Origin of the sequence: Kineosporia sp. NBRC 101677 (assembly GCF_030269265.1) — a bacterium.
In the GTDB taxonomy this organism is placed as follows: Bacteria; Actinomycetota; Actinomycetes; order Actinomycetales; family Kineosporiaceae; genus Kineosporia; species Kineosporia rhizophila.
The window spans coordinates 633,708-691,378 of sequence record NZ_BSTA01000001.1; the positions used below are offsets into that span (position 1 = coordinate 633,708).

Below are 57,671 nucleotides of genomic sequence, written 5' to 3' on the forward strand. Positions count from 1 at the left end.
AGACCTCCGAGACCTACGCGCTCGACGTGCTCTCGATCATCGAGGCCACCGTCGACGACCCGCGCCAGGTGCTCTCGGCCCAGCAGTTCAAGGCCCGCGGCGAGGCCGTGGCCGAGATGAAGGCCGAGGGCATCGAGTACGAGGAGCGGATGGAGCTGCTCGAGGAGGTGACCTGGCCCAAGCCCCTGGAGGAGCTGCTCGAGGCCACCTTCGAGGTGTACCGGGCCGGCCACCCCTGGGTCGCCGACCACGAGCTGTCGCCGAAGTCGGTGGTGCGCGACATGTTCGAGCGGGCCATGACGTTCGGCGAGTACATCAACTTCTACCAGCTCGCCCGCAGCGAGGGCACGCTGCTGCGCTACCTGTCCGACGTGTTCAAGGCGCTGCGCCAGACCGTGCCGGACGCGGTGCGCACCGAGGAGATCACCGACCTCACCGAGTGGCTGGGTGAGCTGGTGCGCCAGACCGACTCCAGCCTGCTCGACGAGTGGGAGTCGCTGCGCAACCCCACCGAGGAGGAGCAGGCCGCCGGCAAGCCGGCCGGCCCGACCGGTCCTCCGCCGGTCACCGCGAACAAGCGGGCCTTCACCGTGCTGGTGCGCAACGCGATGTTCCGGCGGGTCGAGCTGTTCGCCAAGCGGGCGTGGACACCGCTGGGCGAACTGGAGGCCGAGACCGACGGCTACACCGCCGACGAGTGGCAAGAGGCGATCGAGGAGTACTTCGAGGAGTACGACTCGGTCGGCACCGGCCCGGACGCCCGCGGCCCGAAGATGCTCCAGATCAAGGAGTTCGCGGGTAAGTGGGAGGTGCGCCAGATCCTCGACGACCCGGCCGGCGACCGGGACTGGGCGATCACCGCCGACGTCGACCTGGCCGCCAGCAACGAGGCCGGCGCGGCCGTGCTGACCGTCGCCGACGTGGGCCCGCTGAGCGACTGAGCCCGACCACACCCGTCCTTGAATCGGATTGAGGACGGGTGTGGTCGCGTCGGGTGCCTCAGTCCCAGACCAGATCCCACGCGTTCGCGTCGGGGCGCCGGGTGAAGCCACGCATCAGGGGCTTGGTGGCGAGTTCCGGCTCGGGGCGTACGTATTCGCGCTTACGGCGAATGGCGTAGGTGCCCGTACCGATGCCGTTGGCCCCGTGCTCGTCGGTGTGCACCAAGAGGGCCGACTGCCCCTCGGGCACCTCGACGTAACCCACCACCAGCGGGTCTTCGCTGCCGGCGCGGGCCCAGCGCACCGCCGGAGAATCGAAACCCCGGTGCAGCCAGTGGGTGTTACCGGTGGCCTCGCCGTGCACCACCTGCTCGCCCGCGTCCGGCACGACGGCCCAGGACGGTTTCTCCGGCGGGACCACGGGAACGATCAACAGGTCACCCTGGGCCTGCGGGGCGGTGAGCACCGGCACTCCGGCCTCGGACTCGAGGTGGTCGGGGACGGTGACGCCGATCAGAGCCAGCGCCGAGCCGTAGGTATGCATTTTGCGCTCCTTATCTCGACTTCCCGGGATGCGTCAGGTCCGGCGGGCCAGTTCGCGGTACACCTCGGCGGGCACCCCGTACTGCCAGGCCGCCGCCTCGATCGGATCGTCCAGCTCGCCCGGCACGAGCTCGGCGTAGTGCCGCAGCGCACCGCTGCGGTCGGGACTGCCGTTGGTCATCAGCAGCAGCCGCTCGGAGTCGAACACCCGGGCCGGGGTGCGGTAGAGCCGCAGTTCGCGGCCGGGGTTGCCCGGATCGGCCGACCTGGCCACCAGGCGCAGCCCGGCCCGGTCGACGTAGTGGGCCCAGCCCTCGCGCTCGATCAGCACCCGCCGGACCTCGGAGTTGCGCTCGGCGTGCAGCTCGCGCACGGTGGGCTCGCGGCCCGCCAGCTCGGCCGGGATCCGCACCCCGTGCAGGTAGAACTCGACCTGGCCGTCGGCCCAGACCACCGCCGGGCCGTCTTCACGATGCAGCCGCACCTCGTCGCCGGCCCGTTCGGTGTGCAGCTGCACGGGCGGCTCGAGCACCACCGTCAGCCAGGCGTAGGGCACCCAGACCAGCGCCCGGCGCACCGCCACCAGCCCGGACAGCACCGCCTGGTCGCCCGGGTCCAGCACGGACAGGCCCGCCTCGCGGTACGCCGCCTGGTGAGCGGCCCCCACCGCCCGGCGGTCGTGCAGCACGCCGTCGCGGTGGAACCCCCGCACCTTGGTGCCCTCGGTCCACGCGCCCTCGAGCAGCCGCTCGGACCAGAGCCCGCCGACTGCACGTCGCACCGGTTCACCCACTTCGACCGGGCCCGGCCGCCCTCGGGAAAGGAGTGGGCGCAGCCGGTGGCCGAGGTCCTCGCCGATCGGGGCGAACACCGAGCGGGCCGAGTTGACCGCGGCGCGGGTGAGTACAGCGGCCGCGGCCAGACCGGTGACGATGGTGACCAGGATGACCACGGCCAGCAGGCCCCCGCCGCCGAGCTGCTGCCCGGCGACCCGGCTGGCCAGCGAGCCGGCGTAGAAGGAGGGCAGGAACGCCACCATGGCGGCGATGAACGCGTAGCCGGTGACCATGGTGCCCTGGGTGAACGCCTTGCCCAGCCGCAGGGCGCGGGCGGGCAGGCGGGATCGGCCGTCGGCCGCCAGGTAGGGACCCCGCATCAGCGCCGGGGCGCCGGCCAGGGCGCGGGTGAACTCCTGCGGGGAGCGCACCCACACCACGTTGCCGTGCCAGCGAAGCCCCACCCCCGTGTGCACGGCGGCCAGACCGTGTTCCACCTCGCTGCGGTCGGCCTCGGTCAGCGGGGTGATGTCGAGGCTGCCGGCAATCCAGCGGGAGACGAACGCGGGCCCGAAGGTCGCGTCGTTCCGCACGGGCGCCTCGTCCGGCATCCGTCCCCCTCCCGTTAGGGCGAGCCTGGCGTCGCTATCGAGTATTGCCCCCGATGTCCACGCTGGGTACCCCTAAGGAGACTTTGCGTTCAGGTTGCCGACCGGTAGTGGGCAGCAAACGTGCTGGCTGCGGCCCGGAACTCGGCATCGAACTGCAGGCGCTCGGTCCAGCTCCCGGGCCACGCCGACAACCCGTCCCGGGCCCCCAGCAGACCACCGGCGATCGCCCCGTTGGTGTCGGTGTCACCGCCGAGGCGGGTGACGTCGACCAGCGACTCCACCGCCGGGCGGGGATCCACCAGAGCGGCCACCGCGAGGCTGAGCGAGTCGAGCACGTAGCCGGTGCCGCCGTGCGCCAGCCCGGCGTCGCCCTTCACCACCGCCCTGGTCAGGTCGATCTGCAGGCCCTGCCCGATCGCCAGCTCGACCGCGGCCGCACCGTCGGCCGGACGGGCCTTCTGCATCGCCAGGACCCCGGCCCCGGCCGCCTCCTGGGCGCTCTCCCCGGCCAGCAGCGCCACCACGATCTCGGTGTAGGCGACACAGGCCTGCACGCAGCGCGCGTCGTCGTGGGTGATCGAGGAGATGGCTGCCGCCTCGAGGGCCCGCTGGGCCGGTTCGGCGTCGGCCCGGGCCAGGGCGGTGGGGATGCAGCGCATCAGCGAGCCGTTGCCCGCGCTGCCTGCGCCGGCTCCGGCCCGGCGCCAGTCGCGGGAACTGCGGAATCGGGTGAGCCCGGTGGCGGTGGCCCCACCCACGTCGACCGGACGGCTGCCCGGGGTGCGGCCCGGCCAGTTGCCGTCGAACCAGTGGAGCATGTGCTGGCCGGCGGTGGCGACCAGGTCGGCCCCCGGCTCGAGGTAGGCCAGCAGCACCGCCCGGGTCAGGTCGGTGTCGTCGGTGGCGTGCCCGGCCGGCCAGTCGAACGGCCCGCCGCCGACGATCTCGCGCAGGCCGTCGGGATAGGCCTCCCGGACCTGGCCGAAGGACATGAACTCCAGGCTGGCACCCAGGGAGTCACCTGCGTGCACGCCGAGAAGCGCACCGGCGATGAGGGATTCGGTGGTGATGACCGCTCCAGAGGCTCGGGGATCGAAAGGTGGGCGCGCGCACCCGCGCGCCCACCGACGTCTTCAGTTACGAACTTCAGCCCCGCTCGGAGCCCCGGACCACGGGCACCCGCACCGAGTTGCCCCACTCGGTCCACGACCCGTCGTAGTTGCGCACCTGCTCGAACCCGAGCAGGTGGGTGAGCACGAACCAGGTGTGGCTGGAGCGCTCGCCGATCCGGCAGTAGGCGATCACGTCGTCGGAGGCCGAAAGCCCCTGCTCCTGCTCGTAGATCGCGGCGAGCTCGGCGCGGCTGCGGAACCGGCCGTCGTCGGCCGCTGCCCGCGCCCAGGGCACGCTGGCCGCCCCCGGGATGTGCCCGCCGCGCAGCACGCCCTCCTGCGGGTAGTCGGGCATGTGCGTGACCTCGCCGGAGTACTCCCCGGGCGAGCGCACGTCGACCAGAGGCCGGCCCAGGTGCGCCAGGACGTCTTCCTTGAAGGCCCGGACCTTCGTGTCGTCGCGCTCCACCACCGGGTACTCGGTGGCCGTCACGGCGGGCTTCTCGTCGGTCATGTCGCGGCCCTCGGCGATCCAGGCGGCGCGGCCGCCGTCGAGCAGACGCACGTCCTCGTGACCGAAGAGGGTGAAGACCCAGAGGGCGTAGGCGGCCCACCAGTTGTTGCGGTCGCCGTAGATGACGACCGTGCTGTCGCGGCCGACGCCCTTCTCCGACATCAGTTCGGCGAACCGGGCGCCGTCCACGTAGTCGCGGGTGACCTGGTCGTTCAGCTCGGTGTGCCAGTCGACCTTGACCGCCCCGGGAATGTGGCCGGTCTCGTACAGCAGCACGTCCTCGTCGCTCTCGAGAACCACCAGCCCCGGTTCACCGAGGTGCTCGGCCAGCCACGCGGTGGTGACCAGCCGCTCCGGGTGGGCGTACTCGGCCAGCTTCGGGTCGGTGTCGTGAGACAACGTCATCTTGTGCTCCGTCCAGGCGGGTTCCGGCTCGGCGAGCCTATCCTCGCCGCTGTCACCAGCAATTCTGCGGGCGGCAGAGATCATTCCCGCTGGGGCCGGTGGGAACTGGGAGACCGGCGTGGCGCGTGATCCAAACCCGAAGCGTCACCCCTAGGGTTCGTGGTGGCCGGATGGGGGTCCGGCCGAGCAATCACTCACGGGGGAATCATGAACAAACAGGCTCTGCTCCGGCGCGCCGCCGTCAGCATCTCCGCCACCGGCCTCTTCCTGGCCGGGCTGGCGACCGCGCAGTCCGCCCAGGCGGCGGACAAGTACCAGGGCACGCTCACCAGCGGTAAGGCGGTCACCGCGGCCGTCACCGTGGCGAACGACACCGTCTCGTACACCTTCGGGGTGGAGAACGGCGACCACGTCTCGATCGCCACCAGCGCCTCCGCCTGGTCGGCCGGCGGCAGCGCGGTGATGCGGCTGTACGTGCCGAACGCCACCGGCTCGTCCTGGATCTTCTACAAGCAGTGGGCCGTGAACAACGGCCAGACCCCGTTCTTCGACGCCACCGCCGAGGCCAACGGCCTGTGGAAGGTGGAGGTGGACCCGACCGGCAACACCACCGGCACCACCACCTTCACCTACGCCGCCGACGCCTCCCCGACCGACCCGGCCGACACCACCACGCCGCCGAAGCCCAAGCCGATCATGGAGGTGGGCGGCAAGTACAAGCTCGCCACCACGGTCGCCGGGCAGAACGCCGGCGGTTACTTCCACGCCGAGCAGGGCGCGCACATCGCGCTCGAGGCCACCGCGACCTCGTGGCCCGCCAACAGCGCCGCCTACGGCTACGTGTACAACCCGTCCGGCCACCTGTACAAGGTGCTGAACCTGGCCTCCCCGACGTTCTACGAGCTGGACGTGGACGCCACCGGCTACTGGCGTTTCGTGGTCGACCCGCAGGGCGCGGCCACCGGCAACCTCACCCTGGCGCTGGCCGCCGACCTCTGGAAGGGCCAACTGGACACCAACGTCCCGGTGACGGTCAAGCTCGGGGTCAAGGGCCAGGACGCCTGGTTCGGCGCCTACGGCGTGGCCAACGACGACCTGCCGATCAAGGTGACCGGCAACAACTGGGGCACCGGCACGGCCAAGCTGTGGCTGTACGCACCGGGCGCGAGCACCGCGACCTTCGGGTGCGACCTGACCGGCGCCACCAAGACCTGCACCTTCATGCCGAACGTGACCGGCCAGTGGCGGGTGCACGTGGATCCGCAGGGTGGTTCGACCGGTGAGACCACGGTGACCCGGCTGACGTAAGAGCTTGAGTTCTGAGGGGGCGCGGATTCCGTGCCCCCTCAGTCGTTTTGCAGCCGTAGGGCCAGGCGGGGGCAGAGATGCACGGCCTTGCGCGCGGCCTTCTCCAGCTCGTCGGGGATCGAGAAGTCGTGACCGGAGCGGCTTTGCGGGTATCCCCATTTGTCCTGGGTAAGCACCTCGGGCAGCAGGTCGGCGCACAGGCCGCGGCCTTCGCAGGCGGTCCAGTCGATGATCAGAGGACGGGTCACCGGGCCCCTCCGTAGGGTTCGGAGATCCGCGCCAGGCAACGGCCGTCCTGGTGCAGCCGGACGTCGTCGGCGAAGACCTTGAGAGCGCTGCGGACCATCCGGGTGGTGCCGTCGGGATGCTTACAGGCTCCCCTGCCCTCGACCAGGCCGGCGGCCTGGTGGACGGCGTCGCGGCCGACCTTGCCCTGGGTCAGCGCGGTCAGGTGCTGGGCCAGCTCGGGAAGGCCGAACTGGCACGGGCCGCACTGTTTCGCGGACTGGTTGGCCAGGTAGGTGGCAATCTTCGCGGTCATTTCGAGGCCGCAGGCGGTGGCGGGCAGGGGAATCAGCACGCCTGCGCCCAGACCGGCTCCGTAGGGTTCGAGGCCCGCCCTGGAGAGCGGAGCGTCCAGGGCGGTGGGGAGGGGCACCCAGGTGCCGTGATAGCCGCCGACCAGCACGGCCTGCAGTTCTTCGACCGGACGGTCGGTGGCCGGGGCGAGCAGGTTCCGAAGAGGTAGGCCGTGGTTGACTTCCCACACCGTCTCGCCCACCGTGGTAAGGAAAGTGCCCGTGGAGTCGGCAGTTCCGGCGGTGGTGAACCACCGGCCGCCGTAGCGGGCGATCAGCGCCAGGTGGGCCAGCGTCTCTACGTTCTGCACCAGCGTGGCCCGTCCACCCACGCCGCGCTGGAAGATCCGGTGCCGGCTGAAGCGGGGCAGGGCCGGGCCTGAGTTCAGCCGGCTGACCACGGCGGTCTCCTGCCCGCTGACGAAGCCGTCGGCGGCCGCCACGATGGTGATGTTCAGAGTGCTGCGGCGCTCGGTCAGGGCCCGCTGCACGCCCGGCACGGCCTCCGGCCGCAGATATGCGAACGCCTCCTGCGCGCCGGTGATCCGGGCCGCAACTTCGATGCCGTCCAGCACCAGATGCGGCGCGCGGCGCAGCAGTTCGACGTCCTTGCGGCTGGCGGGCTCACCCTCCGCACCGTTGGCCACGACCACCGCCCGGCCGGTGACCGCCTCGAGCTTGTTCACGGTGGGGAAGCCGGCCCCACCCCGCCCGGTCAGGCCGGAGATGCGGACCTGCTCGAGCAACTGCGCGGGCGTCACCTCCGGAACGGTGCCGTAGGTGGCCAGGTGGACGGTCAGCTCCGGACCGGGCGCGGCGAAGAGCCGGGGCCCGTCGGGCGGCATGCGCAGCCCCTGCGTCGGGTCGACGGCGGTCATGGTCATCGCTGCTCCCTTCGGGAAGTCACGAGTTCGGGTGCCTTGGCCCGGGCCCCCGCGGGGTTGAGGACGGGGTGGGTACCGGCCGCCACGGCCAGCACGACCACCACGCAGAACACGTCGATCACGAGCATCCAGGCGGTGCCGCGGTCGCTGCCGGAGAAGATGCCGTGCAGCAGGGCCACCGGCCACATGGCGTAGGCCAGCCAGTGCACGGCCCGCCAGGCGCGGTGCCCGATCCGTTCCCGCAGCAGGCTGGTGATCGCCACGGCCAGGGCCAGGTCGAGGGCCAGGGTGCCGAGGCCGACCCAGAACGGCCGGTAGCCGGAGCCGAACGGCAGCACCAGGTCGATCAGGTCGAGCTGGGCGTAGGGGTCGAAGACCAGCGCGACCACGTGGACCACCAGGAAGACCAGGGCCAGCAGGACCGCGCTGCGGTGCACCGAGGCCACCGCCAGCCGGTTCATCCCGGCGAAGGGCCGGCCGGAGCGGTTGGCGATGCCCAGGGCGACCACGACCGTGAACAGCAGCAGGCTGACCACGCCACTGCCCCGGGCCAGGTACCAGAGGGCATCGCTGGTCATGCCGCGCGCCCGGGCACGGCCGGCAGTCTGATCTCGTGGGTCGGCTCGGCGTCGACGGCGAGGATCTCCTCGCGCGGCCAGCCGTTGAGCGTGACCACGGTGCCGTCGGCCGCCACCAGCCGGGCCGGGTGGCCGAGTTCGCGCAGCCACTGCGGGGCGTCCTCACCCCGAACGATCGCCGCGGTGGAGTAGATGTTCGCGTCCAGGCAGGAGCCCGCCGCCACCGAGACCGTGCGCCAGACCGGCTCGGCGGGCAGGCCGCTGGCCGGGTTCAGGATGTGGTGCACCGCCCGGGTGCCGTTACGCCAGGTGCGGCTGACCGTGCTGGAGGTGGCCAGGCCGGCGGTCGGCTCGTCCAGGCCCACCTGCGCGGCCGGCTCGTCACTGCCGTCCTTCACCAGGACCTGCCAGCCCTCGGCGGGAGCGGGGCCTGCGGTGGCGATGTCGCCGCCCAGCGAGACCAGCACGCCTACGCCGAAGCGGGCGGCGATGGTGCGGGCGGCCCGGTCGGCGGCCCAGGCCTTGGCCGTGGCCCCCAGGTCGAGGCGCATGCCCTCGGGCATCCGCAGCTCCCGCCCGGTCAGCGAGACGTCGCGCCAACTGGGCCGCCGGCGCCGGCTCAGGGTGATCGGCACGATGACGTCACCCGCCCGGGCCTGGATCACCGAGTAGTCCTCGGTGTAGCCCAGGGCGGCCAGGTCGTCGGCCAGGGTGGGGTCCACGTCGCCGTCGGTCTTCTCGGCGGCCTCCAGGGCGGCGCCGAGCAGCACCGCCAGCAGCGCCGAGACGGTGACCCCCTGCGAGGTCCGGGCCCGCTGCACCTGGGCCAGCTCGCTGTCGTCGCGGAACCGGCTGCACGCCTGGTCGACCTCGGCGAGCTGCTCGGCCACCAGCGCGGCGGCCCGGTCGGCGAACTCGGGGTCGGTCACCACGATGCGGACGGTGGTGCTCCAGACCGGCCACTGGCGAACGGTGGGCAGGACGGGAAGAGTCTCCAGCAGGGGCATCACGAACCTCCGGAAGTGGCGTCGGCGGAACCGTTGCCGGGGCTCATGCCCGAGCTGCCGGAGCTGCCGGAATTGGACTGGTCTGACTGCGTTGCCGAGGAGGAGGTGTCCGGATCGGCCACGGTGCCGGTGCTGTCGGCGTTCTCGGAACGGGCCGCCACCAGCCCCACCGTCACCGTGGTGGCCACTGCGGCGACCGCAAGGCCGGAGGTCACGGCCACCGTGGTGCGGTGGGCCTGGCTGCGAGCGTTCATCCGTCGGTCTCTCCTCCGCTGTCGTGGGCACCACTGTGGGCGGCCTGCCTGGGAGGGTCCGGCGCGCTGTCTGAGGATCCGCTGTACGACCCTGTGGGCCGAAAGGGGGAGGTCAGCGCCGGGGCCGGAATGCCGATGCCCTCACCGTGAGCGATGTCGAGATCAGACCGGTCCCGGCACAGGAGGCGCAGTCAGCTCCCCGAACGGGTTTTCGCCCGGACATCGAGGGCCTGCGCGCCCTGGCCGTGCTGCTGGTGGTGCTCTACCACTGCGGCGTAGGCGTTTTCAGCGGCGGCTACGTCGGTGTGGACGTCTTCTTCGTGATCTCCGGCTTCCTGATCACCTCACACCTGGCCCGCGAGGCCACCGCCACCGGGCGTCTGCGGATCGGCCGGTTCTACGCCCGCCGCGCTCTGAGGCTTCTTCCCGCCGCCACTCTCGTCCTGGTTTCCACCCTGATTGCAGCCTGGGTCTGGCTGCCTCCGCTGCGTCTGCGCGCCATTGCGTACGATGCCGCCACCGCCGCCGGATATGTGATCAATATTCGACTGATCCAGTCCGGCAACGACTACCGCGCCGCCGGCGATTCCCCATCCCCCCTGCAGCACTTCTGGTCACTTGCCGTGGAGGAACAGTTCTATCTGTTCATCCCACTGTTGGTGTTGATCGGACTGGTGCTGCTGCGCCGGCGCGCGGTGTTCATCGCCTTGCTGACCGCTCTGGTGGCAGCCTCTTTCGTCGAGTCGGTCACCGGCAGCCAGACCTCCTCGATCGCAGCCTATTTCGGCGCGCCGAGCCGGGCCTGGGAGCTGGGTGCGGGTTCTCTGCTCGCGGTGGCGATGCTGTGGGGCAAAGAGCACCAACTATGGACGTCCCTACCGCTCGTTCAGCGGCTCGCTCCAGTTCTGGGCTGGCTGGGTCTGGTTGCGGTTGTCTACGCCGCAGTCGCTTTCGATGCCAGCACCCCGTTCCCGAGCTGGTACGCGGCCGTTCCCGTGCTGGGCACAACGGCCGTGATCGCAGCGGGCCTGCGGCCCGGAAGTGCTTGCGGGCGAATGCTGGGACTGCGCCTGCCGCAGTTCATCGGTGCCCGTTCGTACTCGTGGTACCTGTGGCACTGGCCCGCCCTGATACTGGCACCACACATCCTCGGCCGTGAGATTGCAAACTACGAAAAGCTTCTGACTACACTGGTCGCCCTGGGTCTGGCCTGCATCAGTTACAGCCTGGTCGAGCAGCCGCTGCGCCACCATCAGTATCTGCGCTCGCACCTCGGAGCGGCCGGAGCCTTGGCGGTCGGGCTCACCGCGGTGACCGTGACCGTAGCACTGCTGATCCCGACCCTGCCCGACCGCCGCCCCCAAGGCGAAACGCTCGCCACCAGCCTGACGCTGGAAGGCCCACCTTCACAGCGGTTTCAAGCCTTGAGCCGTCGGCTGCAGGCGGCCACGCACACCTCGGCGCTCCCCCGGAACCTGGTACCCCCGCTCACCGAGGCAGCCACCGACGAGCCCTCGATCAGCAGCAACGGCTGCTTCGTAGCCGTGGCCGAGGACCACACCCCCGAACACTGCCTGAGCCTTGGTCGGGCCAAGGGACGAACCACGGTGGTGCTGTTCGGCGACTCCCATGCAGCGCAATGGTTCCCAGCAATGGAAGCAATGGCCCGCAAGCACCACTGGCGGCTCGCTGTTTTCACCAAGGTGATGTGCACCCCGGCCGAGGTGAGCCTCTACGCCGAGGCTTTCCGAGGCGGTTACCGCACCTGCGACGACTGGCGGCAGAACTCGATCGCGCGGATCAACGCCCTACGCCCCGACCTGGTGGTGATGACGTCGATCGCCGACCACATGGACCTGACCGAGGGCAACGACGACGTGGACGGCACCTGGGCCCGAGGCTGGGCTTCGACTGCCGGGCGACTGCGGGCCAAGAAGACCGACCTGGTGTTCCTGGCCGACACTCCGGCCGCGAAGACTAATGTGCCGGAATGCCTTTCTCTGAACCCGCGCGACGTCCAGAACTGCGCCCAGAGCGCAGACCGGGCCACGGAGTCACCCCAGCGCACCCGCATCGCGCAGGAGGTGCAGGCGGCCGGAGCCCGCGTCGTCGACCCGATGCCGTGGTTCTGCAGCGACTCCAGCTGCCCGGTGGTGGTGGGCAACACCCTGATCTACCGCGACGACAACCACATCACCGGCAAGTACGCCCGGCTGCTGGCCCCGCTGCTGGCCGAGGAACTGATGCCGAAGCCGTAACTGTCAGTTGGGCAGGAGCTTGTGCTGCTTGACCCACTTGGCCAGCTCGGCCGGTGAGTGGCCCTTCCACTGCAGCTGCACGGCATAGTTCGGCGCCGAGTCGTACGTGGTCCAGCGCCAGGCCCCGCCCATCCGCCGGCCGCTCAGCTGCCGACCGGTGAGCTCGGCCTTCTCCTTGCGCTCGATCGTCCAAAGGCCGCTCTTGACGCCCTTGGTCGCGGCCAGGTCGTCGTGGCGGCGGTCGGTGGTCTCCGGCGTGTCGTAGTGGAACAGGGTCACCTTGAGCCCGTCCGGGTAGTTGCAGACGATGCGCCCGTCCGACCCGTTCAGCTTGTTCGCCTTGGGCACGCAGACCTGGCCGGACTCGCCGGGGCGGTTGGGCTTCTGCGGCACGACCGCGGTCCACTCGCTGGCGATGTGCTGCACCTTCTTGTAGGGAGCCAGCGCCTTGGCCTTCACCTCGGGGCCGGGCACCCCCTCGTTCTCCTGCTCGTCCAGGGCCACCACCGCGTAGGTGTGGGTGATGCCGTCGCCCGGCCGGTCGGTCAGCTTGGTCGTGACTGCGGTGCGGACCTTCTCGTCGGGCGTACCCGGATCGCGATAGACCGCGTACCGGTCCGCGCCCTCGACCTCTTCCCAGGTCAGCGCGACGGCGATACCGACCTTGCGGGCCTTGAGCCCCTTTACGGCGGGCAGGGCCACCACCTCGGGGGTCGGCGAGAACGTGGGACTCGGCGAGGGGGCGGTACTGGCCGCGCTGAGGTCCGAGCCCGCGGAGACCGGGCTGGCCGATGCGGTGTTGTCCGGCTCGTCGTTGCGCACCAGGCCGACCACGATCAGCGAGGCGGCGACCATGACGGTCACCCCGCCGAGCACCGGAACCACCAATTTACGACGTTTGCGAGCCTGCGGCTGGGTGCCGGTGAGGCGGTTCTCGTCGAAGCCGTCGTCCTCGTCGCGCAGCAGGCGCAGCGATCCGGTGTCGGTGAGGGCCGGCGGACCGAAGTCGCTGAGCTTGTCCGCCGGGGAAGCCGAGGAGCCTGAGGAGGTCGAGTCGGTGCTGGTAGAGGCCACGACGTGGGTGCCGTTGAGGGTGGGCCGCGCCGTGCCGTTCTTCACCGAGGCGCCGTTGAGCGAGGCCGAGGTCCCGTTGGGCGAGGTTCCACTGAGCGAGGCGCCGTTATGCGGGGTCCCGTTGGGCGAGGTTCCACTGAGTGAGGCGCCGTTGCGGGACGATCCGTTGGCGGAGGTGCCGTTGACGGAGGTCCCGTTGGTCAGTGTTCCGTCGGCCGGAGCCCCGTTACCCCGGGTCCCGTTCACGGTCGTCCCGTGGGCCGTCGTCCCGTTGACGGGCGCTCTGTAGGCGGAAGTTTCGTTGGTTAGCCCTCCGCTGGCCTCGGTCCCGTTGCTCGGGGTGCCGTTGGCCCGCGTCCCGTTGGTCGAAGTCCCGTTGCTCCGGGCTCCGTCCACGGTCGTCCCATAGGCCGTCGTCCCGTTGTCGGGCGTGCCATTGGTCGAGGTTTCGTCAGCCGTCGTGCCGCCGGTCGAGGTTCTGCTGCTCGGGGTCCCGTCCTGCCAGGTCCCGTTCGCCGTCGTCCCGGTGGCCGTCCCATTGACGGGCGTTCCGCTGGACGAGGTTTCGTGGGCCGAGGTCCCGGTGGCCGCCGTCCCGTTGACAGACGTCCCATCGGCCAAGGTTGCGTCGGCCGATATTCCGCTGGCCGAGCTTCCGTTAGCCGTCGTCCCGCTGGTCGGGGTCGTGCTACTCGGGGTCCCATTCCTCCAGGCCCCAGTCGCCGATGTCCCGTTGGCCGCCGTCCCGTTGACGGACATTCCGTCGGCCATGGTCTTGTCGGCAGGGGTCCCGCTGGTCGAGGTCCCGTTGCTCCGGATCCCGTTGCTCGGGGCTCCGTTGGCCGGCGCTCCGTCCCCCCAGGACCCGTCCGTCGAGCCCTCATCCACCGAGGCCCCGCCCATCGAGGCCCCATTGACGGAGGTCTCACCGGCCGACGTCCCGTTGGCCACGGCCTCGTTGACCACGACCCCGCTGACCACAGTTCCGTTGACGAGCGGACCGTCTACGTACGTCCCGTTGTCCGTGGCCCCAGCGACCGGCGTCCCCTTGGCCGCCGTGGCCTCCCTGGTGCCCCAGGCGTCCTCCCCGAAGCCAACCGCCTCCGCAACCGGCGGCTGAGAGATTGAGGCGAGATCCCCGTCCTTTGTTGGAAGCTCTTGCCCCTCGGGGGCCGAGGCCTCGGCGGTTCCCGGACGGTAGAGCTCGGCGTCGTCCGGATCCACGCTCGGCCGGGACACCGGTGCGGGCTCGGGCTTCGCTGTGGTCCGGCCCGGCACCACCATCCGCTTGCCGTTGCTCTTCGGCCGGGGCGGCGTGGGGCGCAGGCTCAGCCCCTGTGGCGGGGAGGCCGGGCGGGCCGGCTCCGGGGCCGACACCCGTCGCATGCCGTGGGGGGTGACCGGCTCGGAGAAACCCGAGACGCTCCGGGTGTCGGCTCCGACCCGGTTGTGGCCCACCGTCGGGCTGACCCCGAGCACGTCGTAGACCGAGCGCACGATCAGCGGCATCTGGCCGTCGCCGAGCAGGTAGATGCCGTCGAGCAGGGAGGGGCGGCGGCCCGACTCCTCGATCGTGGCGCCGAACTCGCGGGCCATCTGCAGCACGTGCGGGCGCAGCGCGTTGTCCAGCTCGATCCGGTCCAGCCGGAGCGGGCCGTCCGGGCTGATCCCGGGGATCTCGTCCACCTCGACCGTGGCGCTGTGCCAGGCGGTGAGCTCCTCGCGGGCCCGGCGCACCTGGTCGATCAGGTGCTTGCGCAGCCGCGACCACGGTTCCCCGGCCGGCTCCCGCAGCCGGTCGGTGAGCGTTTCGTCGGCCCCGGGGATCTCGGCCAGACGCCCGAGGGCCCGCTCCAGCAGCAGCCGGTCGAACAGCTCGCTACCGACCCCCGGCAGCCGGCGCTCGGCCAGCACCACCGGCCGGGCGGCCACCGCCGCGTCCTCCAGCCGTTCGGACTCCAGCACCCAGATGCGGGTCTGGGAGTGACCGACGGCGAGAACACCGACCACGGCACCCCCTGGGAACCGGTTCTCCGTTCGCAGCACAGCCGCTACCGCGGAGGGGTCCCAGTCGGTCACGTGCATGCTCCCTAGCTTTCCGACTCGGGCGATCTACCCGTTCGAGGGTAGTGGAGCCCGGCAAGGGCATCGAGACGAAAGCGGGGCAGATCACGTAACGGTTCACCACCCGAACACGGCTCGTGACCACGTCGTTCCGAGGGGTGTCAGGCTGTCTGCGCCACAGGCGTAATTGCTGGTGCCCGCGCCGGGCCCCGAACTACGCTCGGATCCCCCCAGCCTGAGGAGCTTCAGCCGGTGAGCAAGCCGATCCTTCTCACGGTCGACGACGACCCGTCCGTTTCCCGGGCCGTCGCTCGTGACCTGCGTCGTCGCTACGCCGAGGAATACCGTGTGGTCCGCGCCGACTCCGGCGCCGAGGCCCTGGAGTCGTTGCAGGAGATCCGCCTGCGCGGCGACCGGGTGGCGGTGCTGCTGGCCGACTACCGGATGCCGGGGATGAACGGCATCGAGTTCCTCGAGCGCGCGATGGACCTGTTCCCGCGCGCCCGCCGGGCCCTGCTGACCGCCTACGCCGACACCGACGCGGCGATCGAGGCGATCAACGTCGTCGACGTCGACTACTACCTGCTCAAGCCGTGGGAACCGCCGGAGGAGAAGCTCTACCCGGTGGTCGACCAGATGCTCGAGACCTGGGCGGCGGCGGGCGACCCGGAGGTCGAGTCCACCCGGATCATCGGCCACCGCTGGTCGGCCCGCTCGCACGAGGTGCGCGACTTCCTGGCCCGCAACGGCATGCCCTACCACTGGTACACGGTGGAGGAGGAAGAAGGCCGCAAGCTGCTGCAGGCGGCCGGCGCGGGCGAGGACGACGTGCCGGTCGTGCTCACCGCCGGCGGTGACGCGCTGCTGCGGCCCACCCTGAGCGAGCTGGCCGACAAGATCGGTCTCTCCACCACCCCGGCCGAGGACTTCTACGACCTGGTGATCGTGGGCGGCGGTCCGGCCGGGCTGGGCGCGGCGGTCTACGGCGCCTCCGAAGGTCTGCGCACGGTGCTGGTCGAGAGCCGGGCCACCGGCGGTCAGGCCGGGCAGAGCTCCCGGATCGAGAACTACCTGGGCTTCCCCGACGGAGTGAGCGGCGGTCAGCTGACCGACCGGGCCCGCCGGCAGGCCAGCCGGCTGGGCGCCGAACTGCTCACCGCCCGCCGGGTGGTCGGGCTGGAGACGCACGGGCCCAAGCGCATCCTCGAACTCGACGACGGCAGCCGGATCGCCGCGCACGCCGTGCTGCTGGCCACCGGGGTCTCCTACCGCCGGCTGGGGGCCGACGGCGCCGACGACATGGTGGGCAAGGGCGTGTTCTACGGCTCGGCCGCCACCGAGGCGGATGCCTGCGCCGACCAGCACGTGGTGATCGTCGGCGGGGCGAACTCGGCCGGTCAGGCGGCGATGTTCTTCTCCCGCCAGGCCGCCAAGGTCACCCTGGCGGTGCGCGGGCCCGACCTCGAGCGCTCGATGTCGCACTACCTGATCCAGCAGATCCGCGGCAACGACCGGATCGAGGTGCGAACCTGCACCGAGGTGGTGGCCTGCCAGGGCGACGGGCACCTGCAGAAGCTGGTGCTGCGCGACAGCACCACCGGGGCCACCGAGGACGTGGACTGCGGGCACCTGTTCGTCTTCATCGGCGCCGCCCCGAAGACCGACTGGCTGCCCGAGCAGCTGGTGCGCAACGAGGCCGGGTTCCTGATCACCGGCACCGACCTGCTCGACTCGGGCCGGCGGCCGGCCGGCTGGACCCCCAACCGCGACCCGTTCCACCTGGAGACCAGCATCCCCGGGGTGTTCGTGGCCGGCGACGTGCGGGCCGCCTCGGTCAAGCGGGTGGCCTCGGCGGTCGGTGAGGGAGCGATGGCCGTGACGCTCGTGCACCAGTACCTGGCGCACCCCTGAGTGCATCCGTAAGGGCATTAATCGCGTGTCGAGAACGTTGGAGAACGGGTGACCACCACGGAGCAACCGATGGAGCGGCTCACTCCCGCTGAGCTGTCGCGCTTCTTCCTGTTCGAGAAGCTGAACGACGAGCAGCTGCGCTGGATGTCCGAGCACGGCGAGGTCGTGCGCTATCCGGCGGGCGCCACCGTCTACAGCGCCGACGAGCCCGCGACCTGCTTCTACATGCTGGTCGAGGGCCGCCAGGTGATGCTGAAGCAGGTCGGCGACCACGAGGTCGAGGTCTCCCGCACCGACCGGCCGGGCGTCTACAGCGGCGCCACCTGGGCCTGGCTCACCTCGGCCCGGGAGGTCACGAAGAGCCCGTTCTACGGCGGCTCGATGCGCACCCTCGAGGAGTCGGTCTTCTTCCGGATCCCCGGTGAGGAACTGGCCGACGTGCTCAAGGAATGGTTCCCGATGGCCATCCACCTGCTGGACGGCCTGTTCACCGGGATGCGCAACTCCGAGGCGGTGGTCGGCCAGCGGGAGCGCCTGACCGCCCTCGGCCGGCTCACCGCCGGGCTCACCCACGAGCTGAACAACCCGGCCTCGGCCGCCGTCCGGGCCACCGCCACGCTGCGCGAGCGGGTGGCGGCGATGCGCGGCAAGCTCGCCCACCTGGCCTCCGGCAAGGTCGACCCGGACACCCTGGTGAAGCTGGCCGGTCTGCAGGAGGACGCGATCGAGCAGTCGGCCAAGGCCAAGGCCGGCAAGAACAAGCACCTGACGCCGATGCAGGAGAACGACCTCGAGGACGAGTTCAGCGACTGGTGCGACGAGCACGGCATCTCCTCCGGCTGGCAGCTCGCGCCGGTCTGGGTGGGCGCCGGGCTCGACCTGGAGTGGCTGCAGGGGGTGGCCGACTCGATCCCGCAGACGCACCTCGAGGCCGGGCTGAAGTGGATCACCTACGCGCTCGAGAACGAGCAGCTGATGGCCGAGATCGAGGACGCCACCGAGCGGATCGCCACGCTGATCAACGCGGCCAAGCAGTACTCCCAGATGGACCGCGCCGAGTACCAGCAGGTCGACATCCACGAGGGCCTGAACAGCACGCTGGTGATGCTCGGGGCCAAGGTCCGTGAGGGCCTGACCCTGGAGAAGGACTACGACAAGACGCTGCCGCGGATCCCGGCCTACCCGGCCGAGCTGAACCAGGTCTGGACCAACCTGCTCGACAACGCCGTGCACGCGATGAAGTGCGACAACGAGGCGGGCCCGGGCACGCTGAGCATCAGCACCCGCGCCGACGGAGACTTCGCGCTGATCACGATCCGGGACACCGGCCCGGGCATGACCCCGGACGTGCAGCGGCGGATCTTCGAGCCGTTCTACACGACCAAGCCGATCGGCAAGGGCACCGGGCTCGGTCTGGACATCGTCTGGCGGATCGTGGTCAACCGGCACGGGGGCGACATCCGGGTGAAGAGCAGTCCCGGAGCGGGTGCCGCCTTCGAGGTCCGGCTGCCGCTGACCGCACCGGCACCGGCCGAGGTGGCCGAGGTCAGCGAGTAGGTCCGGTCGCTACACATGGACGATCGGGTCGGCACCGGTGAGATCGATCAGTTCGGGCGGGCTTTCGGGCCCGGAACTCTCCGGGTCGAGCCGCAGCACCCCGATCAGCGATCCGAACGGCACGGCCGCTCCCCGGGCGGCCGCCCGGCGGATGCTCTCGTCGGTGCGGCCGGCCTGCTCCAGCGCCGACTCGGCGGCGCTGATCAGTTCTCGTTCCCGGCGGCCGGTGACCACGATCGAACGCTGGGCGCCCCAGCTGGCCGAGACCGCGAGCAGAGCCGCAGCCCGGTGCGGGTCGTGCGGCCAGTGCGCCACCCCGAGCAGTGCCACGATCCGCGGCAGGGTGAAGAACTTCCCGCCGGCGTGAGCCTCTCGTAGTGCCTGGCGCAGCGAGGTGAGAGCGGCCTGATGGTTGCCGTGGCGTAGCTCGAGCAGCCCGTCGGCCACGGCGACGCCGGAGCGGATCGCCCGTCCGCCGCTGGTGGCCGCCGAGCGGGCCTGACCGATCAGCACCCGGGCCAGCGCGTCTTCTCCCCGGTCCTGCGCGGCCAGGGCCAGTTTGGCCAGCGGGTAGGCCAGGCGCGTCGGGTCACCACCGGCCGCCGCCCGATGCCGGCTGCGCTGCCAGTGACCGATGGACACGGCCGTACGTCCCAGATCGTCCAGCACGTCGGCCAGCACGTTCAGCACTGCGTGCCAGAGGGTTTCGGGGGGACGCCGGAGCGCCCGCACCCTTTCCAGCGCCCCTTCCGCCTCGGCCAGCGCCTCCTCACACCGGCCCAGCGAACGAGCCGCGACGGCCCGCATCAGCGCCACCCGGATCGCGACCACCGCCCCCGCTTCGCCGGAGGTGGCTCCGGCCGGGATCTGGGCCAGGATCTCCGCTGCGGCGAGCGGGTTTCCGCCGAACAGGGCCAACGCTCCCCCGGCCAGCAGCAGCCGGGCTCCGGTGCGGGCGGTGGGCCGCTGGGCCTGGGCGCGGGCGAGCCAGGCCGGGGCGTCACCGAGTTCCCAGCGGCCGGTGCTCAGGCCCTGGTCGAGCAACGCCGCTACCAGCCGGGCGAAAACCTCACCGTCGCGCCCTTCTGCGTGCGCGGCAGCCGCGGACAGGTTGTCGTACTCGGCCGCGCGTCCGCCGAGTTGCCCGACGGCACTCGCCTTGGCGTTGGGAGTGGTTCTCAGATCGGTGTTTTCGGACGGGTCGAGCCAGCGGTCGGTCAGCGGCGGCAGAGCGTCGGCGAACTCCGCGAAGTAGGCTGCGTGGCGGTCGGCACACGCTGCCTCCTCTTCCGGATCGGCCGCGAGCAGGCGCCGGGCGTGCTCACGCACCGGCGCGAGCAGACCCAGGCGGCCGGTCTCGTCGATCAGCAGCAGATTCTTGTCGGCCAGCCGGCCGATCACGTCGATCACCTGGCCGGGCCCGGGAACCGGACCGCAGACCCGCTCGGCCGCGTCCAGGGTGGCCCCCCCGACGAAGACCGAGAGTTGGCTCAGCACCAGCTTCTCGGTGTCTTCGAGCAGGTTCACCGTCCATTCCAGCACGGCCTCGAGCATCGCCCCGGGCCGCCGGGCCGCCGTCGCGCTGTTCAGATCGCGGCCGATGCCCTCCGGATCATGGCTGCGGGTGCGCGCGGCCGCCAGTTCCAGAGCCAGTGGCAGACCGTCGAGCGCCCGGCACAGTTCCCCGACGGCCGCGGCGTTCTGCTCGGTGACCTCGAAGGCGGGCAGCACCGCGCGGGCTCGCTCGCGGAACAGCCGCACCGCCTCGGCCGAGCGCACGGTCTGTACGTCGCCGGCCCCCGAGAAGGCCCACGGCATGGCCAGCGGCACGAGACCGATGACCTGCTCGCCCGGCACCCCCAAGGCCCGCCGCGCGGTGGCCAGCACCCGCAGCCCGCCGACCCTGGCGATCAGCGCCGTCACCGTGGCCATCGGCTCGGCCTCGACGTCGTCGGCATCCAGGTCGTCCAGCACGAGCAGGCAGGGGATCGCCGCGAGCGCTCGGCACACCGTGTCGATCGGAGCCTCGCCCGGCGTGTCCGGCACTACGCCCAGGATGCGCCGCAGCCGCGCCGCCAGGCCCGCGCCCGGCTCGGCCCCGGCATTGTCTGCGGCCGGAGTGCCTCCCAGCGGAACCACCAGAACCCGGGTGGCCGCCACCTCCCGCCCCGCCTCCGCCAGCCGACGGGTCACGATCTGCGCAGCCAGCCGGGTCTTGCCTGCCCCGCCCGGCCCCACCACCGTCACCAACCGGACGTCTGGACGGCGCAGCAACTCCAGCGCCGCGCCCAGCTCCCCCGTCCGCCCGACCGTTCCCGCGCCGTAGGCCGCGCCAAACGCCGTTCGCTTGGTCCCGATCGACGGGATCGGGCCGGTCTCGGGTACCCCCGGCAGTATCGGGGCGCAGTGCTCCACGGAGAGCGTGGAAGGCTGCGGCACAACCGGTTCCAGCGACGGGGAGAGCGGCGTGGTCTGCATCGGCAGCCGGGCGCTCGCTGGACTCCCCGGCACTACGGGAGGACCGGGCAGCGCAGCGGGAGGTACGGGCAAGCCGCTCGGCGGGTCTGGACGAAGGGCGACCGGAGCCACCCGAGCCTGGTGCGGCAGCCCAGCAAAACCCCCGCCAGAACCCACCGCCTCACCCGAGCGTTGTCCAGGAATCCGCCCGGAACTCCCAACCCCGCTCACACCTGGCCCAGCCGCGCCCCCTGCTGCGATCCCTACTAGACCGACCGGCCTCCCCTCAGCCGCACCAGGCCCCACGAGACAACTGGGCACCGCTCGGGCGCCGTACACCACGGCCCCATCCGGCCCGGCTCCATCTACTGCGGTCGTGCCCCGGGCAACACCCGTCGCGCCACCCGTGAGCGCATCTTCCGCCCCAGCGAGCGCTCGCGACCCCACCACTCCATGAAGCACTCCAGGTACGGCCGCCACCCCCGGATGAATCACCCCACCGGAAACTTCAACACCTGTCGCCCCCGATCCCGGCATCCGGGAAGCCCTTCCCGCTCCCATCCCTTCACGGGCCACGCGCGGTCCCACTACCCCGCCGGTCACCCCCGCTCCCCCGCCCGACAGCGCGACCGAGGCCACCGACGTCCGTGAATTGAAATCGGTTTCCAGCCCGGGACGCTCGGGGTCACCCACCGAGCGGGACATCGCGGAGAGCGTGTGGGCGCGCATCAGCTGGACAAGCCGCAGATCACCGGAAATCCCCGACGCAGAATCGGTTTTGTGAACGCCCTCGGCGGAGTCGGCGAACTCGGCGAACTCGGTGGCGACCGGCCCGACCTCCTGACGCAGCAGCCGGCCGTGCAGATCCCGCAGAGCCGGACACGGGTCGATGCCGAGCTCGTCACCCAGGCGGTCGGCCGCCGCCGCGTACGCGGCCAGAGCCTCGGCCTGACGGCCTTCCCAGTACAGCGACGTCATCAACTGGCCCACGAAACGCTCGTTCAGCGGATGCTTGCGCACCAGGTCCTGCAGTTCCGGGATCAGCCGGGAATGACGCCCCAGCAGGGATTCCGCGTCGATCCGGTCGGCCAGGGTGGAAAGCCGCAGCGACTGCAGGCGAGCCACCGAGGCCAGCGCGCCGGGCACGGCGGCCAGGTCCGGCAGGGCCGAACCACGCCACAACTGCAGAGCAGAACGCAATTCGTGAGCCGCGCCCACCGGGTCACCCGCCGCCAGCCGCGCCCGTCCCGACTCGCTGGCCTCCTCGAACCGGCGCGAGTCGATCGCCTCCGGAGGCAGGTCAAGGAGATACATTCCGGATACCGTACGTAATGCTGGCAGCTCACCGGGGGCAACGAGGAGACGCCGGAGCCGCGAAACATAGACCTGCACGGTGTTTCCCGCAGAGGGGGGCGGAGCGTCGCCCCAGAGCAGATCGACCAGCCGGGACGGCGGAACGGCGACCCCCACCGAGAGGGCGAGCAATGCGAGCAGAGCGCGCTGGCGAGGACTGCCGGCCGAGATCGGCCTGCCCGCCCGCACGATCTCCACGGGACCGAGGATGCGGATCCGGTCGCCTGCGTCCGATCGAGATGCGTGCGCCACGTGCTGAACCTATGCGCAACTGCCGCCCGATGCTCCGTCATTGGCCGTGTTCATGCGTTCTACCAGGTCGTTCAGTAGTCATTAAGTGGCTTGTCGGACCTTCCCAGCAGATTTGTCGTCATCGAAGCCCCGGGGCGCTCCCGGGGCAGGACGACCTGGTGGGAGGTGCACTGTGCGCGGTCAGACCTGGGGCTGAGCTTCTGAGCAGGCCATTGCGCACCGGCCGGTGGATCCGCAAGTCTTGCCGGCGACGAGGTGCGATCAAGATTCACGCGTACTGCCCCCAGCCTGACGGCATGGGGGCCGGTCGCGGTTTTGACCCGAGAAACACCAGCAGCACCAGCAACATCTGTAACACGTACACCAGGAAGGGGCTCCGGAGCTGTGAGGGCGGCACCGGGAGCACCGTGGGCAAGGTCGGCGGGGTTGATGGGGGAGACGACAACGCGTGTCGACGCAGCAGGCAGATCCACCGATCATGCTCGGCGAGCTCGATGAACCAGGCGGCCCAGGGGAAGCCGGCCGTGACGCCCGCGCGGTGAACACCGCGAGCGGGCCCGAGGTTCCGAGCCCCGACGATGTTTTCACAGGGGCCGACGGTGCGGGCGGGACCGGCGTGCCCGACGTTCCCGAAGGTCCGGCGGGGCAGGCGATCAGCGCCGCCTCAGCGCCTGAGGAATCGGCCGATCGGCCGGCCGGATACCGAGACGTGTTCGGAGTGCGGGAGTTCCGCGCGGTCTTCGCCGCGGACCTGCTCTCCCTGATCGGCGACCAGGTGGCCGCCGTGGCCGTCGCCGTCATGCTCTACCAGGACAGCGGCTCGCCACTGCTCGCCGCCGCCGGCTATGCCACCGCCTATGTGCCCTGGCTGCTCGGGGGTCCACTGCTCGCGGCCTGGGCCGAGCGCTTTCCGGGGCGTTCGGTCATGGTGGCCTGCGACCTGGCCCGCGCACTGCTCATCGCCGTCGCCGCCCTGGCCGGATTCGCGCCGCTCGTGGTGGCCGCTCTGGTCTTCCTGTCGGCGATGCTCGCGCCCCCGTTCGACGCCGCCCGCTCTGCCCTGCTGGCCCAGATCCTCACCGGCAACCGCTACCCCGTAGGCATGTCGCTGCGGCAGGCAGTGCACCAGATCGCCCAGTTGTGCGGTTTCGCAGCGGGGGGCGCGCTGGTGCTGGCCATCAGCGCCCCCGGCGTACTCGCGTTGAACTGCCTGACCTTCCTGGCCTCGGCCCTGTTGCTCCGGGCGGGCCTGGTGCACAGGGCGGCGCCGAACGCCAAGGGCGAGAAGCTTGAAGACGCCGAGCGCGAGGACGATGGGCAGGTCGCCTTTGGTTCGGGGGAAGGAAACGACGAAGGACGAGTGGTCGCGGCCGAGGGGGGCCAGCCGGGAACGGTAGGGGGAACCGAGGAGGCGGATCAGTCGCCTTACCGGCCGCGGCGGGCGCCGGTGGTACCGGTCGTGCCGGGGCAACGGCTGGGTGGGAAGGGCGATCAGCACCACCAGTTCGATGAGGCGGCAGCCGGGACTTGGGCTGAGCCGCATACCGCTCGAGGCAATGCGGCGGTTCCGGCGGAGGATGGGCTGCGCCGCCAGGCCGTGACCCGGAGGGTTCCGGGCCCGCGGGGGCAGGGCGAAGAGGACCGCCGCTGGCGTCCGGCCGACCAACACCCGGTCGCCCCGCACGAGGCCGGACAGCACGAGGCCGGACAGCACCCAGCCGACCTGCATCACGTCGGCGGGCAGGACCTGGCCGACCAGCACCCGATCGAACAACCTCCGACCGGCCCGCACCGCATCGATGAGTACACGGCCGACCAGCACGTGACCGATCAGCAGCCCGTCCGGCCCTTGGCCGACGAACTGCTTTCCGGTCTGGGCACCTCCGGCCAATCCCCCACCGGTCGACGCGCCGCTGAAAAGCGCAGCACCGATCAGCGCCCCAAGAACCGCCGCAGCGATGGCCGCCAGACCGGTCGACGGCAGGGCAAGCGACGCAGCCGCCGCCAGCCCGAACTGGAAAGCAACGAGCAGTTCCAGCCCACCGGCGGCACCACGAGCACCCGCCGCCGCGTCGCCGTGCGCGCCGCCAGGTTCAACCCGTCCCAACTGCGCCACCGGGGCCGCCGGGCCGCCGTGGCCCGACAGCGTCGGCGAGCACAAACGTCTTCAGGCACTTCGATCTGGAGCGACATGATCGCCGGCGCCCAGGTGGTGCGCGGCGACCAGCAGATCTGGTTCCCCCTGCTCCTGGGCATCGTCGGGGCGGCGTACGCGATCGTCCCCGAGGCGATTGCCGTGGCCTACGCGGCCGAGCTGGGGCACAGCTCCAGCGCGGTGGGGCTGATCATGGCCGCAGCGGCGGCCGGCAGCGTGATCGGGGGCCTGGCGATCGGCCGGTTCGCCGCCCCCAGCACGGCCGCACGCCTGATGTATCCGCTGGCCCTGGTGGGCACGCTCCCCCTGCTGATCGTGGCGCTGCGCCCCGGGCTGACGATCAGCCTGGCCTTGTTCGTGCTGTGCGGGCTGGGGCAGGCCTTCCAGGTGGTGGCCAACACCCAGTTCGCCTCGCACGTGCCGGCCGAGGTACGTACCCGGGCGTTCGGAATCGCGATCGCTGGGCTGTACGGCGGCCAGAGCCTGGCGATCCTGGTGGCCGGGGCGGCGGCGCAGTGGCTCGCCCCGTCGACCGTGATCGCCGGCTCCGGCCTGGTCGGCGCGCTGGGGATACTGCTGCTCCCCGGGCTGCAGCACGCTGGGTCGGGGCTGCGGGGGCGACACTGCCACCGCTGAGCCCGGCCACCTGATCGCCTACCGCTGTCCCAGCGCGGCGCCCGCAGAGGCGCTGGCGCCACCACCACCGTCACCGCTCGGCCGACCGCGCGGGTCCAGCGGAGCAGCGTCCTCGTCGTCGTACTCCTCGGCGTGGTTGGGCATCTGCAGGTCCAGGTGCGCCGTCTCCGGATCCGGCGTGACCGGGGCATGGTTCCGGGCCCTCGGCGGGCGGGCGGCCGGCCGGCGCGAGCCGTTCCGGGCAGAGCCGGAGCCGGAGCCGAAGCCGTCCGAGTCGTCCAGCCCGGCCTCCTCGGCACTGACCACCCCGTCGCGGAAGCCCAGCTCACCGGGCACCCCGATGTTGCGCTGCACCGGCAGCGACTGCGGGTGGTGGGTCTGCAGCCAGGTCAGCAGCGACTCACGGATGTCGCAGCGCAGGTCCCAGGCGCTCGGGCCGTCGTTCGCCGAGGCCAGCACGCGCACCAGCATCGTGGTCTCGGTGGTGTCGACCACCTGCAGCACCCAGGCCTGCCGGTCCCAGAGCGGGTTGGCGTCGATCACCTGACGGGCGTGCTCACGCAGCTCGGTCAGCGGGGTGGCGTAGTCGAGGTACAGCATCACCGAGCCCAGGATCCGGGCCTGGTTGCGGGTCCAGTTCTGGAACGGCGTGGTCACGAAGTAGCTGGTCGGCAGCACCAGCCGGCGCTCGTCCCAGAGGTGCACGACCACGTAGGTCAGGGTGATCTCCTCGATCCAGCCCCACTCGCCCTCCACCACGACCACGTCGTCGATGCGCACCGCGTCGGTGAAGGCCAGCTGCAGGCCGGCGAACATGTTGCCCAGCGTGGTCTGCGCGGCCAGACCGGCGATGATGCCCGCCACCCCGGCCGAGGCCAGCAGCGAGGCGCCGAAGGTGCGCAGCTGCGGGAACGACATCAGCACGGCGGCCAGGCCGAGCACGATCACGACCACCCCGAGCACCCGGCGGACCAGGGTGATCTGGGTGCGGGCCCGGCGGACCCGGCGGTTGTCGGCCACGTCCATCCGCAGCCGCCAGAACAGGATCTCCTCCCCCGCCAGCAGCGCTCGCACGATGAGCCAGCAGGCGGAGAGGATGACGGCGATGCCGGCGGCCCGGGTGAACGGGCCGGGGACGCTGGGCAGGGCCTGCACGGCAACCTGCAGCGCGATCATCGCCACGGTGAGGATCACCGGCCGACGGCACAACCGGTTGATCGTGAGAACCGAGCCCGCGTCGGCACGGTTGGCCAGACGTACCGCGAGTCCGGCGATGGTCCAGGCGACCAGCCCGGCTGCGATGGCGATCGCCACCGCGAGGAGAAGGCTGGTCCAGAGGTCGAGGTCCACTGAGCTCCTTTCCCTTCCCACGCTCCACCAATGGGGGCACGGATCAGGTCAGGTCGTTTCGGGTTCTCGGGCTCCGGGCGTCGATGCAGGGGCCGGCGCCGTCGTCACAGCCCGTCCGGAGTTGAACGACGACGTTATCCAGCCCATCCGTCCCGTGCGGCCCGACATTCCCTCGCTGAGTCCTCCCCGGAAGAAACGCGCAGGTCGCAGCGTCGCGCTGAGAGGCGAGTCACTCTTGTGCGGGATAGAAAGGGCGACGTGATCAACGCGCCCCGCACGTCCGTCGTCCTGTTCACCCGGGACCTGCGGGTGCACGACAACCCGGCCCTGCACCATGCCGCCCAGGAGGGGCAGGTGGTGCCGCTGTTCGTCCTCGACCTGAAGATCCTCAAGGGCTCGTACAACCGGCCCAACCGCGCGAAGTTCCTGGCCGAGAGCCTGGCCGACCTCGCCGCCGCGCTCGAGAAGCGCGGCGCCGGCCTGGTGGTCCGCCGGGGCGAGGTGGCAGCCGAGGTGGCCGAACTGGTCCAGACCGTGAAGGCCTCGGCCGTGCACATGGCCGGCGACGCCAGCGGCTTCTCCCACCGTCGGGAAGACGCGCTGCGCGAGGCCCTGGACGAACTTGACTGCGAACTGCACGTGCACGACGATTCGCTGTTCGTGGTGCCCCCGGGGCAGATCACGGCCGTGGGCAAGACCCACATGTCAGTGTTCTCGCCCTACCACCGCAAGTGGGAGAAGGAGCCCCGGCGTACTCCGCTGAGCCCGCCCCGCAAGCTCGCGCTGCCCGCCGGGATCGAGACCGGGAAGGTCCCGACGGCGAACGAGATCAGCTCAGGTGAGACGGCGCCGCACATGTCGGCCGGAGGCGAGACGGCCGGGCGCAAGCTGTTCAAGACCTGGCTGGAGCAGCGGGCCGAGGGCTACGCGGACGACCACGACGACATGGCCGGCGACCGCACCAGCCGCATCTCGCCCTACCTGCACTTCGGCTGCCTCTCCCCGCTGGAAGTGGTCACGAAGGCGTGGGACATCGCCCCGGCGTTCACCCGCCAGATGGCCTGGCGCGACTTCCACGCCCAGGTGCTGGCCGCCAACCCCAAGTCCACCCAGGTCGATCTACGGCCCCGCAACGACCGGTGGCGCCGGGGCAAGGACGCGGAGCGTGAGTTCAAGGCCTGGAAAGAAGGCCGTACCGGGTGGCCCCTGGTCGACGCCTGTATGCGCCAACTCGTCGACGAGGGGTGGATGCACAACCGGGGACGCCTGGTGGTGGGCCACTTCCTGTGCAAGACCCTGTACCTGGACTGGCGTTGGGGAGCCCAGTTCTTCGTCGACCACCTGATCGACGGCGACACCGCCAACAACACGATGAACTGGCAGTGGGTGGCCGGGACGGGCACGGACTCCAGGTTCAACCGGATCCTGAGCGTCAGCTCGCAGGCCGAGCGTTACGACCCGAACGGCGACTTCGTGCGCCGCTACGTGCCGGAGCTGTCCGACGTTCCCGGAGCCAAGGTGCACGCCCCCTGGAAGCTGCCCACCGACGTCCGCAAGCAGTTGAACTACCCAGAACCGATTGTGGACGTACGTGAGGGCAACGAGCGTTTCCTCGCCGCCCGGGGTAAGCGGTAGGGGAAAGGCTCGCTGCCCTCAGCGACTAGGAGAGCTGCAGCTCGCGCACCCGGATGGTGTCGGGCAGCTTGCGCAGCGCGTTCAGCACCTGCTCGGTGGGGCGGGCGCCGATGTCGGTGATCACGTAGCCCACCTCGCCGCGGGTGCCCAGGGTCTGGCCGTCGATGTTGACCTTCTCCTCGGCCAGCACGCTGTTGATTGCGGCCAGCACGCCCGGGGTATTGCGGTGGATGTGCACCAAGCGGGTGCCCTCGGCCTCGGGGGTGGCCAGCTGCGGGAAGTTGATGCTCAGCGCCGTGCTGCCGAACAGCGTGTAGTCGCGCAGCTTGCCGGCCACGAACCGGCCGATGTCCTGCTGGGCCTCTTCGGTGGAACCACCGATGTGCGGGGTCAGGATGACGTTCGGCATGCCCTGCAGCGGGGAGACGAACTTGTCGCCGCGAGCCTTCGGCTCCTCCGGGAACACGTCGATGGCCGCGCCGGCCAGGTGACCGCTCTCCAGGCGACGGCGCAGCGCCTCCTGGTCGACCACGAACCCGCGCGAGAGGTTGAGGAACAGGCTGCCCGGCTTCATCAGGGCGAACTGCTCGTCACCGAAGAAGTCGGCGTTGCCCCGGCGGCCGTCCACGTGCAGGGTGACCACGTCGACCTGGGAGAGCAGCGACTCCAGGCTGGTGACCGGCTTGGCGGTGCCCAGCGGGAGGCGGTCGGCGGTGTCGTAGAACAGCACCTGCATGCCCAGGTTCTCGGCCAGCACCGACAGCTGGGTGCCGATGTTGCCGTAGCCGACGATGCCGAGCTTGCGCCCCCGCACCTCGTGCAGGCCGGTGGCCGACTTGTCCCAGATGCCCTCGTGCATCCCGCGGTCCTTCTCGGTCAGCCGCCGGGTCATCGCGATGATCTCGGCCAGGGCCAGCTCGACCACGCTGCGGGTGTTGGAGAAGGGGGCGTTGAACACGGCGACGCCCCGGGCCTGGGCCGCGGCCACGTCGATCTGGTTGGTGCCGATGCAGAAGGCGCCGATCGCCAGCAGGTCGGGCAGCTCGGCCAGGGCGCGCTCGGTGACGTTGGTCTTGGACCGGATCCCGAGCACGTGCACGCCGGCGGCCTGCTCGATCAGCTCGTCCTCGTCCAGGGCGCCAGTGACCGAGACGACCTCGGCCCCGACCGCCTCGAACGCGGCCACGGCATCCGGGTGGATGTTCTCCAGCAGCAGGACGCGGAGCCCGGTGGCGGGAGGGTTCTTGATGCTCACTGCAGTCACGCTCACAAGCTGTAGGTCGGTTCGAGGACGGACGTAGCGCTCGGTAGATGCTACGAGCATGTTTCGTGCGCTCTAGAACTCTACTCCCGACGGGCCGGAGTCTGTCTTCTGGTTTCGCGACGCTGCTGTCATGACAAGAACCTGTGAGCTCGCAGTAATCCCTGTAGATGCCGTACGAACGGCCGACATCATTCCCAGCGCGTGTGCCGATCCAGGTCGCGCCGGAGGGAGAGCCGCAGAACGATGTCGATTTCCACGATCAGCAGCACGGCCTACAACCTGAGCCCCTACGCGGTGGGGCAGCCGGGCGCGGCGACCACCGGGGCCGACTACGACGCCGCCTCCGGCCGCTCCCTGAACCCGGCCGGCCTGTCCCCCCAGAACGCCCGCACCCCCTCCGACCTGCAGGCCGTGCAGTTCCGCGAGCGCCGGGACGAGCGCACCCCCGAGCCGGCCCCGCCCAATCCGGACAACGCCACCGGGGTGCTCAGCGGTTCGCTCACCCAGGAGCAGCAGGACACGCTGAACTCACTGAGCTCCCTGCTCGACACCGACACCGAGACGTTGCAGGCGAACCTGCAGAACGGCAGCACCCTGGCCGACCTGGCCGAGCAGGCGGGAGTGAACGCCACCACGGTGGCCTCGGTGAGCCAGGACGGGCTGCTCTTCGACACCTCGGTCTAAGAACGGTCGCGGGCCCTCTTCCGGCGGTCGGACGAGGGCCCGCGCCGGTTCAGCTGCTGGCCGTGGCCGACGCGGTGGGCCGGCCGGTCGGCACCTCCAGGCCGCAGGCCTTCAGGGCGGCCTGGGCGTCCTCGTCCTGAAGGATCTGGCCCATCCCCCCGCCGCCTCCACCGCCGCCGGGCGCACCCGAGGGCATCCCGCTGGGCATGTCCGTGGGCCGGTTGCTGGGCATGTCGGTGGGCATGTCGGTGGGGCGCTCGCCCATGTCGGGCACTTCGATGCCGGCGGCGGTCAGGCATTCCTGGATCTGCTGGAACTGGCCGTTGTTGCCGCCGCCCGGCCCGGCCGCCGCGGAGGCGCTGGCCGTGCTGGTGGCCTCGGTCGACCCGGCCGAGTCGGAGTCACCGCCGCCGCAGGCGGTGAGGGTGATGGCCAGGGCCGAGGCCAGGGTCAGGGCGGTGAGCGATCGGGTCATGTCCAGACTCCTTGCGGTTGTGCGGAAGTAAGTAGGTCAGCTGGCGGTGATGCTGGTGGCGGTCACGGTTCCGTCGGACGCCTTCTCGCCCACCACCGAGACCGAGACGCCCTTGGCCAGGCCGCTCAGCGCCGAGTCGGAAGAGTCCGAAACGGTGGTGCCGGCCGGGACCTTGACGGTCACCGACTTGCCGGCGAAGTTCTTGACGGTGAGGGTGCGGCCCGAAACCTTCGTCACGGTCCCGACCACAACCGGAGTGGCCGAGGCGCTTTCGGCGCCCCCACCCGTCCTTTGTTGGGAATTGGCACCTCCCGCCGCGGCGCCCCCGAAACCGCCACCCCCGTAGCCGCCTCCGGGCATACTGCCACCCATACCACCGGCCATCCCGCTGGGCATACCACCCATAGCGCTTGCGCCGCCGGAGGTTCCGAACTGCTTCTGGACGACCACCCCGCCCACGAAGGCCAGGGCGGCGAGGACGGCCGCCATCAGGAAGACCGTCAGTCTGGTCACCTTGCGGCCGTTCTCGGCCAGCAGGTCGAGGTCGTCGGGCTGCACGGCGGCCAGGTCGATCCCGGCCGGGGCGGTGGCAGCGGCGTCGGTCTCGGGGTGGGCGGGTTTCACGGCGATCGGATCCTTAGGCACTGGAGGGTGGCTCACTCGTAGCGGAGGGCGTCGATCGGGCGCAGCGAGGCGGCCCGGTTCGCCGGGTAGAGGCCGAAGAACAGCCCGATCAGCACCGAGACGCCGAAGGCGAGCACGACCGAGTAGGGCTCGATCACCGGTTCCACCCCGACGATGGTGAACTGGCTGCCGACCACGCCGATCAGCACGCCCATCAGGCCGCCGAACACCGACAGCAGGACCGCCTCGATCAGGAACTGGCTGACGATGTCGAACCGCTGCGCCCCGATGGCCTTGCGGATCCCGATCTCCCGGGTCCGCTCGGTCACCGTGACCAGCATGATGTTCATGACGCCGATCCCGCCGACCAGCAGCGAGATCGCGGCCACGGCGCCGAGCAGCACGGTCAGCGTGTCGGTGGTGCTGGTCGCGGCCTCCAGGAAGCTGGAGGCGTTGGAGACGCTGAAATCGGCGTCGGCCGAGGTGGTTCTGTGCCGGGAGTTGAGAATGTCCTCGATCTCGGCCTGGGCGGCGTCCACGGTGTCGGCCGAAGTGGCCTGCACCGTGATCGAATCCACCGATCCGTACCCGGTCAGCGTGTCCTGCACCGCGGTCAGCGGAGCGATCACCACGTCGTCCTGGTCCTGGTTGCCACTGGTGCCCTTGCTGGTCAGGATGCCGACCACGCTGTACTCGACCCCGTTGAACTGCACGGTCTGATCCAGCAGATCGCTGCCGTCACCGCCGGCCAGTTCTTGGGCCACGGTCGAGCCGACCAGGGCCACCCGCTCGCGGGAGGTGTAGTCGGCGTCGGAGAACACCGAGCCCTGCGCCACCGTCCAGTCGTTGATCGCCAGGTAGCTGGGCGTGGTTCCGGTGAAGGTGGAGACGTCGTGGCTGGCACCGGTGTAGGTGGCGGTGACCGAGCTGGCGGCGACGGTCGGTGCGACCGCCTTGACGTCGGGGGCGAGTTCGTCGTCGAGCAGCGAACCGGCGTCGTCCACGGTGAGTTCGGCCAGCCGGGTCTGGGTTCCGGTGTCGACGGTTCCCCCGCCACCACCGCCCATGCCCGGGAATCCGCCACCTCCGCCGCCGCCTCGCCCGCCTCCGCCACCCTGGCTGCTGCTCACCGTCAGGGTGTTCGAACCGAGTGACGAGATCTGCTCGGAAACCGCTGCCGAAGAACCGGTTCCGACCGAGACCAGGATGATCACGGCGGCCACCCCGATCAGGATGCCCAGTGTGGTCAGGGCCGAGCGCATCTTGTTGCCCAGCACACCCCGCACGGCGAAGCGGCCGGCCTCGGCGAAGCGGCTCATCGCGAAACTCCCGGCGGCGGGCCGTCGATGGCGGTGACCCGCTCGTCCATCACGACCCGGCCGTCCCGTAGCCGGATCACCCGCTTGGCCCGCGCCGCCACCTCGTCCTCGTGGGTGATCACGCACAGGGTGCGCCCGGCCAAGCTGAGCTCGTCGAACAGGTCGAGGATGTCGGCGGTGCTGCGGCTGTCCAGGGCCCCGGTCGGCTCGTCGGCCAGCAGCAGCACCGGGTTGGTGACGATCGCCCGGGCCACGGCCACGCGCTGCTGCTGCCCGCCGGAGAGCTGCGAGGGAATGTGCCCCCGGCGCTCCCCCAGCCCGACCCGTTCCAGTGCGGCCTGGGCCCGTTCCCGGCGCTCGGCCGCCTTCACCCCCGAATAGGCCATCGGCAGCTCGACATTGGCCTGCGCGGTGGTGCGGGCGATCAAGTTGAACGACTGGAAGATGAAGCCGATCTTTCGGTTTCGCACCAGCGCCTGGCGCCGCTCGTCCAGACGCCGGGTGTCCACGCCGTCCAGGAGGTACTGCCCGGCCGAGGGCACGTCGAGGCAGCCGATGATGTTCATCAGGGTGGACTTGCCCGAACCCGAGGCACCCATGATGGCCACGTAGTCACCGCGCTCGACCACCAGGTCCACGCCGTCCAGGGCGTGCACCGTGGTGTCTTCCAGCCCGTAGGTCTTGCGCAGGGAACGCACCTCGATGACCGGCCGGATCCCGGTCCGGGAGTCTGCTCCGGCCGCCGCGGTGACCGTCACTGCCGGCCCCCGCCACCACCGGGCATGCCGCCACCGAAGCCGCCGCCCCCGCCGAAGCCGGGAACCCCGGTGCTGGTGGAGTCCTCGGAGCTGGTGGTGGGGATCTCCACCTCGTCGCCGGCCGCCAGGCCGCTCTTGATCTCGGTGGTGCTCGACCCGACCAGGCCCACCTCGACCTCGGTGGTGGTCGCCACCCCGTCCTTGAGCAGGCTCACCGTGCTCCGGCTGCCGGTGGTGGTGATCGCCGAAGACTGCAGCACCAGGACGTTCTCGGCCGAGCCGGTGGTGATCACCACGCTCACCGAGGCCCCCAGGCGGGCCGAGTCGATCGGGTCGGCGACCGCGATCGTCACCTCGTACTGCACCACGTTGCTGCTGGTGGTGCCCTCCGGCGAGATCTCGCTGACCGTGCCGGTCATCGTCTCGTCGGAGGCCGAGAGGGTGATCTCGGCCTCCTGGCCGGTCTTCACCGAGCCGATGTCGGCCTCGGCGATGCTGGCCGTCACCGACAGCGTGCTGGTGCTCGCCATGGTGATGAAGGCGCTGGAAGAGCCACTGCTTGAGGACGTCTCGGTGCCACTACCGCTGTCGGTCGCGGTCTCGGAGGTGGCGGAGTCCGTGGAAGAGCTCGAAGAACCGGCGCTCACGCTGTCGCCGACCTCCCCGGCGACGGTGAGCACCGTGCCGGCGAAGGGGGCCCGCAGCTTGGTGTCGGCCAGGGCGTCCTCGGCGTCCTGCACACTGACCTCGGCCGAGGCGATCTTGACCTCGGCCTCGGCGATCTCGGCGTCGGTGGCGCCCTCCTGGTTCGACTCCACCTGCACCTTCTGCTGGGCCAGCTGCGACTTGGCCGAGGTGAGCTGGGAGCGCGCCTGCTTCAGCGTCTCCTTGTCCTTGGTGATCGTGGCCTTGGGCGCGTCGGCGGCCCGGTCGTCGGCGAGCTGCTCCTTGGCCTCGTCCACCGCGTCCTGGGCGGAGTCGACGCTGTCCTGCGCGGACTCCAGGGCCAGCGTGTCGACCTCCTTCTCGGCGCTGCTCTGCCCCTCGGTGAGTTCCTCTGAGGAGGCCTTGGCCGAGGCCAGGGAGGCGCGGGCGGAGGCCAGCTCACGCTCGGCCGAGGCGGTGTCCACGGTGGCCAGGATCTGGTTCTTCTTGACCTTGTCGCCGACCTTGACCTTGACCGCGGTCACCGTGCCGGAGGCCCCGAAGGAGAGCGAGGAGCTGCGTGAGCTGGCCAGGTTGCCCGAGCCGCTGACGGTCGCGGTCACCGAGCCGGTGCTGACCGTCGCGGTGCGCGCGGCGGTGGCGGTGCTGGCGTCGGACTTGCCGACGGTGAGGTACGCGATCACCACGATCACGACGAGGATCACCAGCAGGCTCAGGTTCAGCCAGTGGTTGCGCAAGAGGGTGCGTGGGGTACGGTCGGTCACCGCGCGGTCCTCCGATAGCTGGTTCTCAACGCCGGTCTCCTTCGGGGGGTTCAGCGGACGCCACACAGTCCCGGAGGCCGCTGCGCCTGCGCTGTGGCGCGGCTTTGAATTGGCTATGCACCGGCGCCGCCCGTGCTGATCAGGGCAAACGCGGAGATGCCGGGCCCGTTCACAGGGTTTTCACAGAGACGCTCGGGCTGAGGTTCAGGTTCGGCGGTCAGGTTGAACCCTGTGACGACCGCCCCCCTACGCCACCCCAACGGCGCGCCCGTTCGCGTGCTGGTGGTGGACGACGAACGAACCCTCACCGACCTGCTCACCATGGCCCTGCGCTACGAGGGCTGGCAGGTCCGTTCCGCCCCCGACGGCAACACCGCCGTCAAGGAGGCCCGCGACTGGCGCCCCGACGCCGTCGTCCTCGACGTCATGCTTCCCGACATCGACGGCCTCGGTGTCCTGCGCCGTCTGCGGGAGGACGACCGCGACATCCCGGTCCTCTTCCTGACCGCCCGCGACTCGGTGGAGGACCGGATCGCCGGCATCACCGCCGGTGGCGACGACTACGTGACCAAGCCGTTCAGCCTGGAAGAGGTGGTCGCCCGGCTGCGCGGGCTGATCCGCCGCACCAGCCTGGCCGCCCAGCCCCCGGAGGCCCAGTTGACGGTCGGAGACCTGATTCTCGACGAGGACAGCCACGAGGTCACCCGGGACGGTGCGGTGGTCAAGCTGACCGCCACCGAGTTCGAGCTGCTGCGGTACCTGATGCGCAACCCGCGCCGGGTGCTGAGCAAGGCCCAGATCCTCGACCGGGTCTGGAACTACGACTTCGGCGGTCAGGCGAACGTGGTCGAGCTGTACATCTCGTACCTGCGCAAGAAGATCGACCGGGGCCGGACCCCGATGATCCACACGGTGCGGGGTGCGGGCTACGTGCTCAAACCCGCGGCGGCCTGATCCGATCCACCCTCAGGTGAGCAGACGCAGATCCAGACGCGCCGGCGCGCGCCGGGGGCAGTACACCCTGCGCCGGCGCCTGGTGCTGCTGTCGATCGCCCTGACCGTGCTGATCAGCATCGTCATCGGGCTGGTCAGCGTGCTGTCGCTGCGGGTGTTCCTGGAAGACCGCCTGGACAGCCAGCTCACCTCCGCGGTGCGCCGCTCCCGGGAGGCGGCCGACCGCCCGCCCGGCCGGTCCTTCTTCGAGTCCGACGGCGTGCCGGCGATGCTTTCCAGCGACTCCCGGCGCCGGAACTTCCCCGGCCCGGCCTTCCTGAACGCGCCGGGCCAGGGCGAGGACACTCTGGGCGCAGAGATCAGCACCAGCGGCAGCGTGGTCCGCGCCGCCGTGCTGGGCTCCACCGGCAGCGGCACCGCCCTCACCGCACAGCAGAAGAGCGTGATCGTCGCGGTCCCGGCCGACCGCCGCCCGCACACCGTCGACCTCGGCGGCGACCTCGGCCGCTACCGGGTCCTCGCGCAGACCACCCAGGGGCCCGACGGCGAGCAGGTCGTCCTGGTCACCGGCCTGCCGCTGAGATCGGTGCAGGCCGTGCTCTGGCGGCTCACCGGGGTGGTCACCGCGGTCAGCGTGCTCGGCCTGCTCACCGTCGGCGTGCTCGGCGGTGTGATCGTGCGCCGCACCCTGCGCCCGCTGAACCGGGTCGCCCAGGTCGCCTCGGGCGTCACCGAACTGCCCCTGCACCAGGGCGAGACCGATCTGCCGGTCCGGGTGCCCGCGCAGGACACCGACCCGGCCACCGAGGTCGGGCAGGTCGGCGCCGCCCTGAACACCCTGCTCGGGCACGTCGACGGCGCCCTGCAGGCCCGCAACGCCTCCGAGGCCCGGATGCGCCGGTTCGTGGCCGACGCCAGCCACGAGCTACGCACCCCGTTGGCCTCGATCCGCGGCTACGCCGAACTCACCCGCCGCTCCCGGGCCGAGATCCCGCCCGAGGTGGCGCACGCGCTGAGCCGGGTGGAGTCGGAGGCGATCCGGATGAGCGGCCTGGTCGAGGAACTGCTGATGCTGGCCCGCCTGGACGGCGGCCGCCCGATCGCCCACGACCCGGTCGACCTGACCGACCTGCTGGTGAACGCGATCAGCGACGCGCAGGCGGCCGGCCCGGAGCACCGCTGGCGGCTGAACCTGCCGGAGGTGCCGGTGGTGGTCGACGGCGACGAACCGCAACTGCACCAGGTGGTGGTGAACCTGCTCGGCAACGCCCGCGTGCACACCCCGCCGGGTACCACCGTCGAGGCCGCGCTACGCCTGCTGACCGATCGGAACGGTTCCCCCCAGGCTCTGCTCACGGTCACCGACGACGGCCCGGGCATCGCCCCCGACCTGCTGCCGGAGGTGTTCGAACGCTTCGCCCGCGGCGACAACTCCCGCTCCCGCACGGCCGGCAGCACCGGCCTGGGCCTGTCCATCGTCTCGGCCGTGGTCACCGCCCACGGCGGCGAGGTCTCGGTGACCAGCCACCCGGGGCACACCTGCTTCTCGGTGCTGCTGCCCGCCGAACCCCCCGAAGACCCCTTCGAACCAGAGGACGACCCGGCCCACCTTCTCGGGTCGGGCCCAGTCACCTAGGCGACGGCGAGGACGAGCAGGGCCACGTCGTCACGTTCGGGGGAGAACGCCCGCACCGCCTCCAGCACCGCGTCGGCCACCGCGTCGGCCAGCTGGGTGGCCGGGTGCGGCAGGGCGGTCAGCTCGGCGTGGTCGATCCAGGGGTCGCGCTCGTACTCGGGGTGCTCCCGCCGCCAGTGGGCCGAGGGCCAGTCCTCGCCCACTGCATGCGGCACCGCGGCCAGCACCTCGGCCAGCCGCTTCTCCCCGAACTGCTCGTCCCCGGCCCGGGCCTCGGTGACTCCGTCGGTGTAGGCGAGCAGGACGTCTCCGGGCGCCAGCTCGACCACCACCTCGTGGACCTCCACGTGGGGCAGCAGGCCGAGCGCGGTGCCAGGACGGCCGACCGCGTGCACCGAACCGTCGTGGTGGCGGCGCAGCAGCGGCGGCGGGTGACCGCCCAGGGTGAGAGTGACCCGGAGCCGGTTCCCACCGGAGGCGTCCGGGCCCGGGTCGCTGACCAGGCCGTAGACCACGGTGCAGAAGCGCTCCAGGTCGTCCGGGGTCTGCAGGGCCCGGTTGAGCTGACGCAGCACCTCGCTCGGGGTCCAGCCCTGGGCGCTGAGAGTGCGCACGGTGTAGCGGGCCATCGAGGTGACCACGGCGGCGTGCACCCCCTTGCCGGAGACGTCGCCGAGGACGAACGCGGACTCGCCGCTGCCCGCCGGGTGCACGTCGTAGAAGTCGCCGCCGACTCCCTCGCCCCGGGCCGAGGGCACCGAGCGGGCGGCGAAGCGCAGGCCGGGCAGCTGCGGCAGGGAGGCCGGGCGCAGGCTCTGGCGCAGCGTCTCGGAGAGCCGGGTCTGCTCGTTGAGCAGCTCACGCAGCTTCTTCTCGGTGCGATTGCGCTCGGTCACGTCGCGCAGGACGACCAGCCGGGCGATCTGCCGGCCCACCGGATCGGTCACCCAGGTCATCGAGACAGCTACGTCACGTGGCGGCCCCAGCACGAGCTGCTCGCCGGAATGCTCCCGGGACCGGTCCTGTCCGGTGGGTCCCGGGAGCGCGGAAGGGTCCGCCGCCACCCGGTTGTCTCTCAGGTCGATCTGCCGGTGCACGGCCGGGGAGAAGGGCCGCTCCAGGGCGGCCACCCGCAGCGGCCCGTTGGTCAGGCCCTTACCGGTCTGCGGCAGCTCGGACAGTTCCAGCTCGGGCCGGGTGAACAGGCCGCCCCAGAAACCGGTGAGCGCCTCGTTCACCTGGTCGAACTCGGGCATCGGGTAGATCAGGACCTCGTCCTCGACGGTGTCCACCGACGACCCGACCTCCTGTTTCTCCAGCACCGGGGCCAGACCGGGCACCACGTCGACCACGTAGCGGCCGATCATCACCCGGCGCGGGTAGCTGATGATCGAGGCCGCCGCCGCGTTCACGTCGACCACCCGGCCGTACACGTCCAGCACCAGCACCCCGTCGGCCATCTGCTCGATCACGATGCCGCGGGCCACCGGCGTGAGGTCGAGCAGGCGCAGCCGGAAGAAGCCCCAGACCAGCACCACCGCGGTGATCCCGAACAGGAACGGAGTGGGGTCGACCATGCCCTCGTCGGCAAAGGTGGCGTTCCACAGCAGATTGCCCACACAGGGCAGCAGGGAGGCGGCGATCAGCAGGGCGCCCTGGCGGCGGTAGGGCGGGGCGATCCGGGCCAGCCGGGACAGCAGCACCAGGTCGGCGCCGAGCATGAGCACGTACACGTAGGCGGCGTGCGGCCAGAACAGCGGGCCGGGCCGCGGGGTCTGGGCCAGCAGCACCTGGTCGGTGACCGAGTAGTCCTGGATCAGCCCCCGGGTCTGCGGCACCGCCAGCAGCGTCATCACCACCACGGGATGCACCGCCAGCAGTGCGACGGATCTTCGGGACATTCGGCCGCGGCCGGTGTAGGCGAAGACGAAACTCCACAGCGCGGGCGGCAACGCCACCACACCCAGGTACTTCAGGGCCGACCAGAACATCGCCACGTCGACGTCGGTGCTGCTCAGTTCGAGCGCGTAGCAGACCGACCAGACCTTGACCGCGAGCAGCATGGCGATCAGCGGGCGGCTGCCCACCCCCTGCCGGTTGGCCCAGACGAACCCGGCCAGCGAGAGGTAGCCGACGCCTCCGGCGACGAGCGCGACCACGAGCCAGGCCGACCACGACATCGCGCTCGACACCTCCCGCCGGCCACGTCACCCGTCACTGTCAGGGGCAGGCGCTACGCGTCAATTGCCCAGGTGAACAGGGTATGGGAGCGTCCGGCGGGCCGCAGGGTGATGCGACTATCCACGGATGATCCGGGCGGCCTCCCCGGGCCTGCCGAAATGGTACCCCTGGGCGTAGTCGCAGCCGATCTCCCGCAGCCGCCGGGCCTGGCGGCCCGACTCCACACCCTCGGCGACCACCCGCATCCCGTGCGCGTGGGCCAGGTCGACGATCGCGGTCACCACGGCGTCGGCCCTGGAGTCCTCGCCCACCGGGGCCACGAACGAGCGGTCGATCTTCATGAAGTCGAAGCTGTAGCTCTGCAGGTTCGACAGCGCCGAGTGGCCCGAGCCGAAGTCGTCGATACCGACCCCGATCCCGGCCGAGATCAGCTGACGCAGGGCGCTCTCCACCGCCGGGTCGACGTCGACGAAGGCCTGCTCGGTCAGCTCCACCTTCAGCTTCTCCGGGCCGAAGTCGCCCCGGCGCACCGCGTCGATCAGGTGGAAGGCCAGGCCGGGGTGCTCGGTGGAGCGGGCCGACAGGTTGATCGCCAGCCACGGAGTCAGCACCGGGCCACGACCGGAGGGGTCGGCCACCCGGGCGTCGGCCGCGCGCAGCCGCTCGGGGTTCTCGGTCCAGTCGCGCAACTGCTCGATCACCGTGTTGATCACCCAGGTGTCGACGTCCACGATCAGGCCGGTGCGCTCGGCGATCTCCAGGAATCGGCCGGGGGCCACGAGGTGCTCACCGCCCTGCGGGTCCTGCAGCCGGACCAGGGCCTCGGCCCCGACGATCCGGTTGGTGGCCAGGTCGATGATCGGCTGGTACTCCAGCATCAGCCGGTCGTCGGCCAGGGCCAGCCGCAGCCGCTGCTCGGCCCGCCGCCGTTCCCGGGTGGCCTCGCGCAACTGCTCGTCGAAGACCGCGTAGCCGTCCCGTCCGGCGTCCTTGGCCCGGTGCAGGGCCACGTCGGCCTCCCGCAGCAGGTCGGCGCCGGTCGAACCGGGCCGGCCGCGGTTGCTGGCCACGCCGACGCTGCCCGGGCAGATCAGCACCTCGCCGGACTCGGGCAGCACGTACGGGGCCCGCAACGCCTCGAGCATGGTCTGGGCCAGGCCGCTCACGTCGGCCTGGGACATCCCGGCGGGGGCCAGCACGGTGAACTCGTCCCCGCTCATCCGGGCGATCAGCGAACCGTCCGGCACCACCGCGACCAGGCGCCGGGCCACCTCGATGAGCAGCCGGTCTCCGGTCTCGTGGCCCAGGCTGTCGTTGATCACCTTGAACCGGTCGAGGTCGAGAAGCAGCACGCTGAGCGCGTTCTCCTCGGTGCCCGGGGTCGGGCTGGTGCGTAGCAGCGACTGCACCCGGCGCTCGTAGGCGGACCGGTTGCCCAGCCCGGTGACCGGGTCGGTGGCGGAGATCCGCTCCAGCTCCATCCGGTCCCGGACCTGCCGGGTGACGTCGATGGTGGCGCCGTAGACGGCGGTGATGCTGCCGTCGGGGGCCCGGCCCGGGGTGGCCCACGACTGGACGTGCCGGATCTCGCCGCCGGTGCCGATCAGCCGGAAGGTCTCGACCCAGGCCTCGTCACCGTTGTCCGGGTCGAGGTCCACGTCGACCTGCCGGGCCCGGGCCAGGTCGTCCGGGTGCACGAAGGCGTGCCAGCGGGCCAGGTCGGGCTCGAAGGTCTCGGCGGAAACCCCGACGAGCCGGTACATCTCGTCCGACCAGGTGAGTTCCTGGCTCTGCGGCCGCCACTCCCAGGTAGCCAACCCCGCAAGTTCCTGCGCGGCACGTAGTCCGGCCAGGCCGGAGCGCAGCGAGTCGGCGTCCCGCTCGAAGGCGGTGATGTCGACGACCCCGCCCCAGGCCCCGAGAAGGTCGCCGGAATCGTCCCGACGCACCTCGCTCCAGGCGTAGGCATGCTTGGCCTGACCGTCGCGGGTGCGCAACCGCAGAGCACCGGCCACCCCCCGCCCGCTGAGCACGGCCTGGACCGCGACATCGAAGCGACCCCGATCGGCGCCGGCCAGAACCTCACGCACGGAGGAGAGGTCGAGCTCGGCGTCGGCAGGCAGCCCGAGCAGCCGGGCGACCGGCGAGGACCAGGTGACAGCGCCGGTTCCGGCGTCCCACTGCCACAGGCCCATGCTGTCGGCTGACGGCATCGAGCTGGGCAGAGCAGATCCCGATGATGGACGCTCGCGGCGACTACGCGGGCCCGGCATGCGTGCGGTTTCGGGCTGGCTACCGCCGGCGAAAAGGGTTGCCCCGGAGCCGGCCAGGCCACTGCCCGTGGGCGGGGTGAGCAGGCCGAGTCCGGTCTCGGGCGGCGGGTTGGGCTGAGAACGATTGACGACGCGTGGGGCCTCGCGGAGTTCGGCAAGGCGGGCGTGCATGGTGGTCGGGGCGGGCAGAGGCGCGGGCATTGGCGCAGACATGGGTGCGGGCGCGACGGTGTCCAGGTCGAGAACCTTCTCCCGCACCCAGATCTCGTCGTTCTCCTCGACCGGGAGCTCGATGGCCGCGGCCGGTTCTGCTGCTCTGGCCGCCGTTTCGTCTGCCGACTGCCGCCGCTGACCCCGCCCAGCCATCGCGGCTACGTCCGCCGCGCGCATGACCACAGGTTCGCTCGTCCGGCCACGCCGGGGTCGCGGCTCAACCTCTTCGACCGCCGCGACATCCACCGCAGCATCGACGGCCTCGTCCACAGCACCGACCTGGCCCAGCTCTTCCACCAGCTCCGGCTCCCAGGCCGACGCAGCTTCGTCGGCCGACTCTGCCGCTGTGACCGGCATCTGCTCCTCGACCAGCGCTGACGGTCCTGCGGGCGCTGCCCCTTCGGCCTGCCACACCTGCTCCGAACCAACGAGTTCTTCGGCCGACATAGCCGCTACCGCCGGTCGAGCTTCTCCGGTCAGCCCAGACAGACCAGCCCGCGAGGCATCCGCTGCCCCTTCGGCCTGCCATGCCTGCTCCAGCCGAGCCGCCTGCTCCGAACCAGCGGCTTCGTCGGCCGACATCGCCGCTACCGCCGATCGGGCTTCCCCGGTCAGCCCGGACAAACCAGCCCGCACGGCATCCGCATTCGCCGCTTCTTCGGCCGGCCAAGCCTCTTCGGCCTGCCACGACGGTTCCGCCAGAGCCGCCCCCTGCGAATCAACAGGTCCTTCGGCCGACGTCGCCGCTGCAGCCAGTCGCTCTTCTCGGGTCAGCCCAGCCTGTACGGCATCCGCAGTCGCCGTCGGCCCTTCGGCCCGCCACGCCTCTTCGGCCTGCCACGACGGCTCCGTCAGAGCCGCCCTCTCCGAACCAAGACGTTCCTCGGCGGACGTCACGGCCGCAGCCCGGCGCTCATCTCCAGTCAGCTCAGCCAGCCCAGCCCGCAGAGCATCTGCAGTCGCCGCCGCCTCGGCAGCGCGCCGCTCATCTCCGCTCAGGCCGACCTGCGCGACTCGCCGGGCTTCCTCGGGCAGCGCCACTCCTCGAGCCAGCGCCTGCTCTTCCAGCCACGCCGACCGCCCGGCAAACCCCGCCTCATCAGCCGACGACACCTGCTCCGCCTGATCGGTGGCCTCCTGAGGCGCCACGTCGCCGACCGCGTCGCCGGCGGCCACGGCATGCGTTTTCCGGTGCGGCAGGCGCGCGATCATCACATCGCGGGCGGCCGCGACCTCACTGGCCGACACTCGTTCCTGGGCCAGCGCAGCCTCTCCAGCCAGCGCGGCCTCTCCAGCCAACGCGGCCTCTCCAGCCAACGCGGCCTCTCCAGCCAACGCGGCCTCGCCAGCCGGCGCAACCTCCCAAGCCCGCGCCGCCTCATCAGCGGGCCACACCCGCTCAGCCTCTTCGGCCAACACTCGCTCGTCAGCCCGCGAAGCCTCATCAGCCATCGCGACCTCACCAACCGGCGTGACCTTTCCAGCCGCAGCCGCGCCGGCCGGCGCGACCCCCCAAGCCCACGCAGCCTCATCAGCCGACCACACCCGCTCAGCCTCTTCGGCCGACACTCGCTCTTCAACCCACGAGGCCTGATCAGCCATCGCGACCTCGCCAACCGGCGCGACCTTTCCAGCCGCAGCCTCGCCGGGCAGCGCAGACCTTTCGCCCCGCCCAGCCGGCTGAGCCAGAGCGGCCTCCTGCCCCAGCGCAGCCCCCTGCCCCAGGGCTGCCTTTTCAGCCAACGCGGCCTGAGCAAGCGCAGCCTCTTCGGCCAACGCGGCCTCTTCGGCCAACCTCGCGGCACGGTCCCGCTCCCGGCGGGCCCGTCGCTCCCCCATCCGGCCCGCGCCCAGCTCAGCACTCGGCTCGGCACTCAGCTCAGCGCTCGGCTCGGCACTCGGCGCACCAGGGCCCGAAGCCCCGAACACCGGCTCGCCGAGCGTGGCCACCGGAGCGGCCGGGGCAGCCGAGGCCGCCGCGGACTCGTCCTCGAAGTCCTCGTCCGGGCTCAGGGCCTCGTCCAGCGACTCCTCGGCGGCCCAGTCGAACGCCTTCTCGGCCGGGCTCGAGGGCTGGGACTCGGTCTGGTGTGCGCGCTGCTTCGGGGTGAACAAGCCGAACGGGTCGTGCTGGTTCTTCTCGGTCGGGCCGGAGTGCAGGGGCACGCTCGGACCGGACGGAAGCATCGGCTCGGCCGCCGCCAGAGCCCCGAAGACCGCCGAGGCAGCCGGGTTCTGCGGGTCGTAAGAGACCTCGGCCGACTCCTCGAGCGGCAGGGCCGGGATGTTCGGCGTGAACCAGTCGTCGAAGGCCGGACCCGATTGCCCCGAGCCGAGCGACCACAGCGACGCATTCGACAACGGACGCCCGACCGTCTCCGCAGTACTCGCCCAGGGCTGCGCAGCCTCAACCACCGGCTCGGCCGGGGACGCAGCAGACGCCGTCCCGGCCACCGTGATCACCTGCGCGCGCTCGTCTTCCGGCGCGGCCACCGTCTGCACGACCTCACCCGGCACCAGTGCACGCCCGCGCCCCCGGGAAACCGGCTCAGTATCGCCCTCTTCGAGCATCGCGATCCGCTCGCCCGCAACCTCGGCCAGGTCGGCCGTCGCCTCGATGTCGGCGTCGGTGAACCAGCCCGGCCGGTCAGCGGTGAAGGCCAGCACGGCCAGCACCTCGCGGGTGATGCTCGCGTGCCGCCCGGTGGCGGCCGGAGCTGCGCGCAGCAGCGGCACGGCCAGCACGGCGGCCGCCGAACCGCAGCACTCGGTGGTCAGGTCGGCCGAGCTACCGGCCAGGGGGATGCTCTCGGTGCTGACCTCGAGCTCGGGCGAGGCCACGTGCTGGATCAGTGCGGTGCCCCAGGCGGCGCCGCACGCGGTGTTCTCCAGCAGCACCTCGGTACCCAGCTCGACGTTGTCGTCACCGTAGGAGGCCGTCCACACCAGCTGGTCGTCCACCACCGAGGCGATCCGGGTCGGCGCGTCCATCAGCAGGCCGGCGTCACGCACCAGCTCGGCGAGAACGTCGGCGGCGTCCGGCCCGGAGTCGGCGATCCGGTGCAGGGCCGAGTCCAGGGTGACTGCTTCCTCGACCACCGGAAGGGCGACCTCGATCGCCCCGGAAGCCGTTGCGCCCTCGACAGCCGCGGGATCGCGGACGACGTCTACCACCGGGGTCTCGATGTCACCCTCCGACGCAAGCCCTGCCGTAGCGATCGGCCGCGTCAGCGGCACCTCGGAAACGCTGCCGAGCGCACCCGCAACGGGCCCGAGGTCGGCCTGAGAATCCACGTACGACTCCGCATACCCGACGGTCAGGTCCGGCGTGACCCGCACTCCAGCGTCATCCGTCCCGCCCGGCGCAACCAGCTCGGGGTCGGCCATGCCGTGAACCTCCGCCACGCTCTCTTCGCCGGTCTGGTCATTGCGTGACCGGCCGACCTGCGGAGCCCACCACGCGGAATTCTCCTGGGACACCGGGCCCCCGTCCCCTCCGGGAACCGGGGCGGACTTCGCCCCCGGCCTCCCGCTCTGCTCGTCCCCCGCGGTGTCGTCCACGGGCTGTTGCGCTGCGGCAACGGTGCCGGCCGGAGAAGCCGCACCCTCGAAAGCTGTCTGTTCAGTAGCGACCGGCTGGGCACTCGACAGTCGCGGCGTCTCCGGTCGGGCTGCTCCCAGCCACCCCGTCTGACTGGCAGGTGCCGGCTGCCCCGGCCAACCCGACTGACGCTCTACCCCCGACGGACGCTGCCCCACCCAGGCGGAAAGGTCTCGCTGGTTGCGCCCCATCTGCAGCCGGGGCGCCGGACGGGGCGAGCGCCCCGCAGAACGACCGTTCACCACGTCGCCCCAGGTGGCGTCCTCTTGAGCCGGGGTCGCCGTATCGGCCGGCGCGCCCCCGGAAGGGGCACCGACCCCCGCACCAGGCCCACGGACGTCTTCAATCGGTTCTTCCCCCTCGGCGAACGAACCGTTCCGTTCGGGCCGACCCCCGTCATCTGTCGAACGGGGTAGGAGCGAGCGCAGGATGGGGCCGGCATCGCGGTCCGACGGGCGCTGCCGATCGCCGCGCCGCCCACCGCCGCCCTTGGCGCCACTGCCGTGCAGGAGCGTCATGCCCCCTCCTTCCCGTCATCGCTCGACCCGACCTCGCCACGGATCGTGTTCTTCCGAGTGTGGAGAGTAGTCGGTTTAGCCTTGTCGGCGCACCCGGGTCGGGCTCATGGACACCACTACGTAGCCGTCACATCAGCCCCTGCCACCTCTTGTCCCCCATCCTCGGGTCGGCCGGTAAGGCGGTGGAGCACAAGGGATTCCGTTCACCGACAAATGTGGCAAGAGCTTCCCAACCACATCGGGCAAACGCGCCGAACCCCGCATCCCGACCGGCGCGACGAAGCAGCCAAGGATCAGGACACGGGGCGGTGGCGTTTACAGAACGTCGTCGGCGACGAGAGCGGAAAGCAGGTCGGCCGAACGTCGTAGGGAGTTCCTCCTGCGCTCGGCGGGCGGTAAATCCGTCGGTTCAGACCTTGCGAGGCCGCCCGTAGAGGCGCCGGGAGTAGAGGTAGGCCAGCACGGTCAGGCCGACACACCATCCGGCCGCCACCCAGGCGGTTCCGGTTTCCAGTTCGCCGCCGAGCAGCAGCGAGCGCAGCGTGTCCATGATCGGCGTGAACGGCTGGTACTCGGCGAACCAGGCCAGCCCGGAAGGCATCGAGTTGGTCGGCACGAACCCGCTGCCCAGGAACGGCAGGATCACCAGCGGCAGGCCGTAGTTGCTGGCGGTCTCCACCGAGCGGGCCAGCAGACCGCCGGCCACCGAGATCCAGGCGACCGCCAGCGACATCCCGGTGAGCAGAGCGGCCACCCCGAGCCAGTCCAACAGCCCGGCCTGCGGCCGGAATCCGGCGGCGAGACCGACTGCGAAGACGATGACCAGTGAGATCAGGTTCTGCACGACCGCACCGAGGGCGTGCCCGGTCAGCACCGATCCGGGCGAGATCGACATCGAGCGGAACCGGGCGATGATGCCGGTGGTCATGTCCATCGCCACGGTGGTCGAGGTGCCGGTGGCCACCGACCCCACCGTCATCACCAGGATCGCGGGCATCACGTAGTTGGCGTAGTCACTGCGGTCACCACCGGCCGGCCCCGCCCCCGCGGTGAGGCCGGCTCCGAGCGTGTCGCCCAGCACGAAGACGAACAGCAGGTAGAACACCAGCGGGATCGCCACGACGATGACGGTCAGCTCGGGATACCGCCGCAGCCGCCGGATCTGGCGGCTCAGCATGGTGATGGAGTCACGCAGTGGCTCAGGATGGGCCGTGCCCGTCATCGGAAAGACCGTACTCATCGAACTGCCTCCGGGTTCCGGGACGTGGTGGCCGGCTGGCCGGTCAGGGCCAGGAAGACGTCGTCGAGATCGGGCGTGTGCAGCACGATGTCGTCCACCGCGACCTGCTGGGCCTCGAGCTGATTGAGCAGATCCCGCAAACTGGGGACGTTTGCGGGCCCCATCACGTCGAGGCTCAGGTCGGCGGGACTCACCTTTGCGGTACTGAGCAGACTCTCGGCGCGGGCCAGGGCGACCTGGTCGGCGAAGCGCAGGGTGATCCGGCCCCCGGGGACGAGCCGTTTCAGCTCTGCCTCGGTCCCCTCCGCCACGATCTTCCCGCCGTCCAGCAGAGCGATCCGGTCGGCGAGCTGGTCGGCCTCTTCCAGGTACTGGGTGGTGAGCAGGACCGTGACGCCGTCGGCCACCAGTTCGCGCACCACGTCCCACATCTCGCGTCGGCTGCGGGGATCCAGGCCGGTGGTGGGTTCGTCGAGGAAGACCACGTGGGGCCGCCCCATCAGCCCCATCGCGAGGTCGAGCTTGCGCCGCATCCCGCCGGAATAGGTCGTGGGCAGCTTGTGCGCCACGTCGGTCAGGCCGAACTGACCGAGCAGCGTCCGGGTCCGGCGCTCGTTCTCGGCCCGGTCGAGATGGTGCAACTTCCCCATCAGCGTAAGGTTCTCGGCGCCGGTGAGCAGGTCGTCGATCGCGGCGAACTGCCCGGTCAGGCCGATCGCCGAGCGCACCCGGGCGGGCTGGGTGGCCAGGTCGTGACCGGCGATCCGCACCACCCCGGCGTCCGGCGCCAGCAGAGTGGCCAGAATGTTCACGATGGTGGTCTTTCCGGCGCCGTTCGGGCCCAGCAGAGCGAACACCGTGCCCCTGCCCACGGCCAGGTCGATCCCGTCCAGAACGGTGCGGTCACCGAAAGACTTGCGCAGACCTCGGACGTCGATCGCGAGTTCGCGGGTGAGGTCCGGCGATGCGGGTGGAACGTCGGTCTGTGCCATGATGCGCTCCCTGGTGAGGTTTTCGGTCAGGCCCGCCGCAGCACGATGTCGCCGTAGTTGACCGAGGCGCGTACCTGGACGGTCAGTTCGGACCCGCCGGGCCCGTCCGCCGCCTCGAGAGAACTCCGCACGCTGCCGTGCCGGGTGTGCACGTCGAGCCAGGCGGCACTGCCGTGGGCGATGCCGATCTCCAGTTGCCCGTAGCTGGTCTTCGCCTCGATCTGCCCGCTGCAGACCGAGTTCAGCAGGATGTCTCCTGCCGGGGTGCTGGCCACCACTCCGGCCAGGGCCCGCTGCACCCGCACGTTGCCGGTCGAGGAGGACAGGCGCAGTTCGCCCCCGCCCTGCTCGACCCGGATGTCACCGAGCGAGGTCTTCACCGTGGCCGCCGCCTCGGTGCGCCCGACCGTGATCGAGCCCATCGAGCTGTTCAGCTCGGCCGGGCCGGTGGCGAGCTCCAGACGGACGTCGCCCATGCCGGAACGGGCCCGCACGTCCGCGGTCTGCTCCATGACGACCTCGCCCATACCGGTGTCGATGTCCACGCTGCCGAGCTCACCGTTGGTGCGCACGTCGCCCCAGCCCCGCACCTCGAGGCGGGACGCCGCGGGCAGGGTGATCTTGATGTCCACCCGCTCGCTGCCGCCGAAAAGGTTGCGCAGGCGGGACTTGGTGGTGCGCGGCGTACGCAGGGTCAGCCGGGCACCGACGAGTTCGACGGTGATCCGCTCGGCCTGCTGAACGTCGGCCGCGCGGGAGGAGCTGTGCGGCACGATCTCGACCGTGGTGGTCCGGCCGCGGGCCACCCCGGTCACCGTGACGTTGGCTCCGCCCACGTCGACCAGGGCGTGGATGGGCTCAGGAGTGTCGAACGTAGGCATGGCCGCGCTCACCGCACCCAGCCGGTGATGCGCTGCGCCGGGCCGGACTGCGGCAGGTACGACGGCGCGGCGGGCGGGGCCGGAGGAACCGGCGGCGGGGGAAGGTTCGGCCCGTCGAGCACCTGGCCGATCGAGCGAACGAGCCAGGCGTTGACCGAGAGACCCGCGGCCCCGGCAGCCTCCTCGACCCGGCCCTTGAGCCGCTCCGGAAGCCGGAGACTCAGGCGCGCGGTGCCCCCGTCGTCCTCCGGCTCTTCCGAACTGGCCGGGGCCGCTTGGACCGGCTCAGCCGGCGCGGTGGTCGGTGCAGTGACTGCGAACTGGACCTCCCGGCCCAGCAGGCGCACCTCGACCGACCCGGACGGCAGGTTGTCGGTGATCTCGCCCGCCGCCTCGACCAGTGCATCCAACAGCACCAGACGGATCGACGGATCGAGGACGTGGGCCATCTTCTCGGCGATGGCCAGAGCCTCGTCGCCACCCACCTGACCAGCGGCGTACAGGTCCCGGTGGAGGCGGGCGCCATAAGCGGTGACATCCATGCGCACCATAGTGACGTCACTGTGGCGTCAAAGTCCAGAGCCTTGACGTCATGGCTGCCGCCAGCCGTGACGCCACCCCCAAAACCAAACTTGGGGTGACCCGTGCGCCGTCGCGCAGGTCACCCCAAGGGCCGCCCGCCGGAGCGGGCCGTTCGGTGGATCAGGCCGGCTGGTACGTGAGGCAGTTGGCCCCCGCGCTGCCCGAGCCCGCGCCGACCCGCACATCGCTGGCCGAGCACTCCAGGTCCTTGTTGAACGTGCAGTCGGTGCGCTGGCAGGCCCCCACCTGGGCGACGACCTTGTCCAGGCCGCCCTTGCGGGCCAGCGGGATGAAGGTGCCGCAGTCGGCACTGCCGTTGTTGCCGGCCACCGTGATGGCGAAGGCGTGGCAACCGTCGTGGTTGTAGCCGCAGCCGTCGACCGAGCACTCACTCACCGCGGGCATCGTGGTCATGGCGGAACCTCATTCCTGGACGTGAATTCGCTACTGGCTCTGCCGCACAGATCACCAGGTAATTCCCGGCCGCGCAATTCAGGAATTGTAAGGTAATGCTTTCCTCAGGTCGGAGAGGAAAGCATTACCTTAGTCTACTGAACTGGTAGTCATCCCAGGCCAGAGCTCCTCTGATAATTCCGGGACATGAGGCGTGCGCAATTCATGCCGGGCATTCCAGACCGGCCGCGGGTAAAAATTTCTGGGCCGGGCGTGTCGCGGTCCGGCCGCATGACCTGAGAGGTCATCGCCATCACCGGCAGCGCGATCTAGCGTCGGGCCATGACTGCTTACGCCATCGCCCACTTTCCCACCGTCGACCTGAACCACGAGGTCGTCGAGTACCTGCAGCGCATCGACGCCACGCTGGAACCGTTCGGCGGCCAGTTCCTGGTGCACGGGGCTCAGACCCACGTGCTCGAAGGGGAGTGGCCCGGCGCCGCTGTCGTGATCTCGTTCCCCGACCTCGCCTCGGCCCAGGGCTGGTACGACTCGCCTGCCTACCAGGCCATCCTGCCGTTGCGGCTCCGGAACAGCACCGGTTCGGCGATCCTCGTGGAGGGTGTGCAGCTGCCGCACGCGGCCACCGACATCCTTGCCGCAGAGGCGTCTTGAGGCGGTTTTCGCCGGGCGGCCGGGAGGGCACCGGATGAACACCGTTATCCTGGCCGGGTGAGTGCGCGGGCTGCCGAGCTTCAGCTCGTTCAGGGCAAACTCCGCGTGCTTCGCGCCGGGGTGTTCTCGGCCTGCGCGGTTTCCCTCGCCGCCGCCGCTCACGTGCTCGCCGGTGGGGCTGCCCCGGCGCCGTTCCTGCTGCTGACGCTCGGCCTGCTGCTGGCCCCGCCGGCCGCCGTGGCCGCGGGCCGGCTGCGCGGCGCTGTGCCGGTGGGCGGCACCATGATCGCTGTCCAGGCCGCCCTGCACTGGCTGTTCGGCGTGTTCTCGGGCACCGCTGCCACCTGCGCCCAGATGTCCGCCCACCTGGGCCATCCGGGTGAACCGAGCAGCATGGTCTGCCACGGCGGCCCGATGACGATGGCCGAGATGGGCACGAGCTCGCCGCTGATGACGCTGGCCCACCTGGCCGCCGCCGGCATGCTCGGCCTGCTGCTCAGCCGCGGCGAGAACGCGCTGTGGCGCATGCTTTCGTGGATCCTGCGGAAGCTGCCCGGCCGATTCCGCCCCTTCCCGGCCACTTCTCGCCCGCGCCGCGCCGTCGCGCGCCGGGCCCTTCCACTTTCCCCCGATCCTCTCGCCGGAGCTGTCGGGCGGCGCGGCCCACCCCGCCGCATCGCGATTTTCGCCTGATCACAACGTGATCCGTGTCCGGCCCCGGGGCCGGAAGTCTCTGCCCGTCAGCACCCGAGCTCAGTGCGCGACCCGCGCATTCAACGCATCGGGCTGAGCGCAGACAGATCTGCATCGACGCCCCCGCTCGGCGAGCCGAACGAACACCCACGCCTGCCCAGCACCGGTGCGTCCACCCGTCCTCAAACAGCCCTTCGGCGCTGCCGGACCATCAGAATCTTTCGAGGAGTTCCATCACCATGCGCGCAAACACCCACCGCTCAAGCCGTCTCGCCCTCGCCGCCACCGCCCTGGCCGCGGTCGCCGCCCTGTCCGCCTGCGGCGGCGACTCCGAGGCCGACACCGCCGAGGACGTGAAGGTGGTCGGCGGTCAGGCCGCGGCCACCGGCGCCGACAGCCTGACCATCGAGGACCCGTGGGTGAAGACGGCCGACACCAAGGCCGGGATGACCGCGGTCTTCGGCACGCTCACCAACGACGGCGACGCCGACGTGGTGGTCGAGTCGGCCAAGACCTCCGCCTCCGACACCACCGAACTGCACGAGATGGTGATGAAGGACGGCGCGATGGTCATGCAGGAGAAGGCCGGCGGCTTCAGCATCCCGGCCGGGGGTGAGCACGAACTGGCGCCCGGCGGCGACCACCTGATGGTGCTGAACCTGACCGAGCCGATCGAGGCCGGTGACGAGGTCACGGTGCGTCTGACCCTGGGCGACGGATCCACCGAGGAGTTCACCGCGCTGGCCAAGGAGACCACCGCCGGCGAGGAGAAGTACGACGAGGACGGCGGCATGGAGATGGGTGAGCCCAGCGAGGACGCCACCGACGAGATGGGCGACGAGATGGACATGGAAGGCGCTCAGGAGTGACTCAGCCTCCACTGAGCCGGCGCCGCCTCCTGCTCGGGGGCGGCGCCACCCTCGCCGGGGGCGGGCTGGCCGGTGCGGCGGCTGGGTTGGCCTGGTCAAACACAACTGCGTCCCCGGCGATGCAGACTGTGGCCGAGCAGACCAAGGGCACAGAACAGATCGCGTTCTACGGAGCGCACCAGCCCGGCATCGAAGACCCGGCTCAGGCCCACGCGCGCTTCCTGGCACTGGACCTGAAACCGGGCGCCGACGCGGATCACGTGCGGCGGTTGCTGCGGCTGCTCACCGATGACGCGGCCCGGATGATGCGCGGTGAGGTTCCGCTGGCGGCCGGTGATCCGGAACTGCCGTCGCTGCCCTCCCGGCTCACCGTCACGTTCGGCTTCGGTCCGGGGCTGTTCGACGCGATCGGGCGGCCCGACGACTGCCCCGACGTGATCCGCAACCTCCCCACCTTCACCACGGACCAGTTGGAGGACCGCTTCTCCGGCGGCGATCTGCTGATCCAGGTGTGCAGTGACGACCCGGTGCCCCTGTCCTACGCTCTGCGTCGTCTGACCAGAGACTCCCGTGAGCTGGCATCCATCCGTTGGTGTCAGAGCGGTTTCAACCCCGCCCGGGGCAGCGAACCCGCCGGGACGACGCACCGCAACCTCTTCGGTCAGCGCGACGGCACCGCCAACCCACCGGGCGCCACCACCGAGTTCGCGGACACGGTGTTCTCGACCGGCCCGGAGTGGCTCAAGGGCGGCAGCATGCTCGTTCTTCGCCGCATCCGGATGGATCTCGACGACTGGGACGATCTGGGCCGCCCGGCCAAGGAAATGGCCATGGCCCGGAAGATGAGCGACGGCAGCCCGGTCACCGGGGGTACGGAGCAGGACGACCCGGACACGGCGGCCGTGGACCAGGACGGCTTTCCCATCGTGGCGCAGGAGGCCCACGTTGTGCAGGCCACGGCCCGTGCCCCCGAAGAACGCATGCTACGGCGGGCGTTCAGCTACGACGACGGCCCCACGGCTGACGGGAAGCCCGATTGCGGGCTGCTTTTCGCCGCGTACCAGGCCGATGCGGCCAAGGCTTTCGTGCCGGTTCAGACCCGGCTGGCCTCGGCCGACGCGATGAACGAGTGGATCACGCACATCGGCTCGGCCACCTTCGTGGTGCCTCCTGGCTGTGCCGAGGGCGAGTTCGTCGGTCAGGCCCTGGTGGGTTAGACCCGATCACCTGCCGGCGCCGTTCTCCCACCCGGGGGAACGGCGCCGTCCCAGGCAGGGGTCCCGATTTAACCCACAGCAACAACTGCACCTTAAGTTTCGCCGGATGCGGTGGGCGGACCCGTGTACGGGCTCGTAGACCGCACGGCGTGGGCAATGATGAACGGGCCAAGTCATAGTCTTCGAGTTGGGACCGCGCATGCGACCTCGTCCGCTCATTCTTGCTCTGGGTGCCGCTTCGGCCCTCACCATCAGCCTGCTCGCCCCCGCCGGCGCGGCCAGCGCCGCCGGTGAGAGCACCCCGAAGCCGCTCGAGAAGATCGTGAAATCGGCGAACAGAGCCGCGACGGCCGGGGACGACTGCTCGATCACCGACTACGGCCCGCAGAAGATCACGCTCGGCCTGGTCGCCAAGACGGTGCAGTTCGCGGTCAGCACCACCTGCGACGACGCCGACCACGACATGAAGTGGGCGGTCACCGGCGACCTGTTCCCGGGCAGTGCCCACGCCACCTGGTTCGGCGCCTGCACCTACACCTACACCGGCCCGGCCACCCTGAACTGCCCCAAGGGCCAGGACGAGCTCGACGTGATCGGCACCGGCACGTTCAAGGGCAACCAGATGGCCGGTACGAAGAAGGCCTACATCTACGCCTTCGACGACGCCAACGGCAACGGCCGCGACGACGACACCAAGATCGAGTGCGACGACGACGGCAACTGCACGAAGACCTCCAGCGGCCGCGACGACATCACCGGCACCGTCCAGCTGCTGCGCCGCACCAGCTGGGGCAAGAACACCGACAAGGTGTCGAAGGAGAAGGTGAAGGCGGGTGAGCAGATCACCCTGACCTCGCAGCTCACCCGGGCCAACTGGGACACGGCGAAGAACGAGAAGTTCTCGCCCACGGTGAAACTGCAGTTCAAGCCGAACACCCAGTCCACCTTCAAGACGGTGCGCACCGTTCCGTCGACCGGGACCGGCACCAGCGTCACGGTGACCGCCAAACGTTCGGGTGTGTTCCGCTTCGCCTTCCGCGGCGACGAGCAGAGCAATTCCAGCATCTCCTGGGGCGTCGCGGTCACCGTCACCAAGTGACACCGTAGTCAGCGCACCGATGCGCCGAAGGGCCTGCCGCGCAGAGCTCTTCGGCGCATCAGCGTTTTGGGGCGATTCAGCCCCACTCCTGTGCCGCCTGGGTCAGAATGGGCCAGGTCCCCTACCTACCGGAGAAGGGATCAAGTTGAGTACACGTCTGCTCGCCGCCTTCGGCTCCGTCACCGTGCTGGCCCTCACGCTGATCGCCCCCACCACGGCCGCCGCGACAACCGCCCGGCCCGCGCTGGCCGACGACTGCTCGGTCCTGGACACCTCCCCCCACCAGGTCTCGATCGGCCTGAAACCGGTCACCGTCCAGTTCGACGTCGGCACCGACTGCGACGACGAGGACCACAAGATCGAGTGGGCGGTACGCGGCGACTACTTCCCCACCAGCAACGTCAGCTGGTTCGGGGCCTGCACCTACCTCTACTCCGGGCCGGACAGCTACATCTGCCCCGACGGCCGCGCCAAGCTCGACGTGATCGGCACCGGCACCTTCAAGGGCAACAAGATGGTCGGCCCCCAGGAGGTGCACGTCTCCGCCTTCGACGACGAGGACGGCGACGACCAGCCCGACGTCGGTGAGGGCAGCGCCGACGGCGAGAGCTCGATCTCCCTGCTGCGGCGCACCACCTGGGGCACCACGTTCAACGCCGCACCCGAGCCGCGCCGCAAGGGCCAGACGCTGAACATCACCGGTCAGGTCAGCCGGGCCAACTGGGACACCGGGCGCTACGAGAAGTTCGGCGCCTACGTGAAACTGCAGTTCCGGGCCGACGGCGAAGAGAAGTTCCGCAGCGTGCGCACCGTGTGGGACAACGGCGCCGCGGCCGAGACCAAGGTCAAGGCGACTCGTTCGGGCACGTTCCGCTACTGGTACCCGGGCGACGGCACGCATGCGGCCAGCGCCTCCAAGGGCGACCACGTGAAGGTGCTTCGAGCCAAGAACTGAACTGAAGACGTGTGTGGGCACCGACCGCGGTCGGTGCCCACACACGTCCTCAAAGCAAGAATTCACTGGCCGCGCACCGTCACGCCGACGTACCGTTCTGCTGACCAGGACGACCAGTCAAGGACGTGAGCCCTTGCTCCTCATCGGCCGACGCTCGTCAGACTTCACCTTCACGCTGAACCGCTGGCCGCTGCCCCCGCCGCGGGAACACCCCTGGGCAGCCCTCGGGCGATCAGGAGGACAGGGAAGGCGATCTCGAACACTGACCCTGGGGCCAAGAAGAGGAATCCGGCGGTGGACTCCAGCTCGACGCCCCCCGCGAACTCTGTGACCACGCCCGCCAGCAACGCCGCGTAGCCGATCAGGCCGAGGGTGGTCAGCCAGGTCGGCGCCGCGCCCGAAGTGCGCAGCAGGCCACAGAGAATCAGGCCGCCCACCCCGGTGAAGGCGTAGATGGTGGCGTCGTAGCTGGACAGGGCGTCGACGGTGGTCAGGAAGTAGATGCCGAGACCGACGATGGTGGCGCACTCGAGCAGGCGCAGACCCAGGTAGGCGGCGGCCTGCCGGGGTGCGGCCGGTCCGAGCAGGTCGCGCAGGATCACCCCGATGACGACCACGGCGATGCCGCAGACGATCTGGAAGAGCACGCCCGCCAGCAGTTTCCCGTTGCGGACTCCCTCGTCCAGCGCCTCGGTGAGCAGGGTGTTGCCGATCGCGAAACTGACGGTGGCCACGATGAACAGGACGCCGGCAAGGGCGGCGGGGCGACGGGCGGCGCTGGACATGTGGCCAAGGGTGGCGCCCGGCGCCCTCCCCAGCCATCCGGATCTTCCCTCAGCCTGTCCCTGACCCGCCCCTGAGAGCGCCCGTCTCCCGGGCCCGGCGCAGGTTGTCCTCGAACTTCCTGGTGATCGGGTGACCGGCCCCCAGGGTGCTCAGCGCCCCTTCCCAGGCCTGCGCGAAAAGCCTGAGGGCGGTTTCGGTCTCGCCGGTGCCGAGACACGCGTAGGCCAGGTTGTTCAGGCAGGCCAGGGTGTCCTGGTGGGTCGGCCCGAGGATCCGGCGGCGCCCGTCCAGGGCCTGCTCGTGCAGAGGCCGGGCGTCGGCCGGGTGACCGGCCCGGTTCAGGGCCGAGGCCAGGTTGTTCATCGAGGCCAGGGTGTCCAGGTGATCGGCCCCGAGCACGGCGCTGCGCTCGCTCAGCACCTGGGCGTGCAGGTTCAGGGCGGCCCTGATCCGGCCCACGGCCAGGTGGGCCTGGGCCAGGTTGTTCATCGAGAGCAGGGTGTCGGGGTGCCGTTCGCCCAGGGTCGCCCGGCGTCCGGACACCACCTTGCGGCACAGCCGGTAGCCCCGGAACACCTTGCCCGAGTCGGCGTAGGCGGCACTCAGGTTGCTCATCACGGTCAGCGTGTCGGGGTGCTGGGCGCCGAGTTTCGCCCGGCGCAGCCGGAGCACCTCTTTCATCAGCGCGATCGCCCGGGGCAGGTCGCCCGCCCGCTGGTGGGCGCTGGCCAGGTTGCTCTGCGAGATCAGGGTGCTGGGGTGGTCGGCGCCGAGCACCCGGGCGCGACTGGTGTAGATCGTCTCGAAAACACTGACCGGGACGGCTGTTCCGTCCAGGTCACTGTACGCACCGATTAGGTTGTTGGCGGCGGTGAGGGTGTCGGGGTGGTCGTGCCCCAGCGATTCCTGCCGCTCCTCGAGCACCTGACGCAGCAGGGGCACGGCGCGGCCGTAGTCGCCCACCGCCCGATAGCTCTCGGCCAGGTTGCCCAGGATGGTCAGGCTGACCGGGTGCCCGTCGCCGTAGACCGCGCAGCTCGCCGCGAAGGCCTTCTCATACAGCGGGATCGCCTCGGCCACCTGCCCGGCCGCACCTCGGGCGTAGGCCAGGTCGTGGGTCATCGTGATCAGTTCGGGCTGGGCCAG

At 70.8% G+C, this 57,671-nt stretch carries 43 protein-coding genes and 1 pseudogene (2 of these 44 cut by a window edge); 16 read left to right on the forward strand and 28 right to left on the reverse strand.

The genetic code is table 11. The features are described 5' to 3' along the window. Positions 1-941: the 3' portion of a DEAD/DEAH box helicase gene (locus tag QSK18_RS02865; protein WP_232808332.1), read on the forward strand. Its footprint begins 1,591 nt before the window's first position; the window shows 941 of its 2,532 coding nt (coding positions 1,592-2,532); its start codon lies off the left edge, out of view; its stop codon occupies positions 939-941. A 58-nt stretch (positions 942-999) separates the two neighbouring features. Here QSK18_RS02865 and QSK18_RS02870 read toward each other — a convergent pair whose 3' ends face one another. The 4 genes from QSK18_RS02870 to QSK18_RS02885 form a co-directional block, all read right to left on the reverse strand. Next, positions 1,000-1,485, reverse strand: coding sequence for a DUF8820 family protein (locus QSK18_RS02870; protein ID WP_232808333.1), 486 nt, complete (start codon positions 1,483-1,485; stop codon positions 1,000-1,002). A gap of 33 nt (positions 1,486-1,518) precedes the next feature. Continuing rightward, entirely contained in the window at positions 1,519-2,853 is a 1,335-nt protein-coding gene (locus tag QSK18_RS02875) for a DUF6745 domain-containing protein (RefSeq protein WP_285616479.1), read from the reverse strand. Positions 2,854-2,960: 107 nt separating this feature from the next. Continuing rightward, positions 2,961-3,941 carry an ADP-ribosylglycohydrolase family protein gene (locus QSK18_RS02880; RefSeq protein ID WP_352396460.1) on the reverse strand — a complete coding sequence of 327 codons (981 nt, stop codon included), beginning with the start codon at positions 3,939-3,941 and terminating at the stop codon, positions 2,961-2,963. Between the two features lie 76 nt (positions 3,942-4,017). Next, positions 4,018-4,902, reverse strand: a complete 885-nt coding sequence (locus QSK18_RS02885) for a sulfurtransferase (protein ID WP_232808336.1) — start codon at positions 4,900-4,902, stop codon at positions 4,018-4,020. A gap of 207 nt (positions 4,903-5,109) precedes the next feature. Here QSK18_RS02885 and QSK18_RS02890 point away from each other — a divergent pair, with 207 nt between their 5' ends. Next, positions 5,110-6,210 (forward strand): hypothetical protein, encoded by a 1,101-nt coding sequence (locus QSK18_RS02890; protein WP_232808337.1) that lies wholly within the window; start codon positions 5,110-5,112, stop codon positions 6,208-6,210. Between the two features lie 38 nt (positions 6,211-6,248). On the opposite strand, the gene QSK18_RS02895 is transcribed toward QSK18_RS02890, so the two are convergent. Genes QSK18_RS02895 through QSK18_RS02915 form a run of 5 tightly spaced genes read right to left on the reverse strand, consistent with a single transcriptional unit; the run spans position 6,249 to position 9,511 of the window. Continuing rightward, positions 6,249-6,458: a ferredoxin gene (locus QSK18_RS02895; protein ID WP_232808338.1), complete on the reverse strand. Its 210-nt coding sequence runs from the start codon at positions 6,456-6,458 to the stop codon at positions 6,249-6,251. Then, entirely contained in the window at positions 6,455-7,672 is a 1,218-nt protein-coding gene (locus QSK18_RS02900) for an NADH-ubiquinone oxidoreductase-F iron-sulfur binding region domain-containing protein (protein WP_285616480.1), read from the reverse strand. The genes QSK18_RS02895 and QSK18_RS02900 overlap by 4 nt, the downstream gene beginning before the upstream one ends. Next, positions 7,669-8,250: a ferric reductase-like transmembrane domain-containing protein gene (locus QSK18_RS02905; RefSeq protein WP_285616481.1), complete on the reverse strand. Its 582-nt coding sequence runs from the start codon at positions 8,248-8,250 to the stop codon at positions 7,669-7,671. Before QSK18_RS02905 ends, QSK18_RS02900 begins: the two co-directional genes overlap by 4 nt. Then, positions 8,247-9,257 carry an FAD:protein FMN transferase gene (locus QSK18_RS02910; RefSeq protein WP_232808341.1) on the reverse strand — a complete coding sequence of 337 codons (1,011 nt, stop codon included), beginning with the start codon at positions 9,255-9,257 and terminating at the stop codon, positions 8,247-8,249. The genes QSK18_RS02905 and QSK18_RS02910 overlap by 4 nt, the downstream gene beginning before the upstream one ends. Further along, positions 9,257-9,511 carry a hypothetical protein gene (locus QSK18_RS02915; RefSeq protein WP_232808342.1) on the reverse strand — a complete coding sequence of 85 codons (255 nt, stop codon included), beginning with the start codon at positions 9,509-9,511 and terminating at the stop codon, positions 9,257-9,259. Before QSK18_RS02915 ends, QSK18_RS02910 begins: the two co-directional genes overlap by 1 nt. A gap of 146 nt (positions 9,512-9,657) precedes the next feature. Between QSK18_RS02915 and QSK18_RS02920 the strand changes: the two genes are divergently transcribed. Further along, complete coding sequence (locus QSK18_RS02920; RefSeq protein ID WP_285616482.1) at positions 9,658-11,769, forward strand: acyltransferase family protein; 2,112 nt, start codon at positions 9,658-9,660, stop codon at positions 11,767-11,769. Positions 11,770-11,772: 3 nt separating this feature from the next. On the opposite strand, the gene QSK18_RS02925 is transcribed toward QSK18_RS02920, so the two are convergent. Then, positions 11,773-14,922 (reverse strand): hypothetical protein, encoded by a 3,150-nt coding sequence (locus tag QSK18_RS02925; protein ID WP_285616483.1) that lies wholly within the window; start codon positions 14,920-14,922, stop codon positions 11,773-11,775. A 237-nt stretch (positions 14,923-15,159) separates the two neighbouring features. On the opposite strand from QSK18_RS02925, the gene QSK18_RS02930 reads away from it, so the two are divergent. Together QSK18_RS02930 and QSK18_RS02935 are read left to right on the forward strand one after the other, a co-directional pair. Then, positions 15,160-16,818, forward strand: a complete 1,659-nt coding sequence (locus tag QSK18_RS02930) for an NAD(P)/FAD-dependent oxidoreductase (RefSeq protein ID WP_232808345.1) — start codon at positions 15,160-15,162, stop codon at positions 16,816-16,818. A 48-nt stretch (positions 16,819-16,866) separates the two neighbouring features. Beyond that, positions 16,867-18,375 (forward strand): ATP-binding protein, encoded by a 1,509-nt coding sequence (locus QSK18_RS02935; protein WP_285616484.1) that lies wholly within the window; start codon positions 16,867-16,869, stop codon positions 18,373-18,375. A gap of 9 nt (positions 18,376-18,384) precedes the next feature. Here QSK18_RS02935 and QSK18_RS02940 read toward each other — a convergent pair whose 3' ends face one another. Continuing rightward, complete coding sequence (locus QSK18_RS02940; protein ID WP_285616485.1) at positions 18,385-22,146, reverse strand: BTAD domain-containing putative transcriptional regulator; 3,762 nt, start codon at positions 22,144-22,146, stop codon at positions 18,385-18,387. 12 nt (positions 22,147-22,158) lie between these two features. Further along, positions 22,159-22,437 (reverse strand): annotated as a pseudogene (locus tag QSK18_RS35835) (AfsR/SARP family transcriptional regulator); the annotation flags it as partial. A 448-nt stretch (positions 22,438-22,885) separates the two neighbouring features. Here QSK18_RS35835 and QSK18_RS02945 point away from each other — a divergent pair. Beyond that, positions 22,886-25,228 (forward strand): MFS transporter, encoded by a 2,343-nt coding sequence (locus QSK18_RS02945; protein ID WP_285616486.1) that lies wholly within the window; start codon positions 22,886-22,888, stop codon positions 25,226-25,228. 18 nt (positions 25,229-25,246) lie between these two features. On the opposite strand, the gene QSK18_RS02950 is transcribed toward QSK18_RS02945, so the two are convergent. Further along, positions 25,247-26,578 carry a mechanosensitive ion channel family protein gene (locus tag QSK18_RS02950; protein WP_285616487.1) on the reverse strand — a complete coding sequence of 444 codons (1,332 nt, stop codon included), beginning with the start codon at positions 26,576-26,578 and terminating at the stop codon, positions 25,247-25,249. Between the two features lie 258 nt (positions 26,579-26,836). Between QSK18_RS02950 and QSK18_RS02955 the strand changes: the two genes are divergently transcribed. After that, positions 26,837-28,213 (forward strand): cryptochrome/photolyase family protein, encoded by a 1,377-nt coding sequence (locus QSK18_RS02955; protein WP_285616488.1) that lies wholly within the window; start codon positions 26,837-26,839, stop codon positions 28,211-28,213. A 25-nt stretch (positions 28,214-28,238) separates the two neighbouring features. Here the strand turns inward: QSK18_RS02955 and serA are convergent, their stop codons facing one another. Continuing rightward, positions 28,239-29,468, reverse strand: a complete 1,230-nt coding sequence (gene serA, locus QSK18_RS02960) for a phosphoglycerate dehydrogenase (protein ID WP_285616489.1) — start codon at positions 29,466-29,468, stop codon at positions 28,239-28,241. Between the two features lie 252 nt (positions 29,469-29,720). Between serA and QSK18_RS02965 the strand changes: the two genes are divergently transcribed. Beyond that, positions 29,721-30,161: a hypothetical protein gene (locus tag QSK18_RS02965; protein WP_232808352.1), complete on the forward strand. Its 441-nt coding sequence runs from the start codon at positions 29,721-29,723 to the stop codon at positions 30,159-30,161. A 49-nt stretch (positions 30,162-30,210) separates the two neighbouring features. Here the strand turns inward: QSK18_RS02965 and QSK18_RS02970 are convergent, their stop codons facing one another. The 5 genes from QSK18_RS02970 to QSK18_RS02990 are packed head-to-tail and all read right to left on the reverse strand — an operon-like array spanning position 30,211 to position 34,767. Beyond that, positions 30,211-30,636, reverse strand: a complete 426-nt coding sequence (locus QSK18_RS02970) for a hypothetical protein (protein WP_232808353.1) — start codon at positions 30,634-30,636, stop codon at positions 30,211-30,213. Between the two features lie 36 nt (positions 30,637-30,672). Then, on the reverse strand, positions 30,673-31,260 hold the full coding sequence (locus QSK18_RS02975; protein ID WP_285616490.1) for a DUF5666 domain-containing protein: 588 nt from the start codon (positions 31,258-31,260) through the stop codon (positions 30,673-30,675). A gap of 32 nt (positions 31,261-31,292) precedes the next feature. Continuing rightward, complete coding sequence (locus QSK18_RS02980; RefSeq protein ID WP_285616491.1) at positions 31,293-32,579, reverse strand: ABC transporter permease; 1,287 nt, start codon at positions 32,577-32,579, stop codon at positions 31,293-31,295. Then, complete coding sequence (locus QSK18_RS02985; protein ID WP_285616492.1) at positions 32,576-33,337, reverse strand: ABC transporter ATP-binding protein; 762 nt, start codon at positions 33,335-33,337, stop codon at positions 32,576-32,578. Before QSK18_RS02985 ends, QSK18_RS02980 begins: the two co-directional genes overlap by 4 nt. Further along, positions 33,334-34,767: an efflux RND transporter periplasmic adaptor subunit gene (locus QSK18_RS02990; RefSeq protein ID WP_285616493.1), complete on the reverse strand. Its 1,434-nt coding sequence runs from the start codon at positions 34,765-34,767 to the stop codon at positions 33,334-33,336. The genes QSK18_RS02985 and QSK18_RS02990 overlap by 4 nt, the downstream gene beginning before the upstream one ends. A gap of 222 nt (positions 34,768-34,989) precedes the next feature. Here QSK18_RS02990 and QSK18_RS02995 point away from each other — a divergent pair, with 222 nt between their 5' ends. After that, positions 34,990-35,721, forward strand: coding sequence for a response regulator transcription factor (locus QSK18_RS02995; protein ID WP_269809404.1), 732 nt, complete (start codon positions 34,990-34,992; stop codon positions 35,719-35,721). 16 nt (positions 35,722-35,737) lie between these two features. Beyond that, positions 35,738-37,357, forward strand: a complete 1,620-nt coding sequence (locus tag QSK18_RS03000; protein WP_285616494.1) for a sensor histidine kinase — start codon at positions 35,738-35,740, stop codon at positions 37,355-37,357. On the opposite strand, the gene QSK18_RS03005 is transcribed toward QSK18_RS03000, so the two are convergent. From QSK18_RS03005 to QSK18_RS03035, 7 genes are all read right to left on the reverse strand, one after another. Then, positions 37,354-39,537 carry a histidine kinase N-terminal 7TM domain-containing protein gene (locus QSK18_RS03005; RefSeq protein ID WP_285616495.1) on the reverse strand — a complete coding sequence of 728 codons (2,184 nt, stop codon included), beginning with the start codon at positions 39,535-39,537 and terminating at the stop codon, positions 37,354-37,356. The genes QSK18_RS03000 and QSK18_RS03005 overlap by 4 nt on opposite strands. Positions 39,538-39,654: 117 nt before the next feature. Then, a complete protein-coding gene (locus tag QSK18_RS03010; RefSeq protein ID WP_285616496.1) occupies positions 39,655-45,411 on the reverse strand; it encodes a putative bifunctional diguanylate cyclase/phosphodiesterase in 5,757 nt (1,918 codons plus the stop codon). Between the two features lie 1,141 nt (positions 45,412-46,552). After that, positions 46,553-47,365, reverse strand: coding sequence for an ABC transporter permease (locus QSK18_RS03015; RefSeq protein WP_285616497.1), 813 nt, complete (start codon positions 47,363-47,365; stop codon positions 46,553-46,555). 14 nt (positions 47,366-47,379) lie between these two features. Continuing rightward, positions 47,380-48,375, reverse strand: coding sequence for an ABC transporter ATP-binding protein (locus QSK18_RS03020; RefSeq protein WP_285616498.1), 996 nt, complete (start codon positions 48,373-48,375; stop codon positions 47,380-47,382). Positions 48,376-48,401: 26 nt separating this feature from the next. After that, positions 48,402-49,256, reverse strand: a complete 855-nt coding sequence (locus QSK18_RS03025; RefSeq protein WP_285616499.1) for a DUF4097 family beta strand repeat-containing protein — start codon at positions 49,254-49,256, stop codon at positions 48,402-48,404. Positions 49,257-49,264: 8 nt separating this feature from the next. Next, positions 49,265-49,798 (reverse strand): hypothetical protein, encoded by a 534-nt coding sequence (locus tag QSK18_RS03030; RefSeq protein ID WP_285616500.1) that lies wholly within the window; start codon positions 49,796-49,798, stop codon positions 49,265-49,267. 160 nt (positions 49,799-49,958) lie between these two features. Then, a complete protein-coding gene (locus QSK18_RS03035; RefSeq protein ID WP_232808366.1) occupies positions 49,959-50,252 on the reverse strand; it encodes a DUF1540 domain-containing protein in 294 nt (97 codons plus the stop codon). Positions 50,253-50,573: 321 nt separating this feature from the next. Here QSK18_RS03035 and QSK18_RS03040 point away from each other — a divergent pair, with 321 nt between their 5' ends. The 6 genes from QSK18_RS03040 (at position 50,574) to QSK18_RS03065 (ending at position 55,739) form a co-directional block, all read left to right on the forward strand. Further along, on the forward strand, positions 50,574-50,906 hold the full coding sequence (locus QSK18_RS03040; RefSeq protein WP_285616501.1) for a DUF1330 domain-containing protein: 333 nt from the start codon (positions 50,574-50,576) through the stop codon (positions 50,904-50,906). 57 nt (positions 50,907-50,963) lie between these two features. Further along, positions 50,964-51,599 (forward strand): hypothetical protein, encoded by a 636-nt coding sequence (locus QSK18_RS03045; RefSeq protein ID WP_285616502.1) that lies wholly within the window; start codon positions 50,964-50,966, stop codon positions 51,597-51,599. Positions 51,600-51,838: 239 nt separating this feature from the next. Continuing rightward, positions 51,839-52,468 (forward strand): copper chaperone PCu(A)C, encoded by a 630-nt coding sequence (locus QSK18_RS03050; protein WP_285616503.1) that lies wholly within the window; start codon positions 51,839-51,841, stop codon positions 52,466-52,468. After that, the gene (locus QSK18_RS03055; protein WP_285616504.1) at positions 52,465-53,685 is read left to right on the forward strand and encodes a Dyp-type peroxidase; all 1,221 of its coding nucleotides are present in this window, start codon (positions 52,465-52,467) and stop codon (positions 53,683-53,685) included. The genes QSK18_RS03050 and QSK18_RS03055 overlap by 4 nt, the downstream gene beginning before the upstream one ends. 199 nt (positions 53,686-53,884) lie before the next feature. Further along, positions 53,885-54,784 (forward strand): hypothetical protein, encoded by a 900-nt coding sequence (locus QSK18_RS03060; RefSeq protein WP_232808371.1) that lies wholly within the window; start codon positions 53,885-53,887, stop codon positions 54,782-54,784. Between the two features lie 145 nt (positions 54,785-54,929). Beyond that, entirely contained in the window at positions 54,930-55,739 is an 810-nt protein-coding gene (locus tag QSK18_RS03065) for a hypothetical protein (RefSeq protein WP_285616505.1), read from the forward strand. Positions 55,740-55,909: 170 nt separating this feature from the next. Here the strand turns inward: QSK18_RS03065 and QSK18_RS03070 are convergent, their stop codons facing one another. After that, complete coding sequence (locus QSK18_RS03070; RefSeq protein WP_232808373.1) at positions 55,910-56,524, reverse strand: DUF4386 family protein; 615 nt, start codon at positions 56,522-56,524, stop codon at positions 55,910-55,912. A 49-nt stretch (positions 56,525-56,573) separates the two neighbouring features. Further along, positions 56,574-57,671: the 3' portion of a tetratricopeptide repeat protein gene (locus QSK18_RS03075; protein ID WP_285616506.1), read on the reverse strand. 714 nt of this gene lie beyond the right edge of the window; the window shows 1,098 of its 1,812 coding nt (coding positions 715-1,812); its start codon lies beyond the right edge, outside the window — the gene reads right to left on this strand; the stop codon is at positions 56,574-56,576.

Coding starts and splice junctions, on each gene's coding strand:
- QSK18_RS02870 (WP_232808333.1), bottom strand. CDS start 1,485: ATGCATACCTACGGCTCGGCGCTGGCTCTGATCGGCGTCACCGTCCCC.
- QSK18_RS02885 (WP_232808336.1), bottom strand. CDS start 4,902: ATGACGTTGTCTCACGACACCGACCCGAAGCTGGCCGAGTACGCCCAC.
- QSK18_RS02890 (WP_232808337.1), top strand. CDS start 5,110: ATGAACAAACAGGCTCTGCTCCGGCGCGCCGCCGTCAGCATCTCCGCC.
- QSK18_RS02900 (WP_285616480.1), bottom strand. CDS start 7,672: ATGACCATGACCGCCGTCGACCCGACGCAGGGGCTGCGCATGCCGCCC.
- QSK18_RS02905 (WP_285616481.1), bottom strand. CDS start 8,250: ATGACCAGCGATGCCCTCTGGTACCTGGCCCGGGGCAGTGGCGTGGTC.
- QSK18_RS02910 (WP_232808341.1), bottom strand. CDS start 9,257: ATGCCCCTGCTGGAGACTCTTCCCGTCCTGCCCACCGTTCGCCAGTGG.
- QSK18_RS02915 (WP_232808342.1), bottom strand. CDS start 9,511: ATGAACGCTCGCAGCCAGGCCCACCGCACCACGGTGGCCGTGACCTCC.
- QSK18_RS02940 (WP_285616485.1), bottom strand. CDS start 22,146: ATGTATCTCCTTGACCTGCCTCCGGAGGCGATCGACTCGCGCCGGTTC.
- QSK18_RS02965 (WP_232808352.1), top strand. CDS start 29,721: ATGTCGATTTCCACGATCAGCAGCACGGCCTACAACCTGAGCCCCTAC.
- QSK18_RS02970 (WP_232808353.1), bottom strand. CDS start 30,636: ATGACCCGATCGCTCACCGCCCTGACCCTGGCCTCGGCCCTGGCCATC.
- QSK18_RS02980 (WP_285616491.1), bottom strand. CDS start 32,579: ATGAGCCGCTTCGCCGAGGCCGGCCGCTTCGCCGTGCGGGGTGTGCTG.
- QSK18_RS03005 (WP_285616495.1), bottom strand. CDS start 39,537: ATGTCGTGGTCGGCCTGGCTCGTGGTCGCGCTCGTCGCCGGAGGCGTC.
- QSK18_RS03010 (WP_285616496.1), bottom strand. CDS start 45,411: ATGGCCGACCCCGAGCTGGTTGCGCCGGGCGGGACGGATGACGCTGGA.
- QSK18_RS03015 (WP_285616497.1), bottom strand. CDS start 47,365: ATGACGGGCACGGCCCATCCTGAGCCACTGCGTGACTCCATCACCATG.
- QSK18_RS03020 (WP_285616498.1), bottom strand. CDS start 48,375: ATGGCACAGACCGACGTTCCACCCGCATCGCCGGACCTCACCCGCGAA.
- QSK18_RS03025 (WP_285616499.1), bottom strand. CDS start 49,256: ATGCCTACGTTCGACACTCCTGAGCCCATCCACGCCCTGGTCGACGTG.
- QSK18_RS03030 (WP_285616500.1), bottom strand. CDS start 49,798: ATGGATGTCACCGCTTATGGCGCCCGCCTCCACCGGGACCTGTACGCC.
- QSK18_RS03035 (WP_232808366.1), bottom strand. CDS start 50,252: ATGACCACGATGCCCGCGGTGAGTGAGTGCTCGGTCGACGGCTGCGGC.
- QSK18_RS03040 (WP_285616501.1), top strand. CDS start 50,574: ATGACTGCTTACGCCATCGCCCACTTTCCCACCGTCGACCTGAACCAC.
- QSK18_RS03050 (WP_285616503.1), top strand. CDS start 51,839: ATGCGCGCAAACACCCACCGCTCAAGCCGTCTCGCCCTCGCCGCCACC.
- QSK18_RS03060 (WP_232808371.1), top strand. CDS start 53,885: ATGCGACCTCGTCCGCTCATTCTTGCTCTGGGTGCCGCTTCGGCCCTC.
- QSK18_RS03070 (WP_232808373.1), bottom strand. CDS start 56,524: ATGTCCAGCGCCGCCCGTCGCCCCGCCGCCCTTGCCGGCGTCCTGTTC.